General features: G+C 54.1%; 42 protein-coding genes (2 of these 42 cut by a window edge). 19 read left to right on the top strand and 23 right to left on the bottom strand.

Features of this window, described 5'->3' with window-relative positions:
- Positions 1 to 839: the 5' portion of a dienelactone hydrolase family protein gene (locus WKJ03_RS09035; RefSeq protein WP_337841864.1), read on the bottom strand. 73 nt of this gene lie to the left of the window's left edge; 839 of the gene's 912 nt are visible here — the first part of the coding sequence; its start codon is at positions 837 to 839; its stop codon lies off the left edge, out of view.
- Between the two features lie 116 nt (positions 840 to 955).
- A complete protein-coding gene (locus WKJ03_RS09030; protein ID WP_337841863.1) occupies positions 956 to 1,798 on the bottom strand; it encodes a hypothetical protein in 843 nt (280 codons plus the stop codon).
- Between the two features lie 584 nt (positions 1,799 to 2,382).
- On the opposite strand from WKJ03_RS09030, the gene WKJ03_RS09025 reads away from it, so the two are divergent.
- Positions 2,383 to 2,811, top strand: coding sequence for a DUF1801 domain-containing protein (locus tag WKJ03_RS09025; RefSeq protein ID WP_337841862.1), 429 nt, complete (start codon positions 2,383 to 2,385; stop codon positions 2,809 to 2,811).
- Here the strand turns inward: WKJ03_RS09025 and WKJ03_RS09020 are convergent.
- Positions 2,799 to 3,719, bottom strand: coding sequence for a YafY family protein (locus WKJ03_RS09020; protein WP_337841943.1), 921 nt, complete (start codon positions 3,717 to 3,719; stop codon positions 2,799 to 2,801). The two genes, WKJ03_RS09025 and WKJ03_RS09020, sit on opposite strands and share 13 nt — an antisense overlap.
- Positions 3,720 to 3,724: 5 nt before the next feature.
- Positions 3,725 to 4,033, bottom strand: a complete 309-nt coding sequence (locus tag WKJ03_RS09015; RefSeq protein WP_337841861.1) for a nuclear transport factor 2 family protein — start codon at positions 4,031 to 4,033, stop codon at positions 3,725 to 3,727.
- 278 nt (positions 4,034 to 4,311) lie between these two features.
- On the opposite strand from WKJ03_RS09015, the gene WKJ03_RS09010 reads away from it, so the two are divergent.
- From WKJ03_RS09010 to WKJ03_RS09000, 3 genes are read left to right on the top strand one after another with little or no spacing between them, the layout of a single operon-like run.
- Positions 4,312 to 5,565, top strand: a complete 1,254-nt coding sequence (locus WKJ03_RS09010) for an efflux RND transporter periplasmic adaptor subunit (protein WP_337841860.1) — start codon at positions 4,312 to 4,314, stop codon at positions 5,563 to 5,565.
- 3 nt (positions 5,566 to 5,568) lie between these two features.
- Positions 5,569 to 8,643 carry a multidrug efflux RND transporter permease subunit gene (locus WKJ03_RS09005; protein ID WP_337841859.1) on the top strand — a complete coding sequence of 1,025 codons (3,075 nt, stop codon included), beginning with the start codon at positions 5,569 to 5,571 and terminating at the stop codon, positions 8,641 to 8,643.
- Positions 8,640 to 11,678, top strand: a complete 3,039-nt coding sequence (locus WKJ03_RS09000) for an efflux RND transporter permease subunit (RefSeq protein ID WP_337841858.1) — start codon at positions 8,640 to 8,642, stop codon at positions 11,676 to 11,678. The genes WKJ03_RS09005 and WKJ03_RS09000 overlap by 4 nt, the downstream gene beginning before the upstream one ends.
- A gap of 110 nt (positions 11,679 to 11,788) precedes the next feature.
- Here the strand turns inward: WKJ03_RS09000 and WKJ03_RS08995 are convergent, their stop codons facing one another.
- Positions 11,789 to 13,006 (bottom strand): sugar MFS transporter, encoded by a 1,218-nt coding sequence (locus WKJ03_RS08995; protein WP_337841857.1) that lies wholly within the window; start codon positions 13,004 to 13,006, stop codon positions 11,789 to 11,791.
- Between the two features lie 52 nt (positions 13,007 to 13,058).
- Positions 13,059 to 15,575 (bottom strand): glycoside hydrolase family 3 N-terminal domain-containing protein, encoded by a 2,517-nt coding sequence (locus WKJ03_RS08990; protein WP_337841856.1) that lies wholly within the window; start codon positions 15,573 to 15,575, stop codon positions 13,059 to 13,061.
- A 449-nt stretch (positions 15,576 to 16,024) separates the two neighbouring features.
- On the opposite strand from WKJ03_RS08990, the gene WKJ03_RS08985 reads away from it, so the two are divergent.
- The 9 genes from WKJ03_RS08985 (at position 16,025) to WKJ03_RS08945 (ending at position 28,535) form a co-directional block, all read left to right on the top strand.
- Positions 16,025 to 18,997: a TonB-dependent receptor gene (locus WKJ03_RS08985; RefSeq protein ID WP_337841855.1), complete on the top strand. Its 2,973-nt coding sequence runs from the start codon at positions 16,025 to 16,027 to the stop codon at positions 18,995 to 18,997.
- An 87-nt stretch (positions 18,998 to 19,084) separates the two neighbouring features.
- Positions 19,085 to 20,650, top strand: coding sequence for a tryptophan halogenase family protein (locus WKJ03_RS08980; protein ID WP_337841854.1), 1,566 nt, complete (start codon positions 19,085 to 19,087; stop codon positions 20,648 to 20,650).
- A 33-nt stretch (positions 20,651 to 20,683) separates the two neighbouring features.
- Positions 20,684 to 21,427, top strand: coding sequence for a SapC family protein (locus WKJ03_RS08975; RefSeq protein WP_337841853.1), 744 nt, complete (start codon positions 20,684 to 20,686; stop codon positions 21,425 to 21,427).
- Positions 21,424 to 22,434, top strand: a complete 1,011-nt coding sequence (locus tag WKJ03_RS08970; RefSeq protein WP_337841852.1) for a cupin-like domain-containing protein — start codon at positions 21,424 to 21,426, stop codon at positions 22,432 to 22,434. Before WKJ03_RS08975 ends, WKJ03_RS08970 begins: the two co-directional genes overlap by 4 nt.
- A gap of 19 nt (positions 22,435 to 22,453) precedes the next feature.
- A complete protein-coding gene (locus WKJ03_RS08965) occupies positions 22,454 to 23,938 on the top strand; it encodes a tryptophan halogenase family protein (protein WP_337841851.1) in 1,485 nt (494 codons plus the stop codon).
- A complete protein-coding gene (locus WKJ03_RS08960) occupies positions 23,935 to 24,657 on the top strand; it encodes a DUF6445 family protein (protein WP_337841850.1) in 723 nt (240 codons plus the stop codon). The genes WKJ03_RS08965 and WKJ03_RS08960 overlap by 4 nt, the downstream gene beginning before the upstream one ends.
- A 110-nt stretch (positions 24,658 to 24,767) precedes the next feature.
- The gene (locus tag WKJ03_RS08955; protein ID WP_337841849.1) at positions 24,768 to 26,102 is read left to right on the top strand and encodes a GH1 family beta-glucosidase; all 1,335 of its coding nucleotides are present in this window, start codon (positions 24,768 to 24,770) and stop codon (positions 26,100 to 26,102) included.
- 70 nt (positions 26,103 to 26,172) lie between these two features.
- Positions 26,173 to 27,519, top strand: coding sequence for a glycoside-pentoside-hexuronide (GPH):cation symporter (locus tag WKJ03_RS08950; protein WP_337841848.1), 1,347 nt, complete (start codon positions 26,173 to 26,175; stop codon positions 27,517 to 27,519).
- 17 nt (positions 27,520 to 27,536) lie between these two features.
- On the top strand, positions 27,537 to 28,535 hold the full coding sequence (locus WKJ03_RS08945) for a LacI family DNA-binding transcriptional regulator (RefSeq protein WP_337841847.1): 999 nt from the start codon (positions 27,537 to 27,539) through the stop codon (positions 28,533 to 28,535).
- On the opposite strand, the gene WKJ03_RS08940 is transcribed toward WKJ03_RS08945, so the two are convergent.
- From WKJ03_RS08940 to WKJ03_RS08920, 5 genes are all read right to left on the bottom strand, one after another.
- Positions 28,523 to 30,784 carry a putative Ig domain-containing protein gene (locus WKJ03_RS08940; RefSeq protein WP_337841846.1) on the bottom strand — a complete coding sequence of 754 codons (2,262 nt, stop codon included), beginning with the start codon at positions 30,782 to 30,784 and terminating at the stop codon, positions 28,523 to 28,525. The genes WKJ03_RS08945 and WKJ03_RS08940 overlap by 13 nt on opposite strands.
- A gap of 16 nt (positions 30,785 to 30,800) precedes the next feature.
- Positions 30,801 to 31,912, bottom strand: a protein-coding gene (locus WKJ03_RS08935) for an IS3 family transposase (RefSeq protein ID WP_337841845.1) whose coding sequence is annotated in 2 segments (ribosomal slippage) — positions 30,801 to 31,651 and positions 31,651 to 31,912 — 1,113 coding nt in all. Because the reading frame shifts where the segments join, the coding sequence is not laid out codon by codon here.
- A gap of 68 nt (positions 31,913 to 31,980) precedes the next feature.
- On the bottom strand, positions 31,981 to 32,394 hold the full coding sequence (locus WKJ03_RS08930) for a hypothetical protein (protein WP_337841844.1): 414 nt from the start codon (positions 32,392 to 32,394) through the stop codon (positions 31,981 to 31,983).
- A gap of 766 nt (positions 32,395 to 33,160) precedes the next feature.
- Positions 33,161 to 33,457 carry a helix-turn-helix domain-containing protein gene (locus WKJ03_RS08925; RefSeq protein WP_337841843.1) on the bottom strand — a complete coding sequence of 99 codons (297 nt, stop codon included), beginning with the start codon at positions 33,455 to 33,457 and terminating at the stop codon, positions 33,161 to 33,163.
- The gene (locus WKJ03_RS08920) at positions 33,454 to 34,770 is read right to left on the bottom strand and encodes a HipA domain-containing protein (protein ID WP_337841842.1); all 1,317 of its coding nucleotides are present in this window, start codon (positions 34,768 to 34,770) and stop codon (positions 33,454 to 33,456) included. Before WKJ03_RS08920 ends, WKJ03_RS08925 begins: the two co-directional genes overlap by 4 nt.
- A 269-nt stretch (positions 34,771 to 35,039) precedes the next feature.
- On the opposite strand from WKJ03_RS08920, the gene WKJ03_RS08915 reads away from it, so the two are divergent.
- Entirely contained in the window at positions 35,040 to 38,123 is a 3,084-nt protein-coding gene (locus WKJ03_RS08915) for an Ig-like domain-containing protein (RefSeq protein ID WP_337841841.1), read from the top strand.
- 59 nt (positions 38,124 to 38,182) lie between these two features.
- Here WKJ03_RS08915 and WKJ03_RS08910 read toward each other — a convergent pair whose 3' ends face one another.
- The 3 genes from WKJ03_RS08910 to WKJ03_RS08900 are packed head-to-tail and all read right to left on the bottom strand — an operon-like array spanning position 38,183 to position 40,110.
- Positions 38,183 to 38,977: a DUF4198 domain-containing protein gene (locus tag WKJ03_RS08910; RefSeq protein WP_337841840.1), complete on the bottom strand. Its 795-nt coding sequence runs from the start codon at positions 38,975 to 38,977 to the stop codon at positions 38,183 to 38,185.
- Between the two features lie 4 nt (positions 38,978 to 38,981).
- Positions 38,982 to 39,467 carry a DUF2271 domain-containing protein gene (locus WKJ03_RS08905; protein WP_337841839.1) on the bottom strand — a complete coding sequence of 162 codons (486 nt, stop codon included), beginning with the start codon at positions 39,465 to 39,467 and terminating at the stop codon, positions 38,982 to 38,984.
- A gap of 28 nt (positions 39,468 to 39,495) precedes the next feature.
- On the bottom strand, positions 39,496 to 40,110 hold the full coding sequence (locus tag WKJ03_RS08900) for a PepSY-associated TM helix domain-containing protein (protein WP_337841838.1): 615 nt from the start codon (positions 40,108 to 40,110) through the stop codon (positions 39,496 to 39,498).
- Between the two features lie 221 nt (positions 40,111 to 40,331).
- Between WKJ03_RS08900 and WKJ03_RS08895 the strand changes: the two genes are divergently transcribed.
- The 4 genes from WKJ03_RS08895 to WKJ03_RS08880 all read left to right on the top strand — a co-directional run bounded on the left by WKJ03_RS08895 (position 40,332) and on the right by WKJ03_RS08880 (position 46,154).
- A complete protein-coding gene (locus tag WKJ03_RS08895) occupies positions 40,332 to 42,752 on the top strand; it encodes a TonB-dependent receptor (RefSeq protein ID WP_337841837.1) in 2,421 nt (806 codons plus the stop codon).
- A 163-nt stretch (positions 42,753 to 42,915) separates the two neighbouring features.
- The gene (locus tag WKJ03_RS08890; RefSeq protein WP_337841836.1) at positions 42,916 to 43,911 is read left to right on the top strand and encodes an SMP-30/gluconolactonase/LRE family protein; all 996 of its coding nucleotides are present in this window, start codon (positions 42,916 to 42,918) and stop codon (positions 43,909 to 43,911) included.
- Between the two features lie 82 nt (positions 43,912 to 43,993).
- Positions 43,994 to 44,680: a response regulator gene (locus tag WKJ03_RS08885; RefSeq protein ID WP_337841835.1), complete on the top strand. Its 687-nt coding sequence runs from the start codon at positions 43,994 to 43,996 to the stop codon at positions 44,678 to 44,680.
- A gap of 1 nt (position 44,681) precedes the next feature.
- Positions 44,682 to 46,154, top strand: coding sequence for a HAMP domain-containing sensor histidine kinase (locus tag WKJ03_RS08880; RefSeq protein WP_337841834.1), 1,473 nt, complete (start codon positions 44,682 to 44,684; stop codon positions 46,152 to 46,154).
- Here the strand turns inward: WKJ03_RS08880 and WKJ03_RS08875 are convergent.
- From WKJ03_RS08875 to WKJ03_RS08865, 3 genes are all read right to left on the bottom strand, one after another.
- Positions 46,151 to 48,016: an invasin domain 3-containing protein gene (locus WKJ03_RS08875; protein WP_337841833.1), complete on the bottom strand. Its 1,866-nt coding sequence runs from the start codon at positions 48,014 to 48,016 to the stop codon at positions 46,151 to 46,153. The two genes, WKJ03_RS08880 and WKJ03_RS08875, sit on opposite strands and share 4 nt — an antisense overlap.
- Positions 48,017 to 48,110: 94 nt before the next feature.
- Entirely contained in the window at positions 48,111 to 49,457 is a 1,347-nt protein-coding gene (locus WKJ03_RS08870; protein ID WP_337841832.1) for a sigma-54 dependent transcriptional regulator, read from the bottom strand.
- Positions 49,457 to 50,740, bottom strand: a complete 1,284-nt coding sequence (locus tag WKJ03_RS08865) for an ATP-binding protein (RefSeq protein ID WP_337841831.1) — start codon at positions 50,738 to 50,740, stop codon at positions 49,457 to 49,459. The genes WKJ03_RS08870 and WKJ03_RS08865 overlap by 1 nt, the downstream gene beginning before the upstream one ends.
- 272 nt (positions 50,741 to 51,012) lie before the next feature.
- Here WKJ03_RS08865 and WKJ03_RS08860 point away from each other — a divergent pair, with 272 nt between their 5' ends.
- A complete protein-coding gene (locus tag WKJ03_RS08860) occupies positions 51,013 to 51,483 on the top strand; it encodes a hypothetical protein (protein WP_337841830.1) in 471 nt (156 codons plus the stop codon).
- A 4-nt stretch (positions 51,484 to 51,487) separates the two neighbouring features.
- Here the strand turns inward: WKJ03_RS08860 and WKJ03_RS08855 are convergent, their stop codons facing one another.
- The 6 genes in view from WKJ03_RS08855 to WKJ03_RS08830 are tightly spaced (at most 38 nt apart) and all read right to left on the bottom strand, a layout consistent with a single transcriptional unit that may run on beyond the window.
- On the bottom strand, positions 51,488 to 52,021 hold the full coding sequence (locus WKJ03_RS08855) for a M23 family metallopeptidase (RefSeq protein ID WP_337841942.1): 534 nt from the start codon (positions 52,019 to 52,021) through the stop codon (positions 51,488 to 51,490).
- A 24-nt stretch (positions 52,022 to 52,045) separates the two neighbouring features.
- A complete protein-coding gene (locus WKJ03_RS08850) occupies positions 52,046 to 53,062 on the bottom strand; it encodes a diguanylate cyclase (RefSeq protein ID WP_337841829.1) in 1,017 nt (338 codons plus the stop codon).
- Between the two features lie 38 nt (positions 53,063 to 53,100).
- Complete coding sequence (locus WKJ03_RS08845) at positions 53,101 to 54,063, bottom strand: chemotaxis protein CheB (protein WP_337841828.1); 963 nt, start codon at positions 54,061 to 54,063, stop codon at positions 53,101 to 53,103.
- On the bottom strand, positions 54,060 to 56,282 hold the full coding sequence (locus WKJ03_RS08840) for a hybrid sensor histidine kinase/response regulator (protein ID WP_337841827.1): 2,223 nt from the start codon (positions 56,280 to 56,282) through the stop codon (positions 54,060 to 54,062). The genes WKJ03_RS08845 and WKJ03_RS08840 overlap by 4 nt, the downstream gene beginning before the upstream one ends.
- Positions 56,279 to 56,947 (bottom strand): chemotaxis protein CheW, encoded by a 669-nt coding sequence (locus WKJ03_RS08835; RefSeq protein ID WP_337841826.1) that lies wholly within the window; start codon positions 56,945 to 56,947, stop codon positions 56,279 to 56,281. The genes WKJ03_RS08840 and WKJ03_RS08835 overlap by 4 nt, the downstream gene beginning before the upstream one ends.
- Before the next feature lie 2 nt (positions 56,948 to 56,949).
- Positions 56,950 to 57,671 carry the 3' portion of a protein-glutamate O-methyltransferase CheR gene (locus tag WKJ03_RS08830; RefSeq protein ID WP_337841825.1) on the bottom strand. The gene runs 514 nt beyond the window's last position, so 722 of the gene's 1,236 nt are visible here — the last part of the coding sequence; its start codon lies beyond the right edge, outside the window; the stop codon is at positions 56,950 to 56,952.

Raw genomic sequence — 57,671 nt, 5'->3', positions numbered from 1 at the left:
GGTGTGGTGTCATTATGAAAGCCGTGTTGGGTGTCCGGGTACATGTAGCTGACCGCGTTTTTACCGGCTGCTTTTAATGCCGCATCATAAGCTGCTGCACCGGCGTTTACCCGTTCATCCTGTTCGGCGTAGTGAATTAACAAGGGCGCCTGAATGGCGGCCACTTTATCGGCGTCGGCCTGGCGACCATAAAAGGGCACCGCGGCTTTTAACTCTGGCAGCTCTGTGGCCAGGAAATTGGCCATGCCACCGCCATAACAAAAACCTGTCACTCCCAGTTTGCCATTGCCCTGCGGCCAGCTTTGCATCGCCTTGGCCACTGCAATAAAGTCTTGTTTGGTTTTGTCCTGATCCAAAGTGCCAAATAAAGCGCGGGCTTTGTCTTCATCGCCGGGGTAGCCACCCAGCGGAAACAGTGCATCTGGTGCAAAAGCAATAAAGCCTGCCAGTGCCAGCCGGCGGGTGACATCTTCAATATGGGGGTTTAAACCCCGGTTTTCGTGCACCACCAGCACCAATGGCCTGTTGCCACTGTCGGTGTCTGCGGCTTTTGGCTGCGCCAGGTAACCACGCACAGTGCCGTAACCGGCGGGAGAAGGAAGCTCCAGATAACGGCTGCTTAACGCTGGGTCGTCCGGGCTGATTTGCTGGCCAAAGGCATAATCGGGCTGCAGCGCTTCCAGTATGCTCAGTGCTGTGACACCTGCTACGGCAAAACGCGCCACACCAGAGAGAAAGTCGCGGCGGCTGATGTCGCCATGCACATACTGATCAAAGAGTTTTAACGTCTGAGGTGAAAAGTCGGCAGCGGTTTTTCGGGTTTTCGGTTGGTCGGCCATGATTTCTTCCTGCTGTGAATGGGTGGTTGTTTTTTATACAGCAAGTTTTCATCTGCCGCATAGTCTGGCATGACGAAACTACAACAGAAGCCGCTAAAGCGAAGTTCGTTGTTTGGTTAGTCTGTCTGTGGCATTGCCTGTGGAAATACCTTCAGCAGTTCAGGTTGCAACAGCGCAAAATCGTCCGGGCTGAAAAACTGCCGGTGCAATTGAAGCACATCCGTCTGGTAGGCCGCGTCGGCCATTTTCTGATCTATCCATTGCACCATCTGCAGGCCAAGCTCACTTTTGTTGCAGGCCAGATAACCGCTCACCAAAGGCTGGCCGGTCAGCTGATGCGGGTAGAGTTTGGGCGCTTCCGGCAGGTGCTGCAGGCTACGCATGGTAATGGCGGAAAACTCCAGCAAGGCATCCAGCCGGCCTTTGCTTAACATCAGTGCCAGGTTTTGTGCCGCTTCTGCACCACTGCGCTGAAAAAATTGTTTGGGGTGACTGCTGATCAGTTTGTCCAGCTCGGCGCCATAGCTGCGGCCGCTAATCACACCAATTTTCAGCTCGGGTTTTTGCTGCACCAGCCGGGCTAAATCCAGCGGCGTTTTGCCAAAGGTGCGGGTGCCTATCAGCTGCAAGGGCGGGTAAATGGTGGTGGGTAAGCGGGCGAAATACAGCAGCTTTTCGCGATCTTTGGTTTTTATTTTGCTGAGTGCACAGTAGTTGCCTGGTTGCTTCAGCATTTGCCAGGCCCGCAGCGTACTCAGTTGCACTGGCTGTATTTGCAGTTCCGGGGCTGCACTTTGACTCAGCCGTTGCAGGATCAGTGTTTCTACATTAATGCGATCGGCATCCGATTGCGGTAAATGGTTTTCCAGCAACAGCATCAGCTGAGGTGCTGCCTGTGCAGGAAAAACCGCCCCAAACACAGCAAATGCCAGAACTGGCCAACAACAAAGACGTAGCATCAGCACCCCGGTCTTCTGGCTTCCTTAAGCAGTCTAAAGTAACGTAAAAAACCGGTACTCACTAGTGTGAATTTGTACAAAGCTGTGACGTTAGCCTGCGCACGGGTTGCGACAATTTGTCACATCGCGCTATTTGCAGGTATCGATTACTCTGAACTTGGGTTCACTGCAGGTCTGGCGATTGGCAGTGGTATCCTCTGTATCAATTGCCTTAGGCTGCCCTTAGCGGCAGCTTTTTTTATGGTGACTTGTTGATTCAGATTATTCAGTTCCACTAGGGCTTGTTGACGTTTCGAGATTAAATTTTGTTCGCTCTGGCGGTGTTCTGAACGCGAAACGAGGAGCGAAGTTTAGTTATTCTAAATAAGCGACGAGTGACAAAGTGCAGGGCGCCGCCAGACCGAACCCGAAGGGCAGCGCCTGGCCGGTCTTTCTGCTGCGTTAGTGCTCGTTTATGTAGAATAACTACACTGCACTCGCACTGCCTGGCATAAAAACCGGCCAGAGGCTGCAAAAATAACCCTGAAACGTCAACAAGCCCTAATGCTATGGTTATTAAACACCTGAATACCCATGAGTTATCTATGGCAGACAATAAAACCCAGCCAACCGGCGTTGCTGTGACTGATTACCTGGCCGCTATTGAAAAACCAGCCCGACGGGCAGACTGTGAACAACTGGTGCAGCTGATGCAGCAGGTAGTTGGCGAGGCGCCTGTGATGTGGGGCCCCAGTATTGTTGGTTTTGGCCGCTACCACTACCAATACGCCTCTGGCCGTGAAGGCGATATGTGCCTGATAGGTTTTGCCAACCGCCAGGCCGAAATCAGTCTCTATGTGCTGAGTTGTGGCGAGATTGATCAGCAGCAGGAATCGCTGCTCAGCCAACTGGGCAAGTTCCGCAAAACTGTGGCTTGCATCTACATTAAAAAGCTGGCCGATATTAACCTGGCCGTGCTGGAACAATTAATCCGCTATTCGATGCAACAGACCCGGCAGCTTTATCCAGAATAAAGCTGCAGCAGCTGCTGGCTTTGCAGGCGGATTTCGTCAATCAGCGCTTGTGGCTGCAGCACCTCTGCGCTGGTGCCGAACGACAATAACCAGCTGGCCAGGCTGCGCCAGTCGCTGGTTTTTAACTCCAGCAACATCTGCTGGTCTTGTTGGCTTTCCGCACCAAAACCCTGCCACCATTCGCGTTTGGCGCGATCTGCGGCTGCAGGGGCAAAGCGGATCAGCGCACTTAGCTCCGGTGTGGGTACACAGCTTTGTAAAAACTGCTGCGCGGAAAAGTCCGGTCTGGCTGGTACTTTTTCGGCCAGTAATTCGACGGCAGAAATCCGGTCCGTTCTGAAATCCCGCCAGTCCTGCCTTAACCTGCACCAGCCAATAAAGTGCCAGCGGCCGAGATAATAAATCAGCCCCGCTGGTTCTACGTCACGCTCACTCTGTTGCCAGCTGGCATCCTGATACTGCATCCGTACCAGTTGCTGATGGGTAATAGCCCGTTGCAATAAGGTCAGATCGGCGGCCGGTGGCTGGCTGCTTTGTGGGGCTGCCATAGCGCGGGCCAGGTGTTGCAAGCGGTCTTTGCTGTCATTGGGCAATACGGCTTTGATTTTATCCAAAGCACTTTGCATCAGCTGGGTGTAGCCAGGGCTGGTCATGCGCTGCGCCAGCAACAAACCCGTGCTGAGCGCCATGGCTTCCTGCTCGGAGAAGTTCACCGGGGGCAGCAAGTAGCCTTTCATCAGCCGGTAACCTGAACCTGCTTCAGCCAGCAGTGGCACGCCAGCTTCGGCCAGTGCGGCCATATCGCGGTAAATGGTGCGTACACTCAGACCAAAATGCTCCGCCATCAGCTCGGCTGTGGCACTGCGGCGGCTTTGTAAAAACAGAATTAACGCCAGCAGGCGATCCACACGGTTCAAGCGGCAACTCCGGGTTCTACAATGAGTCGGCTGATTTTGCCATCCTGCAACGCAAACATATAGCACCAGACTTGCTGACCGGCTTTGGCCTGCACCAGCGTCTGACCGGCCTGCTCCGCGGCGCCCACCAGCTGCAGTTGTTGCTGATGCTGGTGTTGCCAGCGCTGAATATCGGCGCAACCCACCCAGATCTGGTTTTGGTACAACAACACGGCTTCAGGATCAAAGCAGGACAGCAGTGCTTCGGTGTCATGACGGTTGAAGGCGTGCCAGTAACTGGCAATAGTGGGGTTCAGGCTGATCATTGTGCTCTCCTGCTTCGTATTCAGAGTTCAGCATAGAGCAGCCGACTGACAACCTTATGTCAGCAGCAAAACCCGAACAGCTGTTATTTTTCAGCCACTCAGCTTTGACTTTGTGGCTGGTTCTGGCAGCAGGCCGGGCTTTTGGTCGCTACAGAAAGGCGTCTGGCCGAATGTCAGCAGATCTTTACTTAATATTGACACTTGCTTCGTTGAGGCTGCCAGCACTGTGCATTAGAGTACGCTCAGAAAAATTTAAGCCGCTTTACAGGAATCAAATTATGTTCAACGGGAAAAAGCCTTTGGTGCTGGCCGTGCTGGTCGCTTTAGCCGCAGGTGCTGCGTATTACTTCTGGCCTGCGGCCGACAACGCCGCAGGTGCCCAAACCGGGCAACGAGGCGGCCAGCGTCCAGCTGGCGGACCGCGAGCAGGCGGCCCCGGTGCGGCGATGAACCCCTGGACTATGCCAGTACCGGTGCGGGTGGTGACAGCACAAAGCAACGATTTAAAAGTTCAGCTCAAAGCCATCGGCACTGTCACACCTCTGAATACAGTGCTGGTGCAAAGCCGCGTGTCTGGCCCCTTGGCGGAAGTGCTGTTTAAGGAAGGCCAGTTTGCCGAAAAAGGCCAGCTGTTGGCGAAAATTGACCCGGCCGAATACCAGGTGGCATTGGATCAGGCCATAGGCCAGAAAGAACAAAACCTGGCGCAGTTAAAAAGTGCCGAACAGGATTTAGCGCGTTTCGCCAAATTAAAAGAACAAAACACCATAGCTCAGCAGCAGTACAACCAGCAGCAGGCACTGGTGAATCAGCTGAAAGGTGCGCTGAAGTCAAATCAGGCGTCCATTGATGCGGCGCGGTTACAGCTGTCGTACACCCAAATTCATGCGCCTATCAGTGGCCGTTTAGGCTTGCGTCAGGTAGACGCTGGTAACCTGGTGCAGGCCAACAGCAGCACAGGGCTGGTCAGCATTACCCAGACGTCCCCTATAGCTGTGGCTTTTACCGTTCCTGAAACCCAGTTGCAGATGGTGCTGGACGCTGTGCGTGCTGGTGAAACCTTAACGGTGGAAGCCTGGGACAGGGCGGAGCAGCTGATGCTGGCCAAAGGCACCCTGACGACTCTGGACAACCAGATTGATACCAGTACAGGTACCCTGAAACTGAAAGCCGAGTTCAGCAACAGTGCACAAGAGCTGTTCCCGAACCAGTTTGTCAATGTGCGGCTGAATGTGGCTGAGCGCAAAGGCGCGGTGACCATTCCGCAGGACGCGGTGCAATACGGTTCGGAAGGCACTTATGTCTATATGATCGAAGATAACAAAGCGCAGGTGCGCAACCTGGTGCTTGGGGCTGTCGACAATGGCCTGATTGAAATCAGGCAGGGCCTGCAAGCCGGTGAGCAAGTGGTACTGGAAGGTTTAGACCGTTTGCGCCCTGGCCGCGAAGTGGAAGTGCTGGTGCGGGATCAGCAGGCGGTGGAACCTGAGAAAAAAGCAGCACAACCAGCCGCGCAACGACCCAAGGCCTAAGCGATGAATTTATCCAAACCCTTTATCCTGCGCCCGGTGGCCACATCCTTGCTGATGCTGGCGATACTGGTGGCCGGTATTCTGAGCTGGCGTTTGTTGCCGGTGGCGGCTTTGCCGCAGGTGGATTACCCCATTATTCAGGTCTTTACCTTTAACCCCGGTGCCAGCCCGGACATTATGGCCCGCACCGTCACAGCACCGCTGGAGCGGCGGCTGGGGCAAATTCCCGGCCTGAAACAAATGTCGTCCAACAGTGCGGCCGGCAGCTCGGTGATTACGCTGCAGTTTGCGCTGGTGGTGGATATGGGCGTGGCCGAGCAGGAAGTGCAGGCGGCTATTAATACCGCGTCCTCCCTGTTACCCAACGACTTACCGACACCGCCCATTTACCGCAAGGTGAACCCGGCTGATGCCCCTATTCTGACCCTGGCTATCAGCTCTGACACTTTGCCTCTGCCCACTGTGTACGATCTGGTCGACACCCGCATGGCGCAGAAACTGGCGCAGTTGTCCGGGGTCGGTATGGTCAGCCTGGCTGGCGGACAGCGTCCGGCCATCCGGGTGAAAGCCAACCCGGCGGCGCTGGCGAATTTAAACCTGAGCATGGAAACCTTACGCAGTGCCATTGCTTCGGCCAACACCAACCAGCCGAAAGGCAGTTTTGACGGCCCCTTCCGCTCCACCATGCTGGACGCGAACGACCAAATCCGCGATATCGCCGAATACCGTGAGCTGATTGTGGCCTACCGCAATGGCGCGCCGGTGCGGCTGCAGGATGTAGCCTCTGTAGAAAACGGCGCTGAAGATCGCTTTTTAGCGGCCTGGGCCAACAGCAGCCCGGCCGTGCTGGTGAATATTCAGCGCCAGCCTGGCGCCAACGTGATTGACGTGGCCGACCGGGTGCAGCAATTGTTGCCACAGCTGACGGCGACTCTACCAGCCGCCGTGAATGTGCAGGTGCTGACTGACCGCACCCAGAGTATCCGGGCTTCGGTGCGCGATGTGCAGGAAGAGCTGGTGTTTGCTATTGGCCTGGTGGTCTTTGTGACCTTCCTGTTTTTACGTACTGTTCCGGCCACTATTATTCCGAGTTTAGCGGTGCCGCTGTCACTGGTCGGCACTTTTGCCGTGATGGTGTTGCTGGACTTCTCGGTCAACAACCTGACGCTGATGGCGTTGACCATTGCCACAGGTTTTGTGGTGGACGACGCCATAGTGATGCTGGAAAACATTGCCCGCCACCGGGAAGAAGGGGATTCAGCGCTGGAAGCGGCACTGAAAGGTGCCAAAGAAATTGGTTTTACCCTGGTGTCGCTGACCGTGTCACTGATTGCGGTATTGATCCCCCTGCTGTTTATGGCCGATGTGGTCGGTCGCTTATTCTATGAATTTGCCGTGACCCTGGCGGTGGCTATTGCTATCTCACTGGTGGTGTCGCTGACGCTGACGCCGATGCTCTGTGCGCGTTTGCTAAAAAGCCTGCCCAAACATGAGGAGCACAATGGCCTGATGGACAGAGTGATCCGCCGCTACGGCGAGTGGCTGCAGTGGGTGCTGAAACACCAGCGGCTGGCGATGCTGGCGATGCTGGGCACTGTGGCCCTGACCGCTGTGATGTATCTGGCGGTGCCTAAAGGCTTTTTCCCGGTGCAGGACAGTGGCGTGATCCAGGTGGTCACCGAAGCGCCGCAGGATATTTCGTTTCAGGCCATGGCAAAACGCCAGCAGCAACTGGCTGAACGTATTCTGCAGCATCCGGATGTCGCCAGCCTGTCGTCTTTTATTGGGGTTGATGGCAGCAATATCAGCATCAACAGCGGCCGTATTCTGGTCAATCTCAAATCACATGACGAACGCAACCAGTCGGCACTGGAGATTATCAGGCAGCTGGAGCAACAGGTGGCGGCGGTGCCGGGTATTAAAGGCTGGTTCCAGCCGGTGCAGGAAATCAGTATTGAAGACCGGGTCAGCCGCACCCAGTACCAGTTCAGCCTGACCACACCGGAGCAGGACACCCTGAACAGCTGGTTGCCGGATCTCGTTTCGGCGCTGCAACAGCGGCCAGAGCTGTCGGAAGTGGCGCACGACCTGCAGCAACAGGGCCTGCAGGCCTACATCGACATTGACCGTACCGCGGCGGCCCGTTTGGGCATTGATGTGTCGGACATCAGCGCTGTGCTGCAAAGCGCCTACAGTCAGCGTCAGATCAGCACCCTGTTTACCCAGGCCAACCAGTACCGAATTATTCTGGAAGTGGACCCGGCCCAGGTGCATGGGCTGGACGCCTTTGACAAGCTGTACCTGACCTCTTCTTCTGGGGCTTCAGTGCCGTTTTCGGCGGTGGCCAAAGTGTCGCAGCGGCCGGCCAAACTGCTGATTAACCATCAGGGGCAGTTCCCGTCGGTCACTTTGTCGTTCAACCTGGGGGAAGGCTATTCACTGGGCGAAGCTGTGGCGGCTATTGAAGAAGTGCAGCAACAGCTGGCGATGCCGGCTGAAGTGGAGCTGACCTTTCAGGGCGCCGCTGAAGCCTTTCGCGCCTCACTGAGCAATACCTTGTGGCTGATTCTGGCGGCCGTGCTGACCATGTACATAGTTCTGGGTATTTTGTACGAAAGTCTGATCCACCCTGTGACCATTCTGTCGACTTTGCCGTCTGCCACTGTCGGTGCTTTGGCGGCCTTGTTGCTGACGCAGCAGCCGCTGGATCTGATAGCGGTGATCGGCATAGTACTGCTGATAGGTCTGGTGAAGAAAAACGGCATTATGATGGTCGACTTTGCGCTGGATGCGCAGCGCAATCAGGGCATGAGCCCACGGGATGCCATTTATCAGGCGGCGCTGCTGCGGTTCCGCCCCATTCTGATGACGACGCTGGCCGCGCTGTTTGGTGCCATTCCATTGCTGCTGGCCAGTGGTTCTGGCGCTGAGCTGCGCCAGCCTTTGGGCCTGGTGATGGTCGGTGGTTTGCTGGTCAGCCAGGTGCTGACGCTGTTCACCACCCCTGTGGTGTACTTGTGGTTTGACCGCCATTTCAGCCGCGATGCCAAAGTGCAGCAGAGGACGGCTGAAGCATGAGTCTGGCCGCGCCTTTTATTGAACGCCCGGTCGCCAGCGGCCTGATCGCCACCGCCATTTTACTGCTGGGTTTGCTTTGCTGGCGTTTATTGCCGGTTGCCCCCCTGCCTGCGGTTGATTTCCCGATGATAGTGGTAACCGCCAACCTGCCGGGCGCCAGCCCTGAGAGTATGGCGGCCACAGTGGCGACGCCACTGGAACGGGCTTTGGGCAGTATTGCCGGCGTGCAGCGCATGGGGTCAAGCAGCAATCAGGGGTCGACCCAAATCCGGCTGGAGTTTGAGCTGGACCGCAATGTGGATGAAGCCGCCCGCGAAGTACAGGCCGCCATTAACTCGGCGCGCAGTCAGCTGCCTTCGGGCATGACCAGCAATCCGACCTACCGCAAAATGAACCCCTCGTCAGCCCCCGTGATGGCGCTGGCATTGAGTTCCAATACAGTGCCTGGCAGTCAGTTATACGACACCGCTTCAACCATACTGGCGCAGAAACTGGCCACCATTCAGGGGGTGGGGGAAGTGGCGGTATCCGGCTCGTCTTTACCGGCGGTGCGGGTGCAGCTGAACCCCGGCATGCTGGCGCATTATGGCGTGGCGCTGGACGAAGTGCGCAGTGCGCTGAGTAGTGCCAACGCCAATGTGCCTTTGGGTGTGTTGGAGCAAGACGAACAGCGCTGGCAGATTGCCACCAGCGAAACCATGCGCCGAGCCAAAGATTACAGCGACTTGGTGGTGAAATACGTTAATGGAGCACCGATCCGGTTGTCCGATATAGCCAGGGTGACTGACTCGACGGAAAACCGCTACAGCGCTGGTTTTCACAATGACAAAGACGCCGTGATCCTGTTGGTGAGCCGTCGCACCGGTGCCAATATTGTTGAAACCATCGACCTGATCTACAGCCAGCTGCCGCAGTTGCAGGCGCTGGTACCGGACGGCGCCAGCCTGACAGTGGTGATGGACCGCAGCCCCGGCATTCGCGCCACCTTAAACGAAGCCCAACTGACGCTGCTGATTGCCGTGGGCCTGGTCGTGCTGGTGGTCTGGGTCTTTTTGGGCCAGCTGCGCAGTGCGCTGATCCCCAGCCTGGCTATTCCAGTATCGCTGGTGGGCGCTTTTGCCGTGATGTATTTATGCGATTTTTCGCTGAACAACCTGTCGGTGATGGCGCTGATTGTGGCTGTGGGTCTGGTGGTGGACGACGCCATAGTGGTGATAGAAAACATTAAACGCCATATTGAACGTGGCCTGCCGCCCTTAGAAGCGGCCCGCACCGGATCGGCCGAAGTCAGCTCCACCCTGCTGGCGATGAACCTGGCGCTGGTGGTGATTTTTCTGTCCCTGCTCTTTATGGGCGGCTTGGTTGAACGACTGTTCCGCGAGTTCTCTATTACGTTGGCCGCCGCTATGGTGATCAGTTTGCTGGTGTCGCTGACCTTAACCCCCAGTTTGTCGGCGCTGATTTTAAAAGCGAACCGGACCGGCTCTGGCCAGCCCGGCTTTTTCGACCGGATGCAGCAGCAATACCAATACAGTGTGGCCTGGAGCCTGCAGCATTACCGTTGGGTGTTGCTGGTGCTGGCGCTGCTGATGGCAGCCACTGGCTGGCTTTACAGCAAAGTGCCGACAGGTTTATTGCCCGAGCAGGACACAGGCCAGCTGAATGGTTTTGTCCGCGGCGATGACGGCATGTCATTCCAGATTATGCAGCCGAAAATTGAAGCCTTCCGCCAGCATATCTTAAAAGACCCTGCCGTGGCCGATGTGACAGGGTCCAGCGGCGGCGATATGGGTATCAGCAACAGCTGGATGCGGGTGCGGTTAAAACCGCTGGCCGAGCGCAAAATTTCGGCTCAGGCTGTGGTGGACCGGCTGCGGATGACGGCCCCCAAGGTGCCGGGGGGCATCATGTTTATGGGCGTCGATCAGGACATTCGTTTATCGTCACCCTTCAGCCGCAGCGACTACGAAGTGTTGTTGCTGGCCGACGATATCAAGCTGCTGAAAACCTGGAGTAAAAAGGTGGCAGAGCGGCTGCAGGAGCTGCCTGAGCTGACGGACGTGGATACCCCAAGTGGTGATGACACCCAACAAATTGAACTGACCATAGACCGTGAAGCGGCACAGCGGCTGGGGGTGGATATGCGCACTGTCGCCACCCTGCTGAACAACAGTTTTTCGCAGCGCCAGGTGGCCACTATGTATGACGAGCTGAACCAGTACAAAGTGGTGATGGAACTGACGCCGGGCTACACAGCGCAGCCGGAAGTGCTGCAGCAGCTGCAGTTGATCACCTCTTCAGGCCAGCGCGTGCCATTGGCGGCTATTGCCAGTTACCAGTACGGCATGTCGAATGACCGCATCCGCCATGACGGTCAGTTTGCTTCGCAGGGGATAGGCTATGCCCTGGCGCCCGGTGTGACAGCACAGCAGGCGGATGCGGCTATTGAGCGGGTGCTGGCTGAAGTGATGGTGCCAACCGAAGTGATCACCCAAAACGGTGCCAGTCAGAATAACGCCATGTTCAGCACCGGTAGCCCGGCCTGGCTGATAGTGGCAGTGGTGCTGACGGTATATCTGCTGCTGGGGGTCTTGTATGAAAGCACCATTCAGCCGCTGACCATTCTGTCCACCTTGCCTTGTGCCGGTTTAGGCGCCTTGCTGGCGTTGTACTTCAGCAACACAGACCTCAGCCTGATTGCACTGCTGGGGCTGTTTTTGCTGATTGGTATTGTGGTGAAAAATGCAATATTGCTGGTCGATTTTGCGTTGCAGGCAGAGCGTCAGCAGGGGCTGAGCCCGCAACAGGCGGTGGTTCAGGCGGCAGCCCAGCGCTTAAGGCCGATACTGATGACCAACTTTGCCGCTATTTTGGGTGCTGTGCCTTTGCTGTTTGGCATGGGCGAAGGCTCAGAGCTGCGCCAGCCGCTGGGTATTACCATAGTGGGGGGCCTGGTGGTCAGTCAGTTGCTGACGCTGTACAGCACTCCGGCTGTTTACCTGGCGTTATCCCGCTTCCGAGTGAAAAACCTGTAGGAGTGGGGTTTACCCCACCCGCTACCCAAATCCCTTAGTTAAGAAGAAACAGGCGGCACCAACCGGGGGAAGTCCCGCCTGTGGCCTGAGGCAGCTCAGGCCGGAAATAGTTAATTGGCTTTGTGGCCTTTCAGGCCAAACCAGGCGATATAGCCGTAGCAGGCGGCCGGTAACAGGAATGACAAAGTCAGGCCAAACTGGTCGGCCAGTACGCCCTGACCCACCGGCACTATGGCACCGCCGACGATCGCCAGACATAACAAACCGGCGCCCTGGCTGGTGTGTTGTTTCAGGCCCTGTAACGCCAGGCTGAAAATGGTTGGGAACATAATGGAGTTAGCCAGGCCTACCGCCAGAATGGCCCAGAGTGCCAGCTGACCACTGCTGCCCATCGCAAGCAAAATCAGCGCTGAAGCGGCGACTGCATGCACTGCCAATAACAAACCGGCCGGAATACGTTGCATCAGGGCTGCACCGATAAAGCGGCCAACCATGGCGCCTCCCCAGTACCAGGCCACATAATGGGCGGCATCAGCCTCGGCCAAAGCCAGCACATGCTCGCTGCCAATAAAATTGACCAGTGTGGAGCCGATAGCGACTTCGGCGCCGACATACATAAAAATACCCACAGCCCCCAACCATAAATGACGGTATGGCTTTAAAGCTGACAGCGACACCGAATCTGCAGCTTTTTCATGCTGCACCACCGGCAGGTTCAGCCGGGAAAACACCAAAGCCACCACAAAGAGGGCTCCGGTCAACAGCAAATAAGGCAGTTGTACCGAATGGGCGGTGTCGCTGTTGTCCAGCGTGCCTAAGATCAGCGACGCGCCAAACAGCGGGGCCAGCGTGGTACCCAGCGAGTTAAAGGCCTGAGTCATGGTCAGACGGCTGGACGCCGTACGTTCAGGACCCAGAATGGTTACGTAAGGGTTGGCGGCCACCTGCAAAATGGTGATACCGGACGCCATCACAAAAAGTGCGGCCAGAAACCAGGGGTAGCTGTGAAACTGTGCGGCCGGAATAAAATTCAGCGTGCCCACACCGGCAATGAGTAAGCCAAGCACTATGCCTTTTTGGTAACCCACTTTGTTAATCAGCGCACCAGCCGGTAACGACACCAGAAAATAGGCGGTAAAAAAACAAAACTGGATCAGCATGGCCTGGGTGTAGTTCAGGTCAAACACCGCTTTTAAATGCGGGATCAAAATATCGTTCAGGCAGGTAATAAAGCCCCAGATAAAAAATAAAAAGGTCAGGCTGGGTAAAGCCCAGCTGCTCAGGTTTGGCTGGCCGCTCTGGCTGGCCGTGGTGGATACTGTGTTCATACCAAAGTACTCAATAAAAGGGCGGCCAGGCCGCCCAGACAGGATGGAAAGATCAATTGGCCGGACAAGCGGAGCTTGCGGCTGCGCCCTGAACCAAACGGATATTGGCAATTTTAACCTGCCAGGCGGCTGAGCTTTGCAGGCTGAATGGCTGTTCCAGATGATTCAGCGCCGCACCGGCGTCAGCCAGGCAAGCCAGATTCACACTCAGCTTATGCCACTCGCCTGCGGCTTTGCCGGTGAGTATTGGCAGCAGATCCACTGACCCGCCACAACCACTGCCACAGGACGCGCCAATCAGCACTGGCGCTGCAGGGGCGACGGTCCAGTTCAGATCAAACTGCAGCTGCTGGTAGCCTGAGGCATCAAAGGGGCGGGCAGCTTGCAACACCAAAGCGGCTTTGGAGCCTTCCGACCAATTGAGTTGCAGCGCATCTTCCTGTTTTTGCCAGTTCACCGCGGCCAGCTTCAGGCTGCCATCGGCACTTTGCACTTTGTTGGCATTGACCAGCACGGACGCGGTGGCATCGGCCAGATGCAGATTCAGGCCATTGGCAGCCCGGCGTTCAAACAGGGCGAAGCTGCCTTGGGCTGACTGCTGACCTGCTGCCTGCTCTGGCAATTCCGGCACCAGCACCTTGTCCAGTACGCTCAGGCCATAGCCCAAAGCAAACAAGGGATCATAACCGGCATCGCCCTGGTTCAGTGGCTGCGAGTCGGCTGTTTTGGGCCAGGAGAACGACAGTTTGCCTTTGAAGTCCTGCTGCACTTTGCCTTCGGCATCCCGCAGTAACAGGTCGGCCATAGCGCCGGCTGAAGTACCAGGCAGCCAGGCGGCGACAAAGGCATCAGACGCATTCAGTTCCGGGTTTACCCACAGCGGGCGGCCGGACAAAAACACAGTCACCACCGGAATACCGGCGGCTTTCAGTTGTTTCAGCAGCGCTTCGTCGCTGTTTTTACCGGCCTGGTAATCCAGGCTTGGCGTGTCGCCGTCAAACTCGGCATAAGGGTTTTCGCCTATCACCACCACGGCCACGTCCGGCTTGTCTTTAAAGCTGCCATCGCTACTGTGCTCGACCGAGCCACCAGCGGCCTGCACCTGGGCAGCAATACCGGCATAAATACTCTGGCCTTGTGGGAAGTCGGCATTGCTGGTGCCAGTGCCTTGCCAGGTCACGGTCCAGCCGCCGCTTTGTTTGGCAATAGAATCGGCGCCGTCACCTGTGACCAGAATGCGTTGTTTCGGGTTCAGAGGTAACAGCTGTCCATTATTTTTCAGCAGCACCAGCGACTCCCGCACCGCCTGAGCAGCCAATGCCTGATGCTCAGCGGCTCCGATCACTTCTTGTTTGCCTGCAAATGGGTTGCCAGCCGGGCCCTGATAGTTATCCAGCAGGCCAGCGCGTTGTTTCACCCGCAAGATACGGCGCACGGCATCGTCCAGCCGTTCTGCACTGATGTCACCGGCTTTGGCCTGCGCCAGGGTGTTGTGGTACAAGTCTTTCCAGTGCTCTGGCACCATCAGAATATCGACACCGGCGTTAATGGCGGCGGCACAGCTTTGGTTGGTGCAGCCTGGCACCTGGCCGTGACCGTTCCAGTCGCCCACCACCACACCATCAAAACCCAAACGTTTTTTCAGCACCTCGGTCAGCAGGTAGCCATTGCCATGCATTTTTTCGCCATTCCAGCTGCTGAACGATGCCATCACGGTTTGTACGCCAGCGTCCAGGCTGCTGAAATAACCCTGCGCATGCAGGTCAATCAGCTGTTGTTCGGTGATTTCGGCATTGCCCTGATCTTTACCACCGCTGGTGCCGCCGTCGGCCAGATAATGTTTGGCGGTGGCAATGACACGGCCCGGAGCCAGAAACTCAGGCCCGACAGGCCCCTGCAAACCTTTGACCAGGGCAGCGCCCAGGCTTTTTACAATGGCCGGGTCTTCCGAATAACTTTCATAGCTGCGGCCCCAGCGGTCATCACGGGCAACGGCCACAGTGGGGGCAAACACCCAGTGAATACCGGTGGCGGCCACTTCTTCGGCTGTGGCTTTACCAATAGCTTCCACCAGGGCCGGGTTATTGGCGGCACCCAGACCAATATTGTGCGGAAACACTGTGGCACCGCGCACATTGTTATGGCCATGCACCGCATCCGTCCCCCAGATCGGTGGAATGCTGCTGCCATCCTGGCTGGCATCGACACCAGCTTCATGCAGCTGCTGAGCTAAGGCCAGCCAGTCGGCCGCGCTGGCCGCTTTGTTGTCGTTCGGGTAAGCGCCACCGCCATTCAGGTAAGAACCAAAGCCATAAGTGCGCATATCCTCCAGCCTGATCCAGCGGATATCCGGTTGGATCAGCTGAGCCACTTTCTGCTCTGTGGTCATGTTCTGGATCAACTGACTGAGTTGCTGTTCTTTTTCGGCCACAACGGGCAGAGGGCTTTGCAGTTCTGGCCATAAGGAGCCGGAGCCAGCCGCTGTGGTCTGTTCCGGGCCGCCCTGTGGTGGTGTGCAGGCCGTCAGAGCCAAAGCTATAGCTGCGGCTAAAGGATAAAGTCGGTGCATCTTTTGCTGTCCTGTTGTCCTGATCAGTGGGGAGCTGACCATTGATCTGATCCGCCGGTGAAGGTGCTGTGCCTTCTCTGCCAGCTTTTAGTTTTTGAAAACGCTTTCATAAATAGCTGAAAACTGTCGTTGTGCCAATGATTTTTTCCACAGTCCTGCTGGAGGGGGGAAAATTCTGTCTGGCGGACCTTGTTGGAATTCTCTGCAATACAGGCTGGTTACTACTGGGTTGGCTAATGATATCTTTATGAAAAACATCAATAATTCAGGAATTTTCCTGATTGTTTTATGTTATTTTTTAATCAATTTATTTTTATTATATTGACGGTTTAGAAAATTTAACCTAATTTCTGAAAGCGCTTTCAGAAGTGCGCTGTTTGCTAATGGTGCAAGCACCTGTGCAAACCCGACAAACAACGAAACTAAGCACAGTCGACAGGGAAACATTCATGAACTCGAAAACCTTTACCAAAACCAGGCTGGCGACCAGCTTGTCTTTGGTGCTCGGTGTTGGGGCATTGGCACCTGCCTATGCAGCTGATGATCAGGCTGCGTCCAAAAAAGATGAAAACGTAGAAGTTATAGCTGTCACGGGGATCCGTGGCAGTCTGATTAAATCTATGGACACCAAACGGTCATCCACAGGCATTGTGGATGCCATTTCGGCCGAAGATATAGGTAAATTTCCGGATACCAACTTAGCGGAATCCTTGCAGCGGATCAGTGGTGTATCGATTGACCGCGTTAACGGCGAAGGCAGTAAAGTGTCGGTCCGCGGTTTTGGGCCGGATTTTAACCTGGTCACCTTAAACGGCCGCCAGATGCCGGTCACCACAGGCTCCCGCTCTTTTGATTTCGCCAATATTGCTTCTGATCTGATCAGCGGCGTGGAAGTGAACAAAACCAGTCAGGCCAAACACGCCACTGGGGGTATTGGTTCAACCATCGATATCCTGACCTTAAAACCTCTGACTGTGGGTTCACAAAAAGCCACAGTCAATGTGGCTATGGTGGATGATCAGTCCACGGAAACAGGCTCAGCCACCCCTGAATTGTCGGGTTTGTATTCCAGCCGTACCGACGATGGCAAATTTGGTGTGCTGATTGCCGCCAGTTACCAGGAACGTGAAAGTGGCAACCAGCAGGCCAATGTGGGTACTGGCTGGCGCAGTTTTGCCGGTACAGCAGACGATGACTGGGCCGGTGGCACCGGTGCCTGGGGGGGCGTGCCTCAGGGCGGTCAGGTCAACCGTCCTGGTCCGGATGATGTGTACTCAGTCCCACAAACCACCATCTACAAATTTGAAGAACAGCAACGTGAACGGACCAACGGCCAGTTGGTGCTGCAATATGCGCCTACCGACAATCTGACCGCCAGCCTGGATTACACCTATATGCGCAATGACATCGATACCCAGTATCACGATGTCTCTGCCTGGTTTACCTTTGTGCCGTCACAGAACATCTGGACGGACGGTCCGGTGTCTTCTCCACTGTTGTACTCTGAAACCTATGCCACACCACAGGATTTATCCATGGGGGCTGGCGACTTCGGTGTACGCAATCAAAGCAACTCAGTGGGCTTTAATCTGGACTGGCAGGCCACGGACAACCTGAATCTGACCTTCGACGCGCACAAATCCAGTGCTGAATTTAAACCCAACCACGAGTTTGGTTCCAACAACACCCTGAGTATGGCCGGTTTCGTCCGTACCAGTGCGGCGACCGACTTTACCGGTGATCTGCCCATTCTGGCGGTGGGTGGTGGTAACTCAGTGCAGCCGTCCGATATGCGCGTCACAGGCAGTGTATTTGGTAACGCCCGCAACAGATCGGAAATTGACCAGTACCAGCTGCGCGGTGAATACGTGCTGGACGATGCTGGCAGTATCGATTTCGGTATAGCGCTGACAGACGTCGATAACCACTCCCAATCCGTCAACGTGCAACGGAATGACTGGGGTGGCGTAGGCGCCGCTGGCGATTTCGAAGATTCCTGGTTCCCGGTTGAAACCATTCACGACAAATTCAAAGCCAATGGTGGCGATTTCTCCATTGCCTCTGGCCGCAGCTTTGAAGTGCTGAACAAAATGTTCTTCTGGGATTTCAACAACGTCCGTAACAGAGCCGAGCAGCTGTACACGCCAGCCGGTTACACAGGTGGCGGTGATTGTGGCACCGATTTCTGCCCGTCCACTGACTATGCCCGTGATACCGACCGCTACACCATGGAAGAGTCACAGGCCTTGTACCTGCAGTACAACTATGAAAACGAGTGGGCAGGCCGTCCTTACGATGTGCATGTCGGTGTGCGTTATGAAAAAACTGATGTGACGTCCACCTCAGCTGTGTCGTCTTACGACGGCGCCAACTGGATTGCCGATACTGAAATTGCACTGGTCGCAACCGGTGAGCGTGAGTTCCAGACCCAAACAGGGGACTACGACTATGTGCTGCCTAACTTCAATTTTAATATTGAAGTGGTGGATGATGTGATGGCGCGTTTCGCGTATAGCGAAACCATAGGCCGTCCGGACTATGTGTCCATTCAGGGGGGGACAGTGGTTGGTACGCTGGCCAACCGTGCCGGTGGTAGCGGCTCTTCAGGCAACCCAAGCCTGTTACCGCTGGAATCGGAAAACATCGATCTGTCGCTGGAATGGTACTACGCACCGTCGAGTTATGCGTCTGTCGGTTATTTCCGCAAAGACACCAAAAACTTTATCAGCAACACAGTGGTGGATTCGACCATTTACAGCATTCCAAACCCTGCGGACGGTAAAAAATACCGTGAAGCCCTGGCGGCGGTAGGCCCGGATGCGGCGGCTATCCGTAACTGGATTTTTGCCAACTATGGCTCAGATCCAAGTGTGGACGTGGCGGGCAAAGTGATCTCCGGTGTGGCCGGTGAAGACGAGCTGATGATCTTCAAAATTAATACACCGTCCAACGGTGCTGATTCTGAAGTGATAGACGGCTGGGAGTTTGCCGTTCAGCACGCCTTTGGTGAAACAGGTTTTGGTGTGTTAGCCAACTACACCATGGTGGACAGTGGCCGTACCTATGACAACTACCTGTTGGTTGACCAGCCAGCCCTGATCGGTCTGAGCGACACCGCCAACCTGGTGGTTTTCTATGAAAACTACGGCTTCCAGGCCCGGGTGGCGTACAACTGGCGTGACGAGTTCCTGAACTCGCGTGGTCAGGACACTGGCGCGAACCCACGGTACACTGAGGCTTATTCGCAGATTGACGCTTCTGTCAGCTACGACATTCCTCAGGTGGATGGCTTGACTCTGTATCTGGAAGCTCTGAATATCACGGACGAGTACACCAGGGTGCATGGTCGTGCCAAAGAGCAAGTGCTGAGCCTGGTGGAAACAGGCCCGCGCTACAGCTTTGGTGCCCGCTATACCTTCTAATCACTGAAGGTGGACAGAGGGTGGTAAAAACGCCACCCTCTTATTCATCCTGCCGGGATCCGGTTTTGTTGTTCAACAGGCTCTGCTATGAATACAGCACTACAACAGATTGTCATTGTCGGAGGCGGCGCCGCAGGCTGGCTGACGGCTTCGTTATTGGCAGCTGAGCTGAATTATGATCAGGGCAAACCTTTGGCGCAGGCCAAAGTTCAGATCAGCTTGATTGAATCACCGGACGTGCAAATTATTGGTGTGGGTGAAGGCACCTGGCCTTCAATGCGCCATACCTTAGAAAAAATCGGCCTGTCCGAAACCGAATTTTTAATCGCCTGTGAAGCCAGCTTTAAGCAAGGCTCCGAATTTTATGACTGGCATGGCGCCGGGCAGGGTTATTACCTGCACCCCTTTACCTTGCCAGCCGGCTACCCTGAGATCAATCTGGCGCCTTATTGGCTGCCCTTTGCCAGCGAAGTCAGTTTTGCCGAAGCTGTCTGTCCGCAGCAACAGCTGGTCAGATTGGGGCTGGCGCCCAAACAAATCAGCACGGCCCAATACAGCTTTATCAACAATTACGGCTACCACTTAAATGCCGGCAAATTCACCCAATTGTTGCAACAGCATGCCACCAGCAAGCTGGGTGTGGTGTACAGGCCATTGCATATTGAAGCGGTGGAAAACCACGCCGATGGCCGGATTGCCGCTGTGGTGGGGTCCAACGGCGAGCGTATTGCCGGGGATTTATTTGTCGATTGTTCGGGTCAGCCGTCTTTGTTGCTGGGGCAACATTTGCAGGTGCCCTGGATCAGCCAGCAGCATATTCTGTTTAATGACAGTGCTTTGGCTATTCAGGTGCCTTATGCCCAACCAGACAGCCCAATGGCCAGTTGCACCAAAGCCACAGCCCAGCCAGCGGGCTGGGTGTGGGATATTGCGCTGCCAAGCCGCCGTGGCATCGGCCATGTGTTTTCATCAGCGCACTGCAGCGAAGCTCAGGCGCGGCAGCATTTAAACTCGTATTTGGCGGCACAGCCGGATTTGGCCGCCGCCAACGCAGAGGACGCGCGTTTACTGCGTTTTGAGCCGGGTTACCGCGCCCGTTGTTTTGAGAAAAACTGTGTCGCCATTGGTATGGCCGCCGGTTTTATCGAACCGCTGGAAGCGTCCGCGCTGGCGTTGGTGGAGTGGACAGCCAAAAGCCTGGCGGCCTTGCTGCCGGGGGATATCGGCCTGTTGCCGGTGATGGCGGCGCGGCTGAATGCAGGTTTCAGCCAGCATTGGCAGCAAATTGTCGAATTCCTCAAATTGCACTATGTACTGAGCCGCCGGGCCGACCATGACTACTGGTTGATGCACCGCGAACGCCACAGTATTCCGGACTCGCTGCAACAGCTGCTGCAGCTGTGGAAACACCAGCCGCCTATGCCTGCCGATATCCGTCAGGCTGATCAGCTGTTTCCGGCCGCCAGTTATCAGTATGTGGTGATGGGCATGGGGCTGGACTGCCACTATGCCAATGACAAAATCTCGATGCAGCAAAAGGCGCGACAGTACTTTCAGGACAATCAGAAAAAAACCGCCGCCATGCGTCAGGCGCTGCCCGGCAACAGAGAACTATTAGAAAAAATTCACAGGTACGGCTTACCAACCCTTTAAGCCAGCCGCAGAGCAGAACAACAGGAGATTTTGATGCCAAATCATGTATTACTGAGCAGTGTCGATCATAAAGACTTAAAAGTGATTAAAGACCGCGGCGCCGCTTATGGCGACAACCAGTGGTTTGCGCTGACCTTTCCAAAAGAATTCCGCACAGTGCAGGGCTATTACCCGATTTTTTTCCATAAAGACCAAAACACCGGCCAGTTTTTCCCGGTGGCGTTATTTGGCTTTCAGCACCAGGAAAACCTGTTTTTACAGCACAACAACTGGCAGGACTTGTACATTCCGCTCAGTGTGCGCCGCCAGCCATTTTTAATTGGTCAGCAAAAAGTCACCGAAGACGGTGTGGATCAAATTCACCGCGTGCTGCATATCGACCTGGAACATCCGCGTGTCAGCCAGACCGAAGGTGAAGCGCTGTTTCTGCCATACGGCGGCAACTCAGCCTATCTGGATGAAATGGCCAGCCTGATGGAAACCCTGCATCTGGGCATGGACGACGCCCGCCGTTTTGTTGACCAGCTGCTGGCGCTGCAATTGCTGGAGCCTTTTACCATGGAAGTGAAGCTGGACGACGGTCAGCCCCGCCAGCTGGTCGGCTTCTACACCATTCATGAAGAAAAACTGGCCGCGCTGAGTGCTGAGCATCTGGCGGCGCTGCAACAGCAGGGGTACCTGCAGGCTATTTACATGGCGCTGGCGTCTCAGACCCAGGTGATGAAGCTGTTAAAGCTGAAAAACCTGCAGCAGAAAAACAACGGGCAGGCCGCATGAGCATCAGGCCGGTCCGGCGCATTGCAGGCGTTTCAGCGGACGAGCTGAGTGCTTTGTTGCAGGACGCCAGCGAACCTCTGGTGCTGGCAGGCTTTTGCGCCCACTGGCCGCTGGTGCAGTTAGGGCTGCAGTCGGCAGAGGCGGCGCTGGGTTTTATTGCAGGCTGCAGCAGTGGTGAGCCGGTGGCGGTGGCGGCGCTGGCCAAAGAAGCGCAGGGCCGGGTGTTTTATAACGCCGACCAGACAGGTTTTAACTACAGCGGTGGCCGGGTTAGTTTTGCTGAGTTTTGCCAGCAATTGCTGGCGCTGGCCGCAGCGCCGGATGGCCGCTGCCTCTATATGGGCTCGACCGAAGTCAGCCGCTGGTTTCCGGGCTTGCTGGCACAGCACCAGTTGCCACTGAGTGACTGGCAGCCGCTGACCAGCCTGTGGATTGGCAATCAGGCCCAGATTGCGGCGCATTATGACTTTCCGCATAACCTGGCCTGCAACCTGGTGGGGCAACGCGAGTTTCTGCTGTTTCCGCCGCAGCAGGTGGCGAATTTATACCCTGGCCCTATGGAGTTTGCCCCCGGGGGGCAGGACATCAGCATGGTGGATTTTAACCAGCCCGACTTTGAGCGTTTTCCCAAAGCGCGTGAAGCGCTGCAAGCGGCGCAGCTGGCACGGCTGGAACCGGGCGACCTGTTGTTTATTCCCAGCATGTGGTGGCATCAGGTGACAGGCAAGGCTGATGTTAATGTACTGCTGACCCATTGGTGGCGCGACACGCCGGGCTATTTAGGCCGGCCAAACAATGCGCTGCTGGCGGCCGTACTGGGTATTCGCAGTTTGCCCAAGGCGCAGCGGCAGGCCTGGCAGGCGCTGTTTGAGTATTACGTTTTTGAACACGACGAGGTGGACCAGCAACAGATCAGCCCGCAGGCGCTGGGCATGCTGGAAAAACCCTTACCCGAACTGGAAGCACGCAAACTGCGGGCTGACTTACAGAATAAACTGAAACGCTGAAGCGTTCGGAGAGCAACGAATGCAACCAAGAGTGCAAAAGGTGGTGATTGCCGGAGGCGGTACCGCAGGCTGGATGGCCGGAGCGGCGCTGGCGAAAATGCTGGGCAAAAACCTGCAAATTACCCTGGTGGAGTCGGAAGAAATCGGCACTGTGGGTGTGGGTGAAGCCACTATCCCTACCCTGCATATTTTCCACCGTTTGCTCGGCATTAAAGAGGCCGAATTTATGGCGGCCACCAATGCCACCTTTAAGCTGGGGATTGCCTTTGAGCACTGGCACGACCTCGACAAACACTATATCCATTCTTTTGGTTTTTTAGGCAAAGACTGCTGGGCCTGTGGTTTTCAGCATTTCTGGCGTCGTGGTGTGCAACTGGGCGTGGCCAGTCAGATTGGCGATTATTGTGTGGAACACCTGGCGGCCCGCGAAGGCCGTTTTGCGGTGTTGCCGAACCAGGACTTAAACCATGCTTACCATATGGACGCTGGCTTATACGCCAAATTCCTGCGCCAGCTGGCCGAGCAACATGGCCTGAAACGCATTGAAGGCAAAATTGACCAGGTGCTGCAGCATGACGACGGCGCCATTAAAGCGCTGCAGCTGCAAAACGGCCAGTTGATTGAAGGCGATCTGTTTCTCGACTGCACTGGCTTTCGTGGCCTGCTGATTGAACAGACGCTGCACACCGGCTACGACGACTGGAGCCACTGGCTGCCGTGCGACAGTGCGGTGGCGGTGCAGACCAAAACGGTGTCGGCCCCTGTGGCTTATACCCGCTCTATTGCCCATGACTCTGGCTGGCAATGGCGTATTCCGCTGCAAAGCCGGGTTGGCAATGGCATGGTGTTTTGTTCTAAATACTGGAGCGATGAGTTCGCCAAACAAAAACTGCTGGAAAATTTGCAGGGCGAGCCGCTGATGACGCCCAAAGTGCTGAAGTTTCGCACTGGCACCCGGCGCAAACACTGGAACAAAAACGTGGTGGCGATTGGCCTGTCCAGCGGCTTCCTGGAGCCGTTGGAATCGACCAGTATTCACCTGATCCAGCGCAATATCATCCGTCTGCTGCAGATGTTTCCGTCTTATGGCATTCAACCGGCCGACATTGCCGAGTTTAACCGCCAGGCGCAGCAGGAAATGGAGAATATCCGCGACTTTATTATTCTGCACTACAAACAAACCGACCGCAGTGACAGCCCGTTCTGGCGTTATTGCCAGTCGATGCCGGTGCCGGAATCGCTGCAGCACCGGCTGGACTTATTCGAACAAACAGGCCGGGTGTACAAAATTGGCCTGGAGCTGTTTGGCGAAGCGTCCTGGTTGCAGGTGATGATTGGTCAGGGCCTGATGCCGCAGCAATACCACCCGATAGTGGATGCGATGAGCCAGGAAGAGCTGCGTGATTTTCTCGATAAAATCAAAGCCAATGTGCGCAAAACAGTGTCTGGCTACCCGGACGTGAACGACTTTATCCGGCATTACTGCCAGACGGCGGTGCAATGAGCTCCGTCGCTGCCGCCTCGCCTTATGCACTGAACCCGCAGCTGCAGCCGCAAATTCTGCAGCTGGGCGCTGAGCAGTGCCCTGTGCTGGTGCTGGACCAGCTGCTGGCTGACACTTCGGCTTTAGTGCAACAGGCCAGGCACAGCCAGTTCAGTGATGTGCGTAGTTACCTGTATCCAGGTGTGCGCGCTGCGCTGCCAAAAGCCTATGTGCTGGAATTGCTGCAGGCCTTGGCCCCTTTGGTCCGCCAGTTGTACCAGATCCCGCCCGAGTTGAAGGTGCGGGCGGGTGACTGCAGTTTTTCGTTAATTACCAAAGCGCCGGCTGAGTTAAAGCCAATGCAGCGGTTGCCGCATTTTGACACCACAGAGCCTTATGTATTTGCGCTGCTGCATTATCTGGATGGGGGGGAGCATGGCGGAACCGGCTTTTTCCGCCAGCGCAGCACCGGCATAGACAGGGTCAGCGACGCGAACAAAGAGGTGTATTTCAACAGCCTGCAGCAGTTTGTTGACACCAAAGGGCTGACGGAAGGTTATTTCCAGCAAGGCAATGAACATTTCGAGCTGTACCAGGCTTTGGACTACCAGCCCAACCGCCTGCTGCTGTACCCAGGTAATTTGCTGCACAGTGGGCTGGTCAACCCGGCCACAGACATCTCGGCAGCTATTCCCGGTGGTCGGCTGACCGCCAATCTGTTCATCCGCTTCAGTGAATAAATTCAGTAGCCTGGCTACCAGATTTCATAACAGCTGAAGCAAAAATGAAAGCGATTACATTTGGTCAAATAGACCACACTGACAGACAAACAACAGAAAAGTGAACAACGATGAGCATGTACCAACTACCAGAGCATTCACTGCTGCGCAAAAAACAGTTTTTGTACGGCGTGGCCACGGCGTCATTCCAGATTGAAGGGGCGGCTGACTCCCGGCTGCCCTGTATCTGGGATACGTTTTGTGCCACGGCCGGCAAAATTAAAGACGGATCAGACGGCAAAACCGCCTGTGACCATCTGCGGTTATGGCGGGACGATTTAGATCTGATCGAATCCCTGGGCGTAGACGCTTACCGCTTGTCGTTGTCCTGGCCCCGGCTGATCCAGCTGGATGGCGAGCTGAACCCGGCCGGTCTGCAGTTTTACATCGATCTGCTGGACGAGCTCAAGGCGCGCAATATTAAGTCCTTTGTCACTTTGTACCACTGGGATTTACCACAACATCTGGAAGATAAAGGCGGCTGGCTCAACCGCGATACCGCCTACAAGTTTGCCGATTATGTGGAAAAAGTCAGCACCGCTTTGGGTGACCGGGTATACAGTTACGCCACCTTAAACGAGCCATTCTGCAGCTCGTTTTTAGGCTACGAAGCCGGTATTCATGCGCCGGGTTTAACAGGCCGTGGCAACGGCCGTAAATCGGCGCACCATTTATTGCTGGCGCATGGCTTAGGCTTGCAGGTACTGCGCCGCACGGCGCCACACAGCTTAAATGGCCTGGTACTGAACTTTACGCCTTGTTACCCGCACACCGACAGCCCGGCCGACAAAGTCGTGGCCGAGCAGGCCGACCAGTACTACAACCAGTGGTACCTGCAGCCGGTGATGACAGGCCAGTACCCGGAGTATTTCAACAGGTTAACAGACGAGGAAAAGCCGGTGATTGAAGCCGGTGATATGGCGCTGATCAGTCAGCCGCTGGATTTTCTTGGCGTGAATTTCTACACCCGTCATGTCTACACTGCCAATGCCGACCATGAGTTTGCCGTGGTGGAGATAAAAGATGCCGAAAAAACCGATATTGGCTGGGAAATTTACCCGCAGGCTTTTTATGACCTGCTGACCTCTATGCATCAGAAGTACAAATTACCGCCCATCTACATCACCGAAAACGGTGCGGCCGGTGCGGACAAGCTGGAAAACGGCCAGGTGCAGGACGAACAGCGTCAGCGGTACTACCAGCTGCATTTAAATGCGCTGCATCAGGCGGTGGAAGCCGGGGTGAATGTGCAGGGCTACTTTGCCTGGAGCCTGATGGACAACTTTGAATGGGCTGAGGGCTATTCGAAACGCTTCGGAATTGTGTATGTTGACTACAACACACAGCAGCGAACCATCAAACAAAGCGGCCATGCCTACCGCCAGCTGCTGCAAAGCCGGGTTTAACGCGCGCAGCTACCCCGCAGCAGACGGGGTAGCCACAGAATAAAAATCAAAAAACAGGGTAAACAGATTTATGTTAAAGGTGCGGGAAAAAATAGCCTATGGCTTAGGGGACACCGCCAGCAACATCGTGTTTCAGACAGTGATGATGTTTCTGGCGTTTTTTTACACCGATATTTACGGCTTATCACCGGCTTTTGTCGGTTTTATGTTTCTGGCGGTGCGTATTATTGATGCGGTGACCGATCCGCTGATGGGCGCATTTGCCGACAGAACCCACAGCAAACATGGCAAGTTCAGGCCTTTTATTTTGTACGGCGCCCTGCCTTTTGGCGTGATCAGCGTGATGGCGTTTACCACGCCGGATTTCTCTGCCGAAGGCAAAATGATTTACGCCTTTGTCACTTACACCCTGCTGATGCTGGTGTACACCGCCGTGAATATTCCTTATTGCGCCTTGGGTGGCGTACTGACAGCAGACCCGAAAGAGCGGGTGTCGGTGCAGTCCTACCGCTTTGTGTGTGCGTTCATTGGTGGTTTACTGGTGTCCAGCCTGACGCTGCCATTGGTGGATTATTTGGGCGACGGTGACAAAGCCAAAGGCTACCAGCTGACCATTCTGGTGATGAGCATTCTGGGCGTTGGCATGTTTTTACTTTGTTTTGCCGGCACCAAAGAACGGATTCAAACCCAGATTGAAGCCAAACGGCCTTTTAAAGACGACTTTAAAGCGCTTTGGCAAAACGACCAGTGGCGGGTGTTGTCGCTGGCGGCTATTTTCCTGCTGACCGGCAATGTGCTGAAAAACACCATCGCCATTTATTACGTGAAGTATTACCTTGAGCAGCCCGACAGCATTACGCTCTTTATCACCCTGGGTATGCTGAGCAGTATGCTCGGTTGTATGCTGGCGCAGCCACTGGCACAAAAGGTCTGCAAAGTGAAAGCCTATATTGGCCTGCAACTGGCCGCCGCTGCGTTCTGCGCTGTGGCCTACTGGATTGCACCTGATCAGCTGTGGTTGGCCTTTGCCGCCTTTATGGCCTGGAACTTCTGCTTTAATGCGGCCACGCCGCTGTTGTGGGCGAAAATGGCCGACACCGTCGACTACGGTCAGTGGAAAACCGGCGTGCGCACCACCGGCATGGTGTATTCCTCCATTATCTTCTTTATCAAGCTGGGCCTGGCGTTGGGCGGTGCAGCGGCTGGCTGGTTATTGTCTGGTTTTGGTTACCAGGCGGATGTTGATCAAACAGAACAGGCCAAACATGGCATACTGCTGTCCTTCACTCTGCTACCTGCTATAGGCTCTGTGCTGGTGGCGCTGGTGATGAGAAACTACTTGCTCAACAATAAAAAAGTGGCTGAAATACATCAGGATTTACAACAACGTGGTCAGCTTGGCGATAACGCCGGATAAGGAATAACAGCGACTTTATGGCAACCATTTATGACGTCTCACAGCTGGCCGGTGTGTCTTTAGCCACAGTGTCGCGGGTGATGAACAAAAGCGACAGCGTCAGCGACAAAACCCGTAAAAAGGTGCTGGAAGCGATGGACAAACTGGGTTACAAGCCCAACACTTTTGCTCAGTCGCTGGCGTCCAACTGCTCGAACAGTATTGGTGTGCTGGTGTCGCAACTGGATGGTCCTTATTACGGCCCTATGATGGCAGAAATTGAAGAGTCGCTGCGGCTCGACAATAAACACGTCATTATTGCGGTCGGCCACAGCAATGCCGGGCAGGAAATGGACAGTGTGGAGTTTCTGCTTGGCCGCGGTGTGGACGCGCTGATCCTCGACGTGGAAGCGGTGTCAGACGAGTACCTGATTGAACTGAGCCGCGGCCCTACGCCTATAGTGCTGATTAACCGTTATATCGAACCCATTAAAGAGCGCTGTATTTACCTGGAAAACGAATTGGGTGGTTACCTGGCCACCCGGCATTTACTGGAGCTGGGCCACAGGGATATTGCCTATATTTCAGGCCCGGCAAAAAAACACGATGCTCAGGAACGCCTGACAGGGCACCAACGGGCCTTGGCAGAATTCGGCGCCCGCTTTGACCCGGCTCTATGTGTGGTTGGCGATTACAAAGAAGACAGTGGCGTGGCCTGCATGGAGCAATTGTTGCGCAGTGGCAAGGTATTTACTGCAGTGGTGTGCGCCAATGACCAGATGGCGTCCGGTGCTATCTCTGCCTGCCTGGAGCGGGGCATGAAAATACCGCAGGAAATGTCCTTTGTTGGCTACGACAACATTCCGTTTGCCCGTTATGCAGTGCCAAAGCTGACCACCGTCAACAACCCCATTCACGAAATGGGCAAAATGGCGGCGCTCTGGCTGCTCAAGCACCTGTACAAAAAAGAGGTGCAGGTGGATTCCGTCTTTGTGCCGCAACTGGTGGTGCGCAATTCGGCGATTCAGAAAGTCTGACGCTGGGCCGGAGCGGGGCACCGGCTTTGGCTTTGCCCCAACTTTCGCCAGAGTGCCAGTATCAGCAGTGCCAGCAAAGACCCCCAGCCAACAGACCCACCACTGCCTGAAGAGGATTCAGCAGGAGGGGTCGGCAAGTTTACTACAGGTTTTTCTGTCACAGTACCGGAGAATGTTGCTGAGACGGACTCACCGGATGGATCAGTAGCTTTCAACGTAAACTGGTACTGGCCGGCTGATTTGGGGGTGGCTAAGATACCTGTTTCTTGCATGACGAACCCTTCGGGCAGAACCGTATGCGTGTAAGTCAGTTGATCACCATCTATATCTTCAAACACATCAATAAAGGCGAGGAAATAACTTTCGCCAACTTCCAGGTTGTTGACATAGCTACCAGGCTTAAGTGTTGGTGGGTCATTTACGTTGATGAGGTTTACTGGCCGGTTGACTGCAGCATACCAAGGGCCTTGTCGCAGCTGTAATTGGATCCACACAGTAGGGTTATATTTGGCGAATTCGTTTTTAGTATTGAGCCGCCAATGATACTCTCCCTGTTTCTCGAATAAATTGGCTGTATTGATATGCGAGGGATCGAGACGCATCCAGATGTCGACATTTACACCTGATAAAGAGCTAAGTAGTTGATTGGCATCGACCATTAGCGATTCGTCCTGCAAGACGGAAAGTGGTAGTTGCTGGCCTGTTAAAGCAGCAGTGGGGAGATCCAATTGATGTTGAGTAATAACATTATCTGCTATGAGCAGCGCTTGCCCTGTCTTATCAATATGAAAAAAACTTTGCAGATGGAATGGGCTATTGCTGTCACTAAATTCATATTTCAACGCCTGACTCAAGTCATTGGAGTAACGAAACAGAGATAATTGCGGCGAGGTGCATAAGATGTCTTGTGGTCCAATTGGACCGCATCCAGCGGATAAACCTGAATTATCAATGCTACCCACTGTACCTTGCTGTGAGCCTTCCAGGATCAGGCGTTTTCCATTGCCAATCAGTACACCTTTGTCTTCCAGGTAAATCGGTCTGCTGTCGAATTCGATGCCGGTCTGTACGCTCCACTTTGGTTGCAGGCCTGATGTTGTAAGGTGGTACATAGTTGCATCTTTTGTATTGTCTTCAGCCAGATGAAATAACAATACCCCCTGCCTAGTGAGTATTGACGATTGGAACGGGCGTGGACTGATATGAACTCTGCATTGGGTGGATGAATGCAATGCGCTGGCTGCACTACAAGCGACAATGTCACCCCCTTCCATAGCTATCACTAAAGAGTCAGTGCTTTCATCGTAAAACAGCTGTTCGACACGACCATTATTTTGCACTTCAGGAATTATAATTCGCGGAAACTGTTGGCTCGGGTGCCACAATTTCAGATAGAGATTTTGCGTATAAGGTTCGACACCTGCAAACCACCAATGCTTTGAGTATTCGGTGACCCTGCTTATAGGTACATTTTCATAGGTCGGGGACATGAACTGAATGTTGCCTTGCCATGTTGGCATTTGTCCTTGATCCGCAAACCAGATTTGCATACCGTTATTACCTGCTACAAAACCATTGGCGGCAGGAAATGATTGTACAAATTGGGTGGACAATCCAAGTTTGTATTGCCAGTCATTACCTTTAAAGTAGTACTTCTCATCCCCCTCGTTTTTTTGCCAATAATCGAAAGCTCTGAATATCTTGTCACCTACTTCATAGAGTGATGACCCGAGCTGCCCCGATGTTGTAGAGCCCAGATTAATAAACTCGTCACCTATACGAGATTCTTCAATCAGTTGTCCATCTGAACCTAGCCGTAAAAATGAAAAATGGCCTGTTCCTGTATCCCCTTCATATTTTTTTACTAATACCAGAGAGTTATCTGAAGTTTGATAGATATCTGCAATCCGCGGGACTGTATTGAGAAGGCTTAAACCTTGCAAAGCAAAGGTTTGAATAAAGTAATTTTGTTGATCGTAAACAGAGATTGTATTCGACTGCGGGTTCAGAAAAAGTAAACGCCCAGGCAAGGACTGAACGAACTTATAGCCATCAGTGGTGTTCTGGTACAGGTAGGTTTCGCCGACCTGGCAGGAAAAGACCAGCCAGTCTTTGGTTTTCTTTACGTGAGAAATACCGAAACATCCAGCGTTGTCTACCTTCTGCACAGCTATTTCACCAGAAACAATGTCAGCGACATACAATAAATTTGAATCCAGAAGTGTTATTCCTGAGCCATCTAATGCCACGGTAATCATCCCATTTTTAATGGACGTTAGAAGTAGAAGGTTGCGTTATTAAAGCCTGCTTGTATTTCGGTGGTATGCCACCAATTGCTTTGTTTGGTCGTTCATTGTTGTAAAACCAAAGCCATTCTGTCGCATGCTCTTGTACCTCGGCAATACTGCTGAATAAATATTGGTTGAGCCAGTCGTAGCGAACTGTACGGTTATACCGCTCCACATAGGCATTCTGCTGCGGGTTGCCAGGCTGGATAAACTTCAGCTCAACATCATGTTTTGCTGCCCACTCCGCCAGTAAAGCACTGATGTATTCAGGACCATTGTCACTGCGAATTTGTCTGGGCTTGCCGCGCCATTCAATCACTTGATTGAGAGTGCGGACAACACGCTCAGCTGGCAGCGAGAAGTCGACCTCAATCGCCAATCCTTCGCGGTTAAAATCATCAATGATATTAAGCAGTCTGAAGCTGCGGCCATCCTCGAGCTGGTCATGCATAAAGTCCATAGACCAGCACTGATTTATCGACTCCGGCACCACTAATGCATCAGGCACATCACGTTTTAAGCGCTTCTTCGGCTTGATCCGCAGATTAAGTTCCAGCTCACGGTAAATCCTAAGCACCCGTTTATGGTTCCAACCAAAGCGTTTCACATTGCGTAAAAAGTAAAAGCACATTCCAAAACCCCAGCTGCGGTGAGCCTCAGTTAACCGAAGCAGCCAGTCGGCGATTTGAGCATTCTCATCACTGAGTTTGGCCTGATAGCGGTAACAGGTTTCGCTCAGCCCAAATAGACCACATGCAAACTTGATGGTAATGGAATGGTTTTGCACCGCCTTTTGCGCCAACTCCCGTCGGCGCGACGGCTTTACCACTTTTTTTCGATAGCCTCTTTGAGGATTTCGGCTTTGAGCCGCTCTTCGGCATACATCTTTTTCAGCCGGGCATTTTCGGCTTCCAGCTCTTTCAGGCGCGCCATCATTGACGCATCCATCCCGCCAAACTTAGCTCGCCATTTGTAAAAGGTGGCTGAACTCATGCCATGCTCACGACACAGCTCAGGAACAGGTGCTCCAGCTTCGGCTTGTTTTAAAATCGCCAGAATTTGGCTGTCACTAAATTTTGATGTTTTCATATGCAGAATCTCCTGCGTTTATCGTACGAGAAAATTCTACTTTTAGCGTCTGTTAATTTACGGGATGATTACCCCACTTCCAAATCAAATCCGTTGGAGGTCGTGGTCTTGAGGGGGAATTCGATCTTTCTTTGCCAATAAGGTGCGATGGAGGAGAGTTCGTAGGCGGTAATTTTTTGCTCGTCCGCTATCCAGAGATGATTGCTGGTGACCGCTAAATCATGCACTGAAGAGTATGGTGAATATTGACTGTCCAGATTCAGCTGTCGCCTGTTTTGCCATTCGCCATTGACATGCTCGACTTCACTGATGCGCTTGCCTGATAAAAACCAGAGGTGCTGATCCGGGCTCAAGCTGTATTTGGAAATATTCTCCGGATTAAAAGGATAAAGAGAGGTTTGTTCATCTGCGTTAGCCGTTCCAAGGCAAAGTAGTAGAGACACCGCCCAAACCATATTGAGCCAAAACGTCATGTATTTCATTACACATCCCTGCGAATATAATCCTACACCCAATTTACCTACAAAAATCTTTCTATTCAATATGTAAACATCACAGTTTTAACGGCGGAGGTTATGCGCGTTGTAGCTATAGGTTCAGCCGTCATGGGCTAGGTTGTAATTGGCTATAACTATATGAACTCAAAAGAAAAGCCCAGCTCATTTGGTGGTTGAGTGGGGCTTGGTTTTAAAGGCGTGGGGCAATACCTGACTCCGCTGGTTTGTCAGTCAAAGACAGTGAAGTAAAGTATAGCCACCGCATATATATGGACTGTCATGAGGAGGTATACCGTTAGGCACTTCCTCACTCGGCTATTAATATTCCAACAATGCCGTTGGAACATATTTTTCGGAAAAAAGAGCTGAGACTTTGCACCTTTAAGTATAAGGCCCTCAATATACGACTTATCTTTATCACTTAAGTTTTTGTTTCTTGATAGCTCATCCTCAAGAGACCAGTTATACCAAATGCCAATCAAAATGCTTATGAAGATGGTGGCGTTAAGATAGTAAATCATTGTCCGCTAGCCTTATATACAGAGAGCACCCTCAGGGTCACACCCTAAGGGTCAGGTCTAATGTGATGACCCCGTGGTTTAACTTTTAAGAAAAAGCCCCCCTTAGCCAGTGGCTGAGTGGAGCTTGGTTTTGGGGCACGGTGCAAGACCTGGCCTCGTGGTTGGGCGATTCAGAAAGTCTGACGCTGGGCCGGTGCGGGGCACCGGCTCCATAGCAGGTTCCGTGGTACTTAACGACCCGCCAATTCTGCCATAGTGGCAACCCTGTTGACCTGCAATCGTGCACTTAGCGTCAGACCTCCAGGGCGTAATAAGGATTCCACAATAGAAATCCGGGGGTCGGTTTTGCCTTTTTCAACTTCCCGCAAGGTCTTTTCCGACACCTGGCATAACCTGGCATAATCCGCCTGTGTCATGTGATACAGGCGAGTGCGTATTTGCTGCACTGCCTGACCGAGGCTCAGGTTGCCTTTGCTCAGTTGGTCCACCAACTGCAGTTGCCACTGCGTTTTTTCTAAAGGGGTCATACTAGTTTCATCTTTTGCAGTTTCTCGGGTAGATGGGCAAAGCCTATAGCTGGGAACTGTAGTATTTCCTCAGGACAGCCTGCTTCTTCCAGCAACTGTGGTACCTGTATAAGCTGCTGCGCCAGGGCGCGAAGCTCCTGCAGCAGGGTATTTGGGTCAATCAGGTCAGCCAGCCTCTCTGCCACTAAAGCAAAGTTAACCTCTGCGCCTATTTCCGTTCCATGTCCCCATTTAAACAGTCGGGTGATCTGTTCCGGATCGGCTTTCATTGGTGCAAAGTCGTAAATAGGCGCAAAACTCAGGCGACCATTCTGTTTCAGAAAGGATTGATTCCGGCCATGGTTATCTGAATTGCCAAACACCAGATTCAGTAAATCCCGCATAAGGTATTCAGTGACAAACTGCTGGCAATTTTGCGTCAGTACGCCTTGTAACTTGCGCCACAGAATACGTACTACATCAAAATGGTCCCAGGCGCTGCCTGGGCCGGCATTGAGCACTGAATACACACTTTCCATGCCGAGCCGGTGCATCACGCCTTGCTGCTCGACGACGTCAAATCGTGGCAACCATAAACTGACTTGCCCAGCGGCTTCATGGGTTTGCATCAGTTGGGTATCAATAGTTTGTATCGAGGTGTGTTCCAGTACCTGGGTCAGTACCTTGTAATAAGCCCCTTCGGCTTTTAGTACCTGATTGTCACGGGGACTGCGGAAGTTACGGGCAAACTTCACCAGATAAGGCGTGGCCGTACGCGGTTTGCCGGCAAAGTCGCCGTCAACAAAGACTCTGTCGCCACTGAGCATCAGCAACAGTTTCGGTGCCACTCCTGCTGCTCCGGTGGCGCCGCCAACAGCCGCCCCCTGACTGTTGGCATACTCCAGGAAGTCATGTTGCAACTCACAGACGTGACGCTGCGAAAAATCCAGTGCTGGCCCGGCGGTCTGCGGGACGGCATCTTTCACTCGCAGATTACCCACAGGGGCCATACAGGTATGCCGCAATAAAGCGCAATCGGCATCGAAGACTGGTAAATGCGTTAGATCCAGTTTAGTCAGCCACCATTGCCTGCTTTTTCCTGCGGGAAGCAGATCATCTAACAACCCAGGCCAGTTTGGATATTCTGTGGCTACTGCTGACACAGGAGCATTGACGGTCACAGCGTGCTCCGCACAGGAGTCGTAATGCACGCCTGGCTGTCGCAAATAGTCCATTAAATAATCAATCTGTACAGCAGCATCCTTACCTGGTCCTGTAACGCGTAATGTCGCAGCATCGTGCCAGGCACCATTAAAGTAGAGTTGAAGTATCATCTGTGAGTTTTCCACGCAAAGAGTGTTTCGGTAGTTTATTACCGAAAAACTTAATGTAACAGTAGTTTGTTACCGTATAATTCAAATGGTGAGAATTTTCCAGTAGTTTGCTACCGTTTTTGCGGCCGAGGTTAAGCGGTTATGCGCTGGACAAAGTTTTTATTATCTATTTGTTTACCTTTGTTCCAATTCATAATCTTGCTGTTTAGAATGCAGAAACAGCTGCAGAAAGCTGTATGACGTTTGATGGAACAACTTAAGGGATTAATATGAAGCTTCATTTCATCTCACAGGCATTCATCGTTGCCTGCTTGAGTACACCTGCTTTTTCTCTGCCCCATGCACCAACGACTCCTGTAAATACCTATGGCGACCCTGTGTTGCAAAACGAACAGCAGGTGGTTTATGGCGAGCAGTATTTTTTACAGGCTAAACAGAAGCCTGCAGTGCAAGTTGCGGCCACCGCGGCTGCGGTTGAAACAAAGTCTGATTCTGACAGCGGAGAGTTGCCGACCAAGGTGCTGCAAATTGCAGGCTTAAAGGATGCAATCGGCTACTACGGTGCCCATTGGGGTGACTATAACGGTGACAACAATCAGGAGCTCTTGTTAGTACAGGGGAATCAGGTTGCGTTGCTGAATTATTCAGGTGGTGGATACAAGATCACTGAGTTAATGGGCACTACAGACTATTCCATCCGAGGGTCAGTACTGCTCAAAGATACGACCAGCGATGTTGATTACCTTTACATTCAATCTTACGACAACAAAGTAACCCGCTTGAATCTGCTAACCCAGCAAGTCGAAGTACTGTCCGGTATTACCCGCAGTAGTTCTATTTATGCATTTGTTGTCGGCGGAAAAACTCAACTTTTGTCTCAGGGCAGTGATGGTCGCATTCGCTTGTTTGACAGTTCTACAGGGGAACTGTTGTCGGAAAGTTCTGACGTTTTATACGACGCATTTGTGGTCGGGTCTTTCACTAAAGTGGGCTCGCAGCAGTTGCTGACTAACAACGGTCGCATTTTTGACTTTGAAAACGGTCAACTGGAGTTGGTGAGACAAAGTGTGCTGCGTGCCGTACCTGACGTATTAAAAGTTTGGGATTATGACGGGGATGGCCTGGACGAAGTGCTTGATTCTTCCAGTTGGTCAACACTGCGTTTAATGAGCCCGGCTACCGACAGCCAGGTTTGGATAAAAACAACATCCAATGACATTGCCCGAGTGCAGGTAGCCGACATTAACAATGATGGCAAAGATGATGTGATTTATGCTGATGGCCAATGGGGCTCTTTGCATGCACTTTCGGCGCAGGATGGCACAGAGTTCTGGAGTATTGCCAACCCTGATCATGGCGTGGCTTCTATTCTGGTCGGTGATTTTGACCAAGATGGCGCAACCGAAATTGCCTGGGGAGCGGGAAATTCGAGCTCTGGGCCGGACCATTTGTACATTCATGACTTTGCATCCAAGGAGCTGGAGTGGCGTAGTGAATCGCTGGGTTTTCCTGCCGACGCAGTTAAGCTGGCTGATTTGAATGGTGATGGCACACCCGATGTTGTTGTAGGTTTCAGTTCAACAGACAGTGGTTATGGCCCTTCCAAAGTAATGGCCTTTGACGGTGCTACTCAGGCGCTGCTCTGGAGCCAGACGCTCAGTGATAATTGGGGGCGGGCTTTAGACCTGGCGGTGGCCGATCTGGACCTGGATGGTGCTGTTGAAATTGTCGTCGGTGGCGCAGAGATTTATGACGCCAATATCATCATTTTAAGTGGAGCTGATGGCAGCTCGAACACTAAGGCCATTTTTGGCTCTGGAGATGTGTTCAGCAGCCTGGTCATCACCGATCTGGACGGAGATTCGTTCCCTGAGATTGTGACCAACAAAGTGCCGCTGCATACAGGGTCTGATGGACCAGGTGTGCAGGTCATTAATGGCCAGGATTTAAGCCTGAATAAAACGGCTTTGGTCCCGTCAGGCGGTTGGGGCAGTGTCGCTCAGTTAACCACTATGGATGTATCTGCAACCGAAGGTGTTGATATCTTTGGTTTAAATGGCAATAGCGTGTTGCACTACCAGTACGACAACAACTCCATTTCTTTGCTGACCCACAATCTGACACTGACGGCATTGGCTTCCGCATTAATTCATGGCGAACCTGTGCTGGTGGGCGGCGATATCAATGGCAATTTATATAAGCTGGGTTTGGCAGGTGAAAAAACCTTGCTTGGCTCTGCCTGTGTCAGTCAGTTGAACAGACTAAAAGCACTGTCTGGCGGCCGGGTGTTGTTTAGCTGCAATGACAGCTTTGGTGTGTTTAACCTGGAGCAAAGGAATCAACAATTCAGTCTGGGTGGCAGTTCGGTCGCAGGTAAACTGGATACGGCTGTTGCTGATGGAATTGAATATTACCTGTCCGCAGGTTCTGCTGTGACCCTGTATAGCAACCAGGCAGCACCAGCGCTGGATACTCCGGCAGCCCAAACATTCAATACCCATGTATTAAGCCCTGTGACGGTGGAATTGGGAATAGATGCGGATTATGTCGTGATCGAAGGGCAACCTAAGCTCGGCAACATCCAGTTTATTGACCGCAAAGCCGGCAAGTTTATCTACACGCCCAAAGGCATTGTAGGTACAGAGCAACTGAGTTTTTATCTGGCCAAAGGGGTGTCTGTATCGGCGCCTGCCAGCTTGGAAATTGACGTGACCAACCAGGCTCCAGTGGCTGAAAATTTATCCGTCTCAACCCATTGGAATGGTGCTTTTGAGTTTACATTGCCGGGTTCTGACGCCGATGCAGAACCTCTTACTTTTGTGATCAAAAGTGCGCCAGCGCAAGGCGAATTGACGTTGATTGATGCCAGCTCGGGGACGGTGCGTTATATCCCGTCGGGGAATTCAACTGCCGCCGTGTCATTCAGTTATACGGTCAAAGACAGCCTGCTCGAAACAGCACAAAAGAATGTGATAGTGCAGCTGACTAACACCACGCCTGTGGCCACCGATATCAGTTACTCCAGTTACTACGAAACTCCGGTTAATGGGGCCTTGAAAGGCTCGGACGCTGACGGTGACAACCTGACGTATCAGCTTGTGACGTCGCCAACTACCGGTGTCATTACTCTGGATGAGCAAACGGGTTTGTTTGAATACAAAGCGGCAGGTGAGCAGGACCAGCAAATCAGCTTCACTTATCTGGTAAAAGATAAATTTGCCAGCTCTGAGGCGAAAACGGTGTCTATTAAAATCAAAGGTAAACCTTCTGATTCGGGTAGCTCCAACTGGTGGCTGATTGTTTTGGTTGCAGGATTAGGCTGGGTGCGGCACCGTCGCTTTCGTTCGGCCTGATGCCAATTGAGCGGTAAAAAAAGAGGATGCCACGGCATCCTCTTTTCATGGGAAAGATATTAAGGCAGGTTCGCTTCCAGCGTCAGGGTTAAGCCTTCGTTTTGTTGGTCGGCTTTGGCGCTGGCGGTTTTGTTGCTGTAATGGGCTTCAATCAGGAAAACACCGGCTTTCTCCGGTGTGTAGCTGAACTGGCCTGAGGCGTCGGTTTTAAACTCGATACGGCCGGCTTCGTCACGGTAGCGTTCGCCTTCAGTGGAGACATCCAGTTCGACCCCGGCAGCGGGTTTGCCGTCCACCAGAAAGGTAAAGGTCACAGCTTCGCCGGCTACAATGTCAGCCGGGTGCACAGAGCTTTTGAACTCCAGGCCCTGGTTGCTCAGCTCCAGTACTTTATGGCTTGGCTTGTTGACCGTAATAAAAGACACAGAGCGGCTGCGGTTTTGCATGGTCACCACCTCTGTGGCATTGGCGGGCAGCTCTTTGGCGCGGGCTTCTTTGTCGGCCATCAGGCGTTTGCGTTCGCCGTTGACTTTATAGGCGGTGAAATAACGGGCCGGGCCCGCCAGTTCCAGCCGGTAGGTGCCTTCCTGCGTCAGCTCGACATCCACCTGAGATTTACGTTTGCCCTGGTATTTGTGCGCAATGGTTTCCACCTGGCCTTGTGGGTTCACCAGCCGCACATGGTCGGGTGACACCCCTTTGTCGGCGACAAAGGTCATGTTGGCGGCAGACAGATCAGCCGACACCCAGCTGCCGGTTTTAGACAAGACGAAGTGGCTTGGTACCAGCCATAAGGTGTGGGCGGAAACCGCAGTTGAGGCGAGCAGCAACGACGCCAGCGCAAGTTTTTTCATGGGCTTAATCCTTATTGAGTTGAATAGTTCCCAGCTCGATGCTGGCAGGAATTTCGAGTTTTACCGGCTGACCATTCCAGTCAAATTCTTGTTTGGCCAGGTTGCGTCCGCCTTGTTCGCGGGCCGCCTCGACCAATAACAGGTATTTCCCCGGTGCCACTGCATTGCCCTGGTCGTCTTTGCCGTCCCAGCTCAGCCTGTACTGGCCAGGGCCTTTGGTGGCACCGGTGTTGGCGTCAACCAGGGCTTTGTCTGAGCGGCCTATTTTGCGCCAGAAGCGGCGTAAGTCTTTAATCCAGTCTGGTTTTTCCACCCAGATATTGATCAGCCGTACCGGCTGCTGCTGTTCGTTTTCAATCCAGACTGCCACATAAGGCCTGTGGTAGGTACCGGTGTCGATGGCCGGAATTTCCAGCTGAATGTGCAGTTCGTTTGCGCTTGCCAGGCCTGAGCTTAACGCCAGAGCCAGCAACAAAGGTTTGAGTTTCATAGCATATTCCCAGTTCTTTAAGTGCGAGTTAATGCAAAGAGGCGATATAAGCCACCAGTGCCAGTACCACACCCGCCACTGCCGTGGCATTACCAAAATCACGTTGCGATGGCTGACGCCACAGCAGATAAAAACCCGATAACGCAAATAAAATGCAGGCGATGGCGGTGAAGTCGATCAGCCATTTCCAGCTGTCTCCGGCGTAGCGGCCTTTGTGCAAATCGTTGGCCAGTGCCAGGTAACCGCCAAATTCAGTGTCTATTTCGGCCGTGCGGCTTTCCAGGTCGATCACCACAGCGGCGTAACCGGCCGGGCGTTTAAAGTCCAGCTCCAGCACAGCGTCGTCTGGCATCAGGTTCAGGCTGTAACCGCCTTTGAGCTGAAACTCAGTGCGCAGCCAGTTTACATAAGCCGCCACTGCGCCGGCTTGTTCGGCTTCATCCAGCGCCAGTAGATCAGGCAGGGTATCCGGTAATTCAACGGCCAGCGATTCAGTGGTTTTGCCGGCACTGAGGGTCCAGTTGGGGTGGTTCAGGGTGATGCCTGTGATGGCAAAAAACAGCATCAGCACCAGCACCAGCATGGCGCTGTAGCTGTGTAACCAGCGCATCCAACGGGCCCAGCTTGAGGTTCTCAACGGCATTCTCCGAAAAAATTTGTTTGCATGTTAATGAGAACTGTTCTCAGTGGCAAGATGGTGACGGCAAAATCCAGCGGATTTACGTCAAATTTACACAAGAGGGTGATGTTGCAATTGAAAATAGTTATCAAATGCGGTTGATCTTGGAATAGGAATGGTTATCATTGTGCGCCTTTGCGTAACTTAACTCAATTTAACCCAAACCCTACGGATAGGAGTCCGCTGTGCTGCAATACCGCCCTGCCAAAGTCGCGTTAGCGCTTCAACTTGCTTTTACCTCTGCTGCTGTTTTGGCCGATGACAATGCCAAAACGGCCGAACCTGTTGAAGTGATAGTGGTGACTGCGTCTGGTTTTGAGCAAAAGCTGGTGGATGCACCAGCCTCTATTTCTGTGATCAGCAACGAAGAGCTGAAGAACAAACCCTACACCACGCTGCTGGATGCAGTGCGTGAACTGGAAGGGGTGGATATAGGGGAAACCCGTGACAAAACCGGCCAGGGCACCATCAGTATGCGTGGCATGGGGGCGGATTACACCCTGATCCTGGTGGACGGTAAACGCCAGAATAACCATGGCGATATTTATCCGAACAACTTTGGCGGCAACCAGTTTGGCCATATGCCACCCCTGGAAGCCGTGGAGCGTATTGAAGTGATCCGTGGCCCGGCATCGACCCTGTATGGTGCTGATGCTATGGGTGGCGTCATTAACATCATCACCAAAAAGGTAAGCGACGAATGGGCGGGTTCCATCGGCCACAGCCGCACTTTGCAAAGCGATGACCACTATGGTGAAGACATTACCACTGACTTTCATGTGGCTGGTCCGCTGATCCCTGGTGTGCTGGGCATGTCTGTCCGTGGCAGTGCCTATAACCGTATGGCGTCCAGCCCGGCTTATGCGTCTGTGGCTTACCCCAATGGTGAAGTGCGGGAGCGTTCTCTGGGCTTTGGTGCCGGTGGTAAAACAGTGGATAACGACAATGAAGTCCTGGGGGGCCGTTTAAGCTGGACGCCAACTGACAAGCAAAGCATTTGGTTTGACCTTGAAAGTTCCACTCAGCAATACGACAACACGCCCATTATCAACGACAATGGCAGCCGCGAGTACCCGGTGGGTACAGTGGATAACATCAGCAGTATCTGGCAGGCCGGTAATTTCTGTCTCGGTGCTACAGGCAACAACCAGAATGCCTGCCGTACCAATGGTGGTGTCTGGTCACGCCGGGCCAACCCTCAGGTGGGGTACAGTGACACGCAGGAATTCAGCCGGGATACCTGGTCACTGAGCCATGAAGGCAAATGGGATTTTGGTAACAGCTTTGTGTCGCTGGCTTATGTCGACACGCAAAACCATGGCCGTACCATGCCATTTACCACAGCAGAACGGACCTTGCTGCTCAGCATGTTTGACGGCACAGGCCCTTATGCCGGTATGCCGGTGGATGACCGCAGAGCCCTGGCGGAAGCCACCTTCCTGCCACGGCCCAAACGGAAAATGTCCAGCAATCAATATACGCTGGACGCCAAGCTTGATATGCCTTTCGAGCTTGCTGGCCAGCATGTGTTGGTGACCGGTGCACAGCTGATCCGTGGTGAGCTGGAAGATGGAGTCTTTGGCATGGAAAGCGGCAACCCTGGCGAAGTGCAGGACCACAATATGTGGGCTGTTTTTGCGGAAGATACCTGGGATTTCACCGAAGCTTTCTCGTTAACCACAGGTTTGCGGCACGATGACCACCAGGTCTTTGGCAGCCAGTTAAGTCCGCGTTTGTATGGTGTTTACACCCTGAGTGACGCCTGGACACTCAAAGGCGGTGTGGCTACCGGTTACAAGACACCAAAAACCTCGCAGCTGTACCCTGGTATTGTTGGTTTTGGTGGCCAGGGTACATCGCCACAGTTTGGTAACCCTGATTTGCAGCCCGAAACCAGCGTGTCAAAAGAAATTGCGCTGTACTGGAATGGCATCGGCAACCACAACTTCAATGTCACCATCTTCCAGAACGACTTTGACGATAAAATTGCGTCGCAGCCATGCGGCCCGACGACCAGCATCACTTGTGCCAGCACAGGTGAGTATGCGGACCTGGGGTATGCCACCAGCAGTAAAACGGTCAATATCGACAAAGTGACGATTCAGGGGGCGGAGTTAGCCGGCCGCTGGCAGATGATTGACATGCTGGCGCTACGTGGGAACTACACCTACACCGACAGCGAACAAAAAAGTGGGGCGGATAAAGGGCGTCCGCTTGGCAACAGTGCCAAACATATGGCCAACCTGACGCTGGACTGGGCGGCGACAGATTTACTGAATGTCTTTCTGACGGCTGAATACCGCACTAAACGTTATCTGGCGTGGGACACAGTGGCGCAGCAAGAGCGTTATTACAAAGCCTATGAAGTGGTCCACTTAGGGGCTTCCTACCGCGCCAGCGATGCGGTCACCTTAACGGCCCGGATCAACAATCTGTTTGATCAGGATTTTACCGGCTACGACATCAGCTTTGTTGAGTGTGATTCAGGTTCCAGTTGTGTGCTGGACAGCGCAGGTGAAAATGGCTATCAGGCCACCTTTACGGATCACTTTAACAACAAAGACAAAGCACGTAACCTCTGGTTTAGCATAAATGTGACCTTCTAATTCTCTGTATTAAAAGAAAAAAGCCGGGTAACCGGCTTTTTTTTCCCTTAGATGTCTCTGCCCTTTATGTTTTTTTTCAAATCCGCAGTTCGGCTCATCAGGTCATGGACCGACAGCTCGCAAGCTTGTTAAGCTGAATCATCATTCAAAAGGGACATAGTCTATGAAATTTGTGTGCTTGTTTGCGGCCAGCCTGACCGCGACTGCGGCAGTTGCCGCTTCGATTCAGAAAGACCCTGTGCAGGTGAATGACCCTGCCATGTTGCAGATTGTTGCGGCCGACGCGCAATTTGAGCTGCTGGCTGAGGGGTTTCGTTGGGCGGAAGGGCCTGTGGTGGAGTCGAAAACAGGTGCTGTGCTGTTTTCTGACGTGCCGCAAAATACGGTCTGGCGCTGGCAGCCAGGAAAAGGCGCCAGCCCTTACCTGCAGCCTTCTGGTTACAGCCAATTGAACCAGGAGGAAAATTTAGGCGAAGGCTCCAACGGTCTGATCTTCAACCAACAAGGGCAGCTGGTGCTGGCGCAACATGGTGACAGACGGCTGGCGCTGTTCAACGGCATCAAAGATGGCAAGCCTGGCTACCAGACACTGGTAACCGCTTATCAGGGCAAGGCGCTGAACAGCCCGAATGACCTGGTGCAGCACAGCAGTGGCGCTTATTACTTTACCGACCCGCCATATGGCCTGAAAAATGCGGACCAATCGGAGCAGAAGCAGCTGAGCTTTAATGGCGTGTATCGCTTTGAACCGGGCAAACCGCTGCAGTTACTGACGGATAAGTTAACCCGGCCCAATGGCCTGGCCTTTTCGCCGGATCAGCAATTTTTATATGTCGCCAACTCAGACCCACAGGCAGCACAGTGGTGGCGTTATCCGGTAAAACCCGACGGAACTTTGGGCGCCGCGGAACTGTTTTTCGATGCCACAGACAAAGTAGCCACTGAAGCCGGCTTACCCGATGGTTTGAAAGTGCTGAAGTCGGGCCATTTGCTGGCGACAGGGCCGGGTGGGGTCTGGGTGTTTGACCCCCGGGCGCGTCATCTGGGCACCATTCGCACTGGGGTGGCCGCGGCCAATGTGGCCCTGAGCCCGGACCAGCGCTGGCTCTATGTGACGGCAAGCAGCTATTTGCTGCGGATCCGGCTGCAGGTGCAGTAAAAATGTTTAGTTATGTAAATCTGTTCAAGGCTTGTACGGCACCGCATTAAACTTGGCAGATGAAGAAAGAGGGAGTCCGCTGTTGCACCATATTTTATTAATTGACGATGACCGTGAACTGACCTCCATGCTGAGTACTTATCTGCAGCGCGAAGGTTTTCAGGTGGAGGTAGCCAATGACAGCCAGTTGGGTCTGCAGCGGGCTTCAGTACCAGGTATTGAGCTGGTCGTACTGGATGTGATGATGCCGGGGCTGGATGGTATTTCCTTGCTGAAACAGCTGCGTCAGACCAGCCAGTTGCCTGTGCTGATGCTGACCGCCAAAGGAGATGACATTGACAAAGTGCTGGGGCTGGAGCTGGGGGCGGACGACTATGTGGCCAAGCCCTGTTTACCGCGCGAGTTAATGGCGCGTATCCGGGCTATTTTGCGCCGGGTGCAGCAACAACAAAATAACGGCTCCGAAGAGCTGAAAGTGGGGCCTTTGCACCTGGATTCGGGTAACCGTCAGGCGCGGCTGCATGGCGAACTGCTGAACCTGACCGGTGCTGAATTCAGCGTGTTGTGGGCTTTGGCGGCGCAGGTGGGCAAAGTGGTCAGCAAGGCCGATTTATCGCAGGCCGCGCTTGGCAAAACACTGACCCAGTACGACCGTAGCCTGGACGTGCATATCAGCAATATCCGCCAGAAGCTGGGAAAAAGGCAGGATGAACAGCATTGGATCAGCGCTGTGCGTGGCAAGGGTTACCAGCTGATGCGGCACGACTGAGATGGGGCAGATTTTCTGGAAGTTTCTGCTGGCCTTTTGGGTGGCTTTGCTGATGGCCGGGGCTCTGGTCTGGGGGGCCGGGCAGGCCAGCCAGTATTACTCGGAGCAGACCACCGGCAGTCAGCATATTGTGGTGACACCACCGATGCGGATAGTGCTGGAGTCGATGCAGATTTTATTGCAGGAGCAGGACTTCCGGGCGCTGGAAGTGGTGATGACCCGCTGGGATCAGGAGCCGATGGCGAGGGACAGGGTGTTACTGGTGAATGCGCAGGGACAGGATTATCTGGGCCGCCCTGTGCCGGACAACTGGCAGGTATTATTGCAGGCGCAGCGCAAACTGATCCCTCAGGATGAAAAGAGTGACTGGCTGTTTCTACTGGAGCCCCGGCATGACTCGGTGCTGGAGTGGTTTAAAACCATTCGTTCGGCTGTCGAGCGGGAAGGGGGACCGATGAACCGGCCTCCGCCTCCTGGAGCCATGCCCTTTGAACGGCCTGGTTTTGCGGCTGGACCCGGCCGGTCACCGCCGGACCCGGATGAACGTATCCCGTTTAAACCGCCTTTCTGGTGGCACCCGTTGTTTCTGGTGGCGGCTGTGGCTCTGACCAGTCTGGGGGTCAGCCTGGCGCTGGCCTGGTATTTTGCCTCCCCTGTATTGCAGCTCAAACAGGCATTGCGCTCTTTGGCGAAAGACCGCTGGCTGACCCAGTTGGGGCCCAAAGTGACAGGGCGGCGTGATGAATTTGGCGCTTTGGCCCGCAGTTTTAACCTGATGGCGCAAAGTGTGGAACAGGCCATCAGTGGCCAGCAACGGCTGATGCACGATGTGTCGCATGAACTGCGTTCACCTTTGGCCAGGCTACAGCTGCTGGTGGCGTTGGGTAAGCAAACGCCGGAGGAAACGCCAGCATTGCTGGATAAAGTGGAAGCTGAAACCCTGAAACTGGACAGGTTAGTCGGAGAAATTCTAACCTTCTCCCGACTGGACAGTGGTGCCATGCCGGTACAGCCCCATGAGCTGGACTTGGTTGAGCTGGTGGAGTCGGTGGTGGAAGATACGCAGCTGGAAGCGCAAGCCAAACAGGTACGCTTAACAACCGACTTGCCTCAAAGTTTGCTACTGGTCAGTGACGGTGAACTGCTGGCCAGGGCGCTGGAAAACCTGCTGCGTAATGCGGTGAAATTCAGCGCTGAAGCGGGCCGGGTGGACATTATGCTGTATCAGACCGGGCAGTGGATGGTGCTGGAGGTGCTGGATCAGGGCCCAGGCGTTGCTGAAGCGGATCTGCTGAAGTTATGCCAGCCGTTTTTCCGCGCGGACAACCAACAACCAGGCGTTGGCCTGGGCTTGTCGATTGCCCGCCGTGCCATTGAAAGCTGCGGTGGTCAGCTGGAACTGTGCAACAGGCTGGACGCAGCTGGCCACAGATGCGGGTTTTGCGCCCGCATCCGTTTGCCGCTGCACTCTTAGTCGGTCACCCTGGGGATTGTCACGTTTAACTGCAGGCTGGCATCGCCGGCAGTTAAGGTTACAGTGGCAGCATCCTCCGGGGCTCCGCCTGAGACGTTGATATCCAGCGTGCAGCGGCCTGCGCTGTTGGTTCTGCGATCGGCGCGGCCTGCGCAGTTGGCGCCAACAGAAACCTGCAAATTGGCCAGGTTTCGGGTGTACGTCACTACATCAGTGAGCTCCATAAAGGGCAAGGCAATCTGATTGGCGTCTTCCAGCTGCAGCTGTATGGTGCTGGTTTTACTCAGTGTGGTGGCGTCAGAGGTTAAAGCTGCTGGCCTCAGGTAACTGAAACAGGCCTGATTGTCTATGGTTGTGGCCCCTGTACCGCTGGCTTCGGCCACTATCCAAACCTGTGAAGACGCCGCAGGTTGTTGTCGTACATCCACACTGGTGGGCAGGCAGCCATGCATAATGCTGTTGCTGTTCGCCGGGTATGTCAGGTAAAAACTGGCGTTGCCATCCACTGTCACCGCCTGACCACTGGTCAGGGCGCCTGAGTTGCCGGTCTGTCCGGACACCTGGGCACCCAATAAAGACGCGCCAACGATATACTGCAAACCGCTGCTGCTGTGCTGGAAGGCTTTATTCACCTGAATTCTGCTGCTTTCTGTCGGCACTGCACTGACAAAGCGGCTTTTATCTTCGGCCTGGGCATTGAGCAGCAACACCCTGTCCTGCGCCTGAATATACCGGCTGGTGTTGTTGCGGGTAATCACCGCGCTCTGGAATAAGGCATTGCTGAAGTCGGTCAGGCTGGCCTGGCCCTGCACTGTACTGGCCTGTCCGTCGGCCACGCTGGTGCTGAAGCCGTAGTGAATCACAGGGTCGCGATTCGACAGCAATACGCTGTCAATGACGCCCAGGTTCACCACTGTGCCATCGGCCACAGGGTTACCATGGCGGTCCGTCACCAATAATCCCCCCTGACGGCGATAAATACCATTGCCAAGGTTGTGCCCTCCGGAATTCATCGGATAACTGAACACAATACTGTGCGCTGGTCCCGAGGCAATACTGATGGCTGGCAAGCTGGCGTCTATCGCCGGGCTGTAGGGCTGGCCCTGATCGTTGAGTGCTTCCGCCTTCAGTTCAATAACGCCGGGTAAACGCCCGGAATTCAGTGTCACAGTGGCAATACCGCTTTGTGTGGCCAGTTCCAGGGTATTGGCATGCCGCACCACTTCACCTGATGCCTGCCGGCCCGATAAGGTTTCGCCCCCATTGGGTGAGGTCACCAGAGTGACCCGCACATTATTGATACCTGCAGGTGCATCTTTGGCGGCGGCACCAGAGGAGGTCAGCAAGCGGATAGTGATAGCGGCACTTTCTGTCTGGCTGACGCCACTGACAAACAGAGCGGTTTCTGAACTGCTGATGGTCAGGGCGGTCGGGGCTGGTAACTCTGGTTGTACGGCCAGCCCTTGAATGGGGACTGTTGCTGTCTGCTGCACGCCATTGACATAGGCGGTGACTGTGGCTGTACCGGGCTGATTGCCCGGGTACAGTTTCACCGAAGCCTGGCCCCGTTGACTGCCATTGTCTGTTTTGATGGTGGTTTGGGTCAGGTTGTTGCCTGGGCTGAAGCTGCCCAATGTGGTGGAGAACTGCACAGAGGCATTCGACAGAGCGTTACCGTCTGAATCGGACACTGTGACTGTGAGTGTGATAAAGCGGTCAGGGTAGCTGGTATCAAGACTGCCTGAAGACAAGGTCAGGCTGGAGACTGTCGAGGCTTCGTCCGTGCGATCCGAAGAACAGGCGAATAACAGACAACTTACAGCCAGGCACAACAGCCAGTGGCGCCAGCGGGAACTCAACATCATCATAGTCCTTTGAATGGATGGGTAAATGGATCAAATGCCGCCAATTAGTTTACTGAGCTTGTTCCGGTTTGTATACGCAGTTGCAGACCGGCTAAGCCCCTGTCAGCTGGTATTTTTCCAGCCGGTATAAAAAGGCTTTATAGGGCAAATGCAGCAGTTTTGCGGCCTGGGTTCTGTTGCCGCCACAGCGCTGCAGGGCCTGTGCCAGGCAGTTGCGTTCAAATTCTTCCCAGTTCAGCCCCTGGTCCGGCAACACAAAACCACTGGTGGCTGTGGTGCTCCACTGCAAGCCAGCCACCAGCTCGGCTTCGTCCTGCAGCAGCACAAAACGTTCAATGCAGTTACTCAGTTCCCTGACATTGCCTGGCCAGTCATAGGCCATCAGCTGGCGCAGGGTGGCTGGGCTCAGGCCTATACCTGCTTGCTGATAACGCTGTTGGTGCAGTTGCAGGAAATGCTGGATCAGCCGCGGAATATCTTCTTTGCGTTCGCGCAGTGCCGGCATATGCACTGGCACCACATTGAGCCGGTAAAACAGATCCTGCCGGAACAGTCCTTTGGCCACCGCGTCGGCCAGATGACGGTGGCTGGCGGCAATCAGCCGGACATCCAGCTGAATTTCCTGATGGCTGCCCAGCCGTGTTACCTTGCCCTCCTGCAGCACCCGCAATAACTTCGCCTGCAGCGGCAAGGCCAGTTCGGCTATTTCGTCGAGAAATAAAGTGCCGCCAGCCGCGGCTTCAAATTTACCGCTTTTGCTCTGGGTGGCACCGGTAAAGGCCCCTTTTTCACTGCCAAACAACTCAGCTTCGGCCAGTTGTTCCGGAATAGCCGCACAGTTCAGCGCAATAAAAGGGCCATTGGCTCTGGGCGATAACTGGTGCAATGCCCGGGCGGCCAGCTCTTTGCCTGTGCCACTTTCGCCACTGATCAGCACTGTGACGTCACTGCCGGAAACCCGCTGGATGCGCTGAAACAGCTGTTGCATGCAGGGGGCCATGCCCACCAGTTCAACCAGTTGCCTTTGTTCTGACAATTGGGATTGCAGAGTGCTGTTCTGCTGGCGCAGGGTTTTGGCCCTCAGCCCCTTGTCGACCGCCAGCAATAACTCCTGCCGTTTAAAGGGTTTGGCCAGGTAATCATCGGCGCCGGCCTGCACTGCTTCAACGGCATGGCTGACCGAACCGTAAGCGGTGGCCACGACAAAACCAATGTCAGGCTGGTAGCGCCGCACATACTGCAACAAGGTCAGCCCGGTCAGAGTGCCAAGCTTCCAGTCACTGAATACCAAATCGACTTTGTGCTGTTTCAGCTGCAGGATAGCGCTTTCCACTGAATCCGCTTCCAGCACCTGATACTGCTCGGCTTGCAGCAACTGGCAGAGCAGGCTCAGTTGTTGTGGGTCATCTTCGACCAGCAGCACCACTGCATGTTTCATCACTGTGCTCCTCTGCCAAACCACAGCTGGGCGCAGCAGCCGCCTTCGGCTTTGTTGTGTAAGGCCAGATCACCCTGATAATAACGGCGTAATAACCGCTGGCAAATATACAGGCCCATGCCGGCACCTTCCGCTTTGCTGCTGACATGAGGCTGAAACAGGCGTGCTGCAATGTCCGGGCTCAGGCCGGCCCCCTGATCGTCAATAAAGAGGGTCAGCTGAGTGGCACTGGTCTGTGCGTAAACCCGTACCTGCCCCGCAGGCGGGCTGGCTTCGACCGCATTGCTGACCACTGCATGCAGCAGGCTGCGCAGTTCAGTCTCTGCGCCTGTCAGCTGCAGCTCTGGAGCCAGCTCCAGTTCGAAGCGGACACCAGACGAGGAAAACTCCAGTGCTAAATCCTGCATCAAGGCCAGCAGCGATACCGGCTGACTGCGGTCAATCTGGCCACAGCTCAGGGTGAGCAGGGCTGTCAGAGTACGGTTGATATGCTGCACTTTTTGTTCTGCCAGCACCGCCAGTTTTTGCGTCTGTTGGTCTGGCTGGTGTTCGGCCAGTTGTTCTATCGACAAGGCCAGAGTGTGCAGCGGATTACGCAGGGCATGCACCAGACCCCGGCTGATTTCACCCAGCTCAATCAGGTGCTGCTGGGCTTGATGCAGTTCGGCCTGAGCAGCTGCCGCAGCCAGTTGCTGGCTGGTCAGGTTAAACTGTTGCTGCACATAGCGGTAATCGGCCAGGCCCTGCACCGGCAGCTGTACGCCCAAATCACCGGCCGCCAGTTGGCGGAAAGCTGTGATCAACTGCTGCAGCGGCGCGATAAACTTGTGGGCCAGCCATAACGCCAGTAGCAATGCCACCAGGCTGCAGGCCAGGATCATGGCGATGCTGCTGTGAAACAAGGTCTGAGTCAGCGGTGTGGTCCGCAGTTCTTTATGCAGTACCCTGAATTCAGCCGGGCCGCCGTTTTTTTGCACCTGGGCCAGTTGTTGCTCCATTTTTTGTTGCAACTCGTGCAGATCGACGGGGTCGGCCTCTGTGGTCACCACCCGGATGTTTTTTTCCTGTTCAGTCCACTGGGCTTCGGTGGGGGGGCTGGCCGCAGCAGGGGGGCCAAATTGCTTGGAGGTGGCCCGTAGCACCACGCGGGTCAGCTCCTGGCTTTGTTGCAGAATTTCGCGTTCTATCCGGTCTTTTGACCAGTAGATCAGCCCAATCTGACAAATGGCCATCAGGCCGAACAAACCGGCAATTCCCAGACTCAGTACCCAACGAATCGACATAACTTTTTCCTGCAACAGTCTTCAGACCACAGACTGGTTTCAAGCTTTATGCCAGCTTAGAGTATGACTATTTGCAAGCAAAGCAATATGTTAGGGCTGGGCTTCTGAAGTGTTGCTGTCGGATTTCCTGATATAAGGAAACCTTAGTGCGGATTTCGGCATTATTGTCCGAAGGCCTTTGAGGGGTTGTTGGTTAATTTACTGAATATAAACAATTTTTATCTATGGCATGGATCTTTAATAACAAAGGTCCCAACCAAAGGAGAATGACAATGAAACTGATCTATGCCCTGATGACCAGCGCTGTGCTGGCCGGTACAGCTGTTGCCGCCGAACCACAAAAACTGCAGGTGACCCGGCAGGCCGACAGCGCGAAAGTGCTGTGGCTGCAGGATGGTCAAAGCCAGACCATTGAGCTTGGTAAAGAAGATTTGGCGGACAAAAACAAGCTGGCAGACAAGTTGGCTGCTTTGCCAGCCGAGAAGCGTGACAAACTGTTGCAGATGCTCAGCGCCGACGGTCTGGCAGCGCTTGAGCCTGGTATGATTGGAAAAGACGGGCACAAAGTGCTGATCAAAAAACTGGATGGCGAAGGCCAGACAGAAAAACGGGTGATCAAAGTCATTCATGCAGGCGACCATGCAGAGGTTGAATTTGACATGCTGAAACAACTGCTGCAGGACAGCAAACTGAGCAAAGAGCAATTGCTGGAGCTGCAACAGTTGCTGGATAAAAAGTTCTGACCTGTCAGTTTGCCTGCAGTGGTAAGGAGGTCATCAGTGCAGGCAAAAAAAGTTTCGGGTCCTGCGGCACACTGCCCAGCCAAATCTCAAAATGCAGGTGGGGTCCAGTGGCCCTGCCGGTTGCTCCGACCAGACCAATTTGCTGGCCTGCCTGTACAAAATCACCCATTCGCACATCCAGCCGGGATAAATGGGCGGACAGGCTGGTCAGTTTATCACCATGCTCAATCAGCACCGCATTGCCAAAATCCTGATGCAGACTGTAATTATCGGCGCTTAACACCACGCCGGAGCCAGCTGCATACACTGGTGTGCCGGCAGGTGCGGAAAAATCCAGGCCATGATGTTGGCGGCCGCGGCTGCTCACCAGATAGTTGGCAAAACCCGAACTGATGCGGGCCCCTGGCAACGGATGGACAAACACCACAGGGCCGCGGTCTGGTAACAGAGAGGGGGCCTCAGGTGCGGCCGGCTCCGGTGGCGTTGGGCTACTGCAGGCGGCCAGCATCACAACGGCCGCCAGACCCGAATACTGCACGAGTTTCAACGCTGTGGCTCCAGTTTATTGTTGCTTTGCAACAGTTGGACCCTGTTGGGTGGCATAACGGTTTTTCCCGGCGGTCTTGGCCTGGTACAGCGCTTCATCGGCCAGTTGGACCAGGGACACCGCTGCCAGCTCCTGATCCGGCTGAATACAGGCTACGCCGGCTGAAACCGTGACCACACTGCCAGCTTTAGGTTTTACATGGGGTATGGCGATGTCCTGCACCTGCTGGCGGATTTTTTCCACCACCAAACAGGCACCAGTGGCGTCGGTGTTTGGTAAGACCACCACAAACTCTTCGCCTCCATAACGGGCCCCAAAATCGGCTGGCCTGAAACAGTTGGCCTGAATGATCTGAGCTATTTTCTGTAACGTGACGTCGCCCGCCACATGACCAAAGGTGTCGTTGTAGTGCTTAAAGTAGTCCACATCAATCATCAGCAGCGACAAGGGGGTTTGTTCCCTGGCGGCGCGTTTCCATTCAGTTTCAATGTGTTCATCGAAATGCCTGCGGTTAAACAGGCCGGTCAGCGCATCGGAGCGCATCAGCTTTTCCAGCTGCAGATTGGTTTCGAGCAGTTGCTGCTGACTGCTGCGCAGCGCTTTAAACATCTCGTCCCGCTGCTTTAAGGCCAGATAGGCTTTGGAGTGGTACCGCAGTCTGGCCAGCAGTTCAACCGCATCCGGCAGTTTAACCAGGTAGTCATTGGCACCGGCAGCAAAAGCCGCACCTTTGACGGCTGGTTCATCCTTGGCCGACAGCACAATCACAGGGACATCTTTCAGCTCGTCCTTTATTTTGTAGTGTTTCACCAGATCCAGACCATCCACACCTGGCATCACCAGGTCTTGCAGAATCACAGTGGGCTTGATTAACAACGCAGTATCCATCGCTTTGTCGGCGTCAGAGCAAAAGTGGAAGTCGATGCCGTCCTGGTTCAGCAACATCCGGCGAATAATTTCACCCACCAGCGCCTGATCGTCCACCAGCAGCACCATGGCATTGCTGGTTACATCGACAGATGGAAGGGGCATTTGGCTATCAGTAGGCACTGCTTTGGTCTCCTCTGGGCTCACTTCGAGCACAATTGAATCAATCGGGCGGCTATTTTGTCGAGAGCTAACACTTCACTGGCGGCTTTAATGTGGACTGCCGCTTTGGGCATGCCATACACCACACTGCTGGCCTGATCCTGAGCTATAGTTGGCCAGCCCCGCTCTTTCATTTGCTTTAATCCTAAAGCACCATCTTGTCCCATGCCAGTCAGTAACACACCAATGGCGCGACCTTGCCATTCTTGACTCAGACTGGAGAAAAATACATCAATGGAGGGCTTAAACAAACTGTCGTCCGGTTGCTGGCTGAGTTGCAACCGGCCCTCTTTCGACATCAGTAAATGGGCTTCTGCGCCTGCCACGTAAATCACGCCAGCAGCTAATTTTTCGTTGGACCGGATCAGCTTTACTTTGAGTGAGGTGGCGTTTTCCAGCCATTGTGCCATGCCAGCACTAAAGCGGCCGTCTATATGTTGAATAATGACCACAGCGGCGTTGAAATCCTGTGGCAAGGCTTTGATCAGTTCAAACAAACTGCTGGGCCCACCTGTGGATGCACCTATGGCGATCAGCACCGGCAACTCCGATGCTGGCGGCTGAGGCTTTTGTCTTTGAGGATGCAACACACCGAACTGACGGATTTTTTTCAGCAGCAGGTTGCTGTTCTGACCACCCGGTTCCAGCGCCACATAGTCTTTGGCTCCGGCACCCAAAGCGGCAAATACAGCCTTGGTATGGTCCGCACCGTCGGTCGAAAATAACAGGACCGGGCACGGCAGGCTCCGTAACATCTGCTCCAGCTGGGATGGCTGCCAGGGTTGATGCAGTTCTAGCAGCAGCAGGTCCACCGGGTCGGACGCACAACGCTCAATTGCTTCAGCACAATCTCTGGTGTGCCAGGCGACCTGATACAGGCCGGCCAGGGTGCGTTCCAGCCGGGCATTTTCTTTGCTGTGTTCGACCAACAATCCGAGTTTCATTCTTTGGCTGCCCCAATCAGCAGCCGGACCGCTTCAATTAAGGACTCATCATGGAAGCTGGATTTGGCCAGATAATAATCGGCTCCGGCTTCCAGACCCCGGTTTTTGTCTTCTTCCCGGTCTTTATAAGACACCACAATGACTGGCAGGCGGTTTAAGCGGGCGTCCGCCCGGACCAGTTTCACCAGTTCAATGCCGTCCATTTTCGGCATATCAATATCTGTCACCAGCAGGTCAAAAGGTTCGGCCCGCAGCATGGTCCAGCCTTCGAGCCCATCGACTGCGACGTTTACCTGATAACCCTGATTGCTTAGCAGTTTGCGCTCCAGCTCCCTCACTGTCAGTGAGTCGTCCACCACCAGAATTTTTTTGCTGCTCTGTTCTGCGGCTTTCTGGCTGAAGCGTAAATTCTGGCCTTGCTTCAGTTCAGTCTGGGCACTGACCAGCACATCGTCGACATCCAGGATCAGGGTGGGCGAGCCATCGGACAACACGGCGCCCGCCATGACGCCTGAGATCCGGCCCAGCCGGGGGTCCATCTGCAACACGACCAGGTTTTGTTCACCCAGCAGTTTGTCTACAACCAGGCCAATTTTCCGCCCTTTGTCCTGCAGTATCAGCACAGCCAGGTTGTCAGACTCTGTTGGGGCAGTGCTGAAACCGAGCAACTGGGATAAAGGCAGCAACGCCACCGCATCGCCCTGCCACCATAAGTGTGGCCGGCCTTCCAGCAGGCTGATGTCGTCCGGGCTCAGATGCAGCATGGTTTCAATCCTGGGCAGCGGCACGGCATACAACTCTTGTTGCAGCTGCACTATCACTGAACGGATCACAGACACTGTGACAGGCAGACGCAACAGGAATTTGCAGCCTTGCCCGGGGCTGTTCTGCAGTTCAATATCGCCGCCCAAGGCTTTGATATCGTGCTGCACTGCGTCCAGTCCCACACCCCGGCCAGAGACGGCACTGACCTGTTTGGCCAGGCTGAAGTCCGGTAAAAATAAAAAGGCCAGCAGCTCTTCTTCATTCATCTGCGCCACAGCGTCTGCGTTGGACAAGCCGCGGCTGAGGACCCGTTGTTTAATTTGTTCTGTATCGACTCCGCGGCCATCGTCACTGATTTCCATAAACAGAAAACCGCCGGAGTGCCAGGCCTTCAGTGCAATAGTGGCCAGCTCAGCTTTACCTTTTTCCTTGCGTTGCTGCGGTGTTTCAATACCGTGATCGACGGCATTACGTAACAGATGAACCAGCGGTGCCTCCAGTTTTTCCAGCATGTCCCGGTCGACCGAGGTGGTTTCTCCGGACAGCTGCAACTGCACTTGTTTGCCCATAGCGGAGGACAGTTCATACACCATGCGGGCTTTGCCCTGGAACAGGTCACTGAAGGGCCGCATCCGGCAGGCCAAAGCGGCGTCGTACAGGTTCTGGTTCAGTAACAGGCTTTGCCAGCTGTTTTCATCATAGTGTTGCAGGCTGCTGTTGACCTGAGCGGCGGTGTCGGACAGCAACTGGCCCAGATCGGCCAATGCCGTATTGAAATAATCAGGCAGTTGCTGCTCTACCAGCTTATCGCGTACGGCCTCCAGCATGCGTTTAGCCTGTTGCTGTTTTTTCTTCAGCCGCATCAATTGCTGGGTAAAGTGCTGTGAGTTTTTTGATAACACCAGAGAACGGCTGGCTAAATCCAGCAGCAAATCCAGCCTGTCTGAAGACACCCGTACTGTGCCCGACCTTTTCTGTTCGTCCGCCTGCGTCTGCCTGGGTGGCTCAGCACAGTCCGAAGGAGGCAACTGCACGGCCGCTGTTTCGGGCTCGGCCACCGGCTGTAGTGTCTTTTTGCTGGGGTGCAGGCAGTCCTGCAGTTGCTGGATAAGGCTCGCCAGACCTGGGACTGTGCTGCCCTGAGCCAGTTGCAACAAAGCCGCAGACCCCTGCATCAGCAATTGGATCTGCTGCGGGGTCAGCAGCACCTGGCCGCGCATGGCCAGCACCAGTAATTCTTCCATTTCATGGGCCAGATCGGCCGCTGCATCCACACCGACCAGACGGGCCGCTCCTTTAATGGAATGGGCGGCCCGCATGCAGCTTTCCAGCTCGGCCGGGCTGGCCGGGTGCGTGGATAAGCGGATCAGGCCCTGGTCCAGCGACTGGGTCTGGGCCTGGGCTTCGAGCAAAAACAGTTCAAGTAACGAGGCATTCTGAAACTGATCGTTCATTGCAGTTCCTCCAGCATGGCCTGCATCAGGGCCTGGGCATCCAGCAGGGTCAGGTCCAGCTGTTGGTAACGTCCTAAGCCCAGCGTCAGCTGGCTCAGCAATTGGTCGGAGCTATTTGGTTTGGTCAGCCAGAAGCCGGGTTCCAGTTTATGAATACCGAGGATCTCGTCTGCCTGGCTGACCAGGTGGCCGGAGCTGTGATTCAGCACCAATAAACGGGCCTTGGCAGCATCTGTGCCTGTTTCGTCTATCTTCAGCAGTTTATGCAGCGACACCCAGGGCAACAGCTGGCCCCTGACATTACAGACCCCAAGCAAAGTGGCGCTGTGGCGGTTGGGAACTTTGCGCACCTGCACAGGCGAAATAATGAAATCCAGAACTCGGCTGGGCAGCGCAAACCACTGGGCGCCGAGCCGGAACAGCAGATGTTGCGTGGCATCCGGGTGCTGCTGGTTCACCTCAGGCGCTTCGGCCTCTGACGCATCAAACCAGGACAATGGCTGGAACTGATCGCGCAGCCGGGCCGCTGCGTCGGCAAAGACTTCGCAATTGCGGCAATGGGTATGACGCCGCAGTTTGTCGCAGCTGCGATCGCCCTGAATTCCTATGGTTTTCCAGCACGGATCCAACACGTTTTCCTGTTCGGTGGAGAAAAAGGAGTCCATGGTTATTTCCTTGGGGTCAGGCGCTGTTCAAAACGTTCCGCCGCCGCATGATCGTTTTGGGCGCGTAATAAGGCGGTCAGTTGTTTCAGTGCCTGAGTATGTAAGGGTTCAATATACAGAGCTTTGCGGTAATACATCTCTGCATTGCCTTTTTGATCCAGACTGTCTGACAACAGACCCCATACATAAAACAGCCGGGCTGACGGGCCGAGCTCTGTCAGAGCCTGTTGGCACAACGCCAGGGCTTGGGTCAGTTGCCCCTGATTGGCCTGTTGTTCAATGTCCTCCAGCAGACCGGTATTTTTCTTCACTGGCACGGCTTGAGGTAACACCTCAGTACGGCCAGGTTTCTGTCTGTGGCCAGCTGGTTTCGCAACAGTTCTGGTGCTTTTATTCAGCGCGGATCCGCTGACAGCCACCAGCAAGGGTTTGGCAACTGCTGTCTGCCGGTTTTTTTCCTGTGGGTTGGCAAAGGCAAAACTGTCGCGTTGGGTCAGGCTGGTCATACCGGCTTTGAGAAAAGCACCGGTTTCGGCCGGACCAGAAAACAGGTAACCGTCAGGCAGCATCAGCTGCCTTAACTGCCGGACCGCCGACTGCTGAGTATTCTGATCGAAATAAATTAACAGGTTACGGCAAAACACCAGATGGTATTTTTTTTGCGGCAGTGTGCTGCTGTCCAATAAGTTGCCATAACGGAAGCTGACGCTTTGGCGCAGATCCG

Origin of the sequence: Rheinheimera sp., assembly GCF_037442525.1 — a bacterium.
In the GTDB taxonomy this organism is placed as follows: Bacteria; Pseudomonadota; Gammaproteobacteria; order Enterobacterales; family Alteromonadaceae; genus Pararheinheimera.
This window is presented reverse-complemented; position numbering and strand designations above follow the sequence as displayed.

Coding starts and splice junctions, on each gene's coding strand:
- WKJ03_RS08970 (WP_337841852.1), top strand. CDS start 21,424: ATGAGCATCAGGCCGGTCCGGCGCATTGCAGGCGTTTCAGCGGACGAG.
- WKJ03_RS08875 (WP_337841833.1), bottom strand. CDS start 48,016: ATGTTGAGTTCCCGCTGGCGCCACTGGCTGTTGTGCCTGGCTGTAAGT.
- WKJ03_RS09015 (WP_337841861.1), bottom strand. CDS start 4,033: ATGATCAGCCTGAACCCCACTATTGCCAGTTACTGGCACGCCTTCAAC.
- WKJ03_RS08950 (WP_337841848.1), top strand. CDS start 26,173: ATGTTAAAGGTGCGGGAAAAAATAGCCTATGGCTTAGGGGACACCGCC.
- WKJ03_RS08980 (WP_337841854.1), top strand. CDS start 19,085: ATGAATACAGCACTACAACAGATTGTCATTGTCGGAGGCGGCGCCGCA.
- WKJ03_RS08845 (WP_337841828.1), bottom strand. CDS start 54,063: ATGAAACTCGGATTGTTGGTCGAACACAGCAAAGAAAATGCCCGGCTG.
- WKJ03_RS08880 (WP_337841834.1), top strand. CDS start 44,682: ATGGGGCAGATTTTCTGGAAGTTTCTGCTGGCCTTTTGGGTGGCTTTG.
- WKJ03_RS08905 (WP_337841839.1), bottom strand. CDS start 39,467: ATGAAACTCAAACCTTTGTTGCTGGCTCTGGCGTTAAGCTCAGGCCTG.
- WKJ03_RS08960 (WP_337841850.1), top strand. CDS start 23,935: ATGAGCTCCGTCGCTGCCGCCTCGCCTTATGCACTGAACCCGCAGCTG.
- WKJ03_RS08910 (WP_337841840.1), bottom strand. CDS start 38,977: ATGAAAAAACTTGCGCTGGCGTCGTTGCTGCTCGCCTCAACTGCGGTT.
- WKJ03_RS08920 (WP_337841842.1), bottom strand. CDS start 34,770: ATGATACTTCAACTCTACTTTAATGGTGCCTGGCACGATGCTGCGACA.
- WKJ03_RS08840 (WP_337841827.1), bottom strand. CDS start 56,282: ATGAACGATCAGTTTCAGAATGCCTCGTTACTTGAACTGTTTTTGCTC.
- WKJ03_RS08925 (WP_337841843.1), bottom strand. CDS start 33,457: ATGACCCCTTTAGAAAAAACGCAGTGGCAACTGCAGTTGGTGGACCAA.
- WKJ03_RS09025 (WP_337841862.1), top strand. CDS start 2,383: ATGGCAGACAATAAAACCCAGCCAACCGGCGTTGCTGTGACTGATTAC.
- WKJ03_RS08930 (WP_337841844.1), bottom strand. CDS start 32,394: ATGAAATACATGACGTTTTGGCTCAATATGGTTTGGGCGGTGTCTCTA.
- WKJ03_RS09010 (WP_337841860.1), top strand. CDS start 4,312: ATGTTCAACGGGAAAAAGCCTTTGGTGCTGGCCGTGCTGGTCGCTTTA.
- WKJ03_RS08915 (WP_337841841.1), top strand. CDS start 35,040: ATGAAGCTTCATTTCATCTCACAGGCATTCATCGTTGCCTGCTTGAGT.
- WKJ03_RS09000 (WP_337841858.1), top strand. CDS start 8,640: ATGAGTCTGGCCGCGCCTTTTATTGAACGCCCGGTCGCCAGCGGCCTG.
- WKJ03_RS08955 (WP_337841849.1), top strand. CDS start 24,768: ATGAGCATGTACCAACTACCAGAGCATTCACTGCTGCGCAAAAAACAG.
- WKJ03_RS08870 (WP_337841832.1), bottom strand. CDS start 49,457: ATGAAACATGCAGTGGTGCTGCTGGTCGAAGATGACCCACAACAACTG.
- WKJ03_RS08975 (WP_337841853.1), top strand. CDS start 20,684: ATGCCAAATCATGTATTACTGAGCAGTGTCGATCATAAAGACTTAAAA.
- WKJ03_RS08860 (WP_337841830.1), top strand. CDS start 51,013: ATGAAACTGATCTATGCCCTGATGACCAGCGCTGTGCTGGCCGGTACA.
- WKJ03_RS08945 (WP_337841847.1), top strand. CDS start 27,537: ATGGCAACCATTTATGACGTCTCACAGCTGGCCGGTGTGTCTTTAGCC.
- WKJ03_RS08835 (WP_337841826.1), bottom strand. CDS start 56,947: ATGGACTCCTTTTTCTCCACCGAACAGGAAAACGTGTTGGATCCGTGC.
- WKJ03_RS08985 (WP_337841855.1), top strand. CDS start 16,025: ATGAACTCGAAAACCTTTACCAAAACCAGGCTGGCGACCAGCTTGTCT.
- WKJ03_RS08850 (WP_337841829.1), bottom strand. CDS start 53,062: ATGCCCCTTCCATCTGTCGATGTAACCAGCAATGCCATGGTGCTGCTG.
- WKJ03_RS08995 (WP_337841857.1), bottom strand. CDS start 13,006: ATGAACACAGTATCCACCACGGCCAGCCAGAGCGGCCAGCCAAACCTG.
- WKJ03_RS09030 (WP_337841863.1), bottom strand. CDS start 1,798: ATGCTACGTCTTTGTTGTTGGCCAGTTCTGGCATTTGCTGTGTTTGGG.
- WKJ03_RS09005 (WP_337841859.1), top strand. CDS start 5,569: ATGAATTTATCCAAACCCTTTATCCTGCGCCCGGTGGCCACATCCTTG.
- WKJ03_RS08890 (WP_337841836.1), top strand. CDS start 42,916: ATGAAATTTGTGTGCTTGTTTGCGGCCAGCCTGACCGCGACTGCGGCA.
- WKJ03_RS08965 (WP_337841851.1), top strand. CDS start 22,454: ATGCAACCAAGAGTGCAAAAGGTGGTGATTGCCGGAGGCGGTACCGCA.
- WKJ03_RS08990 (WP_337841856.1), bottom strand. CDS start 15,575: ATGCACCGACTTTATCCTTTAGCCGCAGCTATAGCTTTGGCTCTGACG.
- WKJ03_RS08865 (WP_337841831.1), bottom strand. CDS start 50,740: ATGTCGATTCGTTGGGTACTGAGTCTGGGAATTGCCGGTTTGTTCGGC.
- WKJ03_RS08900 (WP_337841838.1), bottom strand. CDS start 40,110: ATGCCGTTGAGAACCTCAAGCTGGGCCCGTTGGATGCGCTGGTTACAC.